Annotated in this window: 53 protein-coding genes and 1 pseudogene (2 of these 54 cut by a window edge); 32 read left to right on the forward strand and 22 right to left on the reverse strand. The window is 66.7% G+C overall.

Features of this window, described 5'->3' with window-relative positions; all coding sequences use genetic code 11:
• Positions 1-213, reverse strand: the 5' end (the start) of a protein-coding gene (locus GQE99_RS00365) for an acyl-CoA dehydrogenase family protein (protein ID WP_161349605.1). 711 nt of this gene lie to the left of the window's left edge; the window shows 213 of its 924 coding nt (coding positions 1-213); the start codon lies at positions 211-213; its stop codon lies off the left edge, out of view.
• Positions 210-1,352 carry an acyl-CoA dehydrogenase family protein gene (locus tag GQE99_RS00370; RefSeq protein ID WP_161349606.1) on the reverse strand — a complete coding sequence of 381 codons (1,143 nt, stop codon included), beginning with the start codon at positions 1,350-1,352 and terminating at the stop codon, positions 210-212. The genes GQE99_RS00365 and GQE99_RS00370 overlap by 4 nt, the downstream gene beginning before the upstream one ends.
• A 201-nt stretch (positions 1,353-1,553) precedes the next feature.
• On the opposite strand from GQE99_RS00370, the gene GQE99_RS00375 reads away from it, so the two are divergent.
• From GQE99_RS00375 to GQE99_RS00385, 3 genes are read left to right on the forward strand one after another with little or no spacing between them, the layout of a single operon-like run.
• Complete coding sequence (locus GQE99_RS00375) at positions 1,554-2,684, forward strand: acyl-CoA dehydrogenase family protein (RefSeq protein ID WP_161349607.1); 1,131 nt, start codon at positions 1,554-1,556, stop codon at positions 2,682-2,684.
• Positions 2,681-3,592, forward strand: coding sequence for an acyl-CoA dehydrogenase family protein (locus GQE99_RS00380; protein WP_161349608.1), 912 nt, complete (start codon positions 2,681-2,683; stop codon positions 3,590-3,592). Before GQE99_RS00375 ends, GQE99_RS00380 begins: the two co-directional genes overlap by 4 nt.
• A gap of 11 nt (positions 3,593-3,603) precedes the next feature.
• Positions 3,604-4,407 carry an SDR family NAD(P)-dependent oxidoreductase gene (locus tag GQE99_RS00385; RefSeq protein ID WP_161349609.1) on the forward strand — a complete coding sequence of 268 codons (804 nt, stop codon included), beginning with the start codon at positions 3,604-3,606 and terminating at the stop codon, positions 4,405-4,407.
• A gap of 66 nt (positions 4,408-4,473) precedes the next feature.
• Here GQE99_RS00385 and GQE99_RS00390 read toward each other — a convergent pair whose 3' ends face one another.
• The 3 genes from GQE99_RS00390 to GQE99_RS00400 form a co-directional block, all read right to left on the reverse strand.
• Positions 4,474-4,977 carry an isoprenylcysteine carboxyl methyltransferase family protein gene (locus GQE99_RS00390; protein WP_161349610.1) on the reverse strand — a complete coding sequence of 168 codons (504 nt, stop codon included), beginning with the start codon at positions 4,975-4,977 and terminating at the stop codon, positions 4,474-4,476.
• Positions 4,977-6,041 carry a type III polyketide synthase gene (locus GQE99_RS00395; RefSeq protein ID WP_161349611.1) on the reverse strand — a complete coding sequence of 355 codons (1,065 nt, stop codon included), beginning with the start codon at positions 6,039-6,041 and terminating at the stop codon, positions 4,977-4,979. Before GQE99_RS00395 ends, GQE99_RS00390 begins: the two co-directional genes overlap by 1 nt.
• Before the next feature lie 208 nt (positions 6,042-6,249).
• A complete protein-coding gene (locus GQE99_RS00400) occupies positions 6,250-6,537 on the reverse strand; it encodes a sll1863 family stress response protein (protein ID WP_161349612.1) in 288 nt (95 codons plus the stop codon).
• A 124-nt stretch (positions 6,538-6,661) separates the two neighbouring features.
• On the opposite strand from GQE99_RS00400, the pseudogene GQE99_RS00405 reads away from it, so the two are divergent.
• Positions 6,662-7,495: pseudogene (locus GQE99_RS00405) on the forward strand (tripartite tricarboxylate transporter permease); the annotation flags it as partial.
• 48 nt (positions 7,496-7,543) lie between these two features.
• On the opposite strand, the gene GQE99_RS00410 reads toward GQE99_RS00405, so the two are convergent.
• From GQE99_RS00410 to GQE99_RS00430, 5 genes are all read right to left on the reverse strand, one after another.
• Positions 7,544-9,178, reverse strand: a complete 1,635-nt coding sequence (locus GQE99_RS00410) for an acyl-CoA synthetase (RefSeq protein WP_161349771.1) — start codon at positions 9,176-9,178, stop codon at positions 7,544-7,546.
• Between the two features lie 2 nt (positions 9,179-9,180).
• Positions 9,181-9,984, reverse strand: coding sequence for an enoyl-CoA hydratase (locus GQE99_RS00415; protein ID WP_161349613.1), 804 nt, complete (start codon positions 9,982-9,984; stop codon positions 9,181-9,183).
• Between the two features lie 22 nt (positions 9,985-10,006).
• On the reverse strand, positions 10,007-10,456 hold the full coding sequence (locus GQE99_RS00420; RefSeq protein ID WP_161349614.1) for an OsmC family protein: 450 nt from the start codon (positions 10,454-10,456) through the stop codon (positions 10,007-10,009).
• Positions 10,449-11,639: a glycine cleavage T C-terminal barrel domain-containing protein gene (locus GQE99_RS00425; RefSeq protein WP_161349615.1), complete on the reverse strand. Its 1,191-nt coding sequence runs from the start codon at positions 11,637-11,639 to the stop codon at positions 10,449-10,451. Before GQE99_RS00425 ends, GQE99_RS00420 begins: the two co-directional genes overlap by 8 nt.
• Before the next feature lie 162 nt (positions 11,640-11,801).
• Complete coding sequence (locus GQE99_RS00430; protein ID WP_161349616.1) at positions 11,802-12,296, reverse strand: Lrp/AsnC family transcriptional regulator; 495 nt, start codon at positions 12,294-12,296, stop codon at positions 11,802-11,804.
• Positions 12,297-12,550: 254 nt separating this feature from the next.
• On the opposite strand from GQE99_RS00430, the gene GQE99_RS00435 reads away from it, so the two are divergent.
• Genes GQE99_RS00435 through GQE99_RS00445 form a run of 3 tightly spaced genes read left to right on the forward strand, consistent with a single transcriptional unit; the run spans position 12,551 to position 15,445 of the window.
• Positions 12,551-13,519 (forward strand): NAD(P)-dependent oxidoreductase, encoded by a 969-nt coding sequence (locus GQE99_RS00435; RefSeq protein ID WP_161349617.1) that lies wholly within the window; start codon positions 12,551-12,553, stop codon positions 13,517-13,519.
• Positions 13,520-13,524: 5 nt separating this feature from the next.
• On the forward strand, positions 13,525-14,277 hold the full coding sequence (locus tag GQE99_RS00440) for a class II aldolase and adducin N-terminal domain-containing protein (RefSeq protein ID WP_161349618.1): 753 nt from the start codon (positions 13,525-13,527) through the stop codon (positions 14,275-14,277).
• Positions 14,278-14,299: 22 nt separating this feature from the next.
• Complete coding sequence (locus GQE99_RS00445; protein ID WP_161349619.1) at positions 14,300-15,445, forward strand: TauD/TfdA family dioxygenase; 1,146 nt, start codon at positions 14,300-14,302, stop codon at positions 15,443-15,445.
• 76 nt (positions 15,446-15,521) lie between these two features.
• Here GQE99_RS00445 and GQE99_RS00450 read toward each other — a convergent pair whose 3' ends face one another.
• The 3 genes from GQE99_RS00450 to GQE99_RS00460 are packed head-to-tail and all read right to left on the reverse strand — an operon-like array spanning position 15,522 to position 19,826.
• Positions 15,522-16,952 (reverse strand): aldehyde dehydrogenase family protein, encoded by a 1,431-nt coding sequence (locus tag GQE99_RS00450; RefSeq protein ID WP_161349620.1) that lies wholly within the window; start codon positions 16,950-16,952, stop codon positions 15,522-15,524.
• Between the two features lie 17 nt (positions 16,953-16,969).
• A complete protein-coding gene (locus GQE99_RS00455) occupies positions 16,970-18,178 on the reverse strand; it encodes a mandelate racemase/muconate lactonizing enzyme family protein (RefSeq protein ID WP_161349621.1) in 1,209 nt (402 codons plus the stop codon).
• Positions 18,168-19,826: a GMC family oxidoreductase gene (locus GQE99_RS00460; RefSeq protein ID WP_161349622.1), complete on the reverse strand. Its 1,659-nt coding sequence runs from the start codon at positions 19,824-19,826 to the stop codon at positions 18,168-18,170. Before GQE99_RS00460 ends, GQE99_RS00455 begins: the two co-directional genes overlap by 11 nt.
• A 180-nt stretch (positions 19,827-20,006) precedes the next feature.
• Between GQE99_RS00460 and GQE99_RS00465 the strand changes: the two genes are divergently transcribed.
• Complete coding sequence (locus tag GQE99_RS00465) at positions 20,007-20,888, forward strand: LysR substrate-binding domain-containing protein (protein ID WP_161349623.1); 882 nt, start codon at positions 20,007-20,009, stop codon at positions 20,886-20,888.
• Positions 20,889-20,905: 17 nt separating this feature from the next.
• Here the strand turns inward: GQE99_RS00465 and GQE99_RS00470 are convergent, their stop codons facing one another.
• Positions 20,906-21,889: a LysR family transcriptional regulator gene (locus GQE99_RS00470; RefSeq protein ID WP_161349624.1), complete on the reverse strand. Its 984-nt coding sequence runs from the start codon at positions 21,887-21,889 to the stop codon at positions 20,906-20,908.
• 140 nt (positions 21,890-22,029) lie between these two features.
• Here GQE99_RS00470 and GQE99_RS00475 point away from each other — a divergent pair, with 140 nt between their 5' ends.
• The 11 genes from GQE99_RS00475 (at position 22,030) to GQE99_RS00525 (ending at position 32,058) form a co-directional block, all read left to right on the forward strand.
• Positions 22,030-22,806: a transporter substrate-binding domain-containing protein gene (locus GQE99_RS00475; RefSeq protein WP_161349625.1), complete on the forward strand. Its 777-nt coding sequence runs from the start codon at positions 22,030-22,032 to the stop codon at positions 22,804-22,806.
• A 67-nt stretch (positions 22,807-22,873) separates the two neighbouring features.
• Positions 22,874-23,665, forward strand: a complete 792-nt coding sequence (locus GQE99_RS00480; RefSeq protein WP_161349626.1) for a creatininase family protein — start codon at positions 22,874-22,876, stop codon at positions 23,663-23,665.
• A gap of 13 nt (positions 23,666-23,678) precedes the next feature.
• Positions 23,679-24,326: an amino acid ABC transporter permease gene (locus tag GQE99_RS00485; protein ID WP_161349627.1), complete on the forward strand. Its 648-nt coding sequence runs from the start codon at positions 23,679-23,681 to the stop codon at positions 24,324-24,326.
• 27 nt (positions 24,327-24,353) lie between these two features.
• On the forward strand, positions 24,354-25,010 hold the full coding sequence (locus GQE99_RS00490) for an amino acid ABC transporter permease (RefSeq protein WP_161349628.1): 657 nt from the start codon (positions 24,354-24,356) through the stop codon (positions 25,008-25,010).
• A gap of 16 nt (positions 25,011-25,026) precedes the next feature.
• Positions 25,027-25,797, forward strand: a complete 771-nt coding sequence (locus GQE99_RS00495; RefSeq protein WP_161349629.1) for an amino acid ABC transporter ATP-binding protein — start codon at positions 25,027-25,029, stop codon at positions 25,795-25,797.
• A complete protein-coding gene (locus GQE99_RS00500; protein WP_161349630.1) occupies positions 25,794-27,146 on the forward strand; it encodes an aminotransferase family protein in 1,353 nt (450 codons plus the stop codon). The genes GQE99_RS00495 and GQE99_RS00500 overlap by 4 nt, the downstream gene beginning before the upstream one ends.
• Positions 27,143-27,835: a CoA transferase subunit A gene (locus GQE99_RS00505; protein WP_161349631.1), complete on the forward strand. Its 693-nt coding sequence runs from the start codon at positions 27,143-27,145 to the stop codon at positions 27,833-27,835. Before GQE99_RS00500 ends, GQE99_RS00505 begins: the two co-directional genes overlap by 4 nt.
• The gene (locus GQE99_RS00510) at positions 27,822-28,475 is read left to right on the forward strand and encodes a 3-oxoacid CoA-transferase subunit B (RefSeq protein WP_407943779.1); all 654 of its coding nucleotides are present in this window, start codon (positions 27,822-27,824) and stop codon (positions 28,473-28,475) included. The genes GQE99_RS00505 and GQE99_RS00510 overlap by 14 nt, the downstream gene beginning before the upstream one ends.
• Before the next feature lie 11 nt (positions 28,476-28,486).
• Positions 28,487-29,776, forward strand: coding sequence for an ArgE/DapE family deacylase (locus tag GQE99_RS00515; RefSeq protein WP_161349633.1), 1,290 nt, complete (start codon positions 28,487-28,489; stop codon positions 29,774-29,776).
• Between the two features lie 9 nt (positions 29,777-29,785).
• Positions 29,786-30,943 (forward strand): amidohydrolase, encoded by a 1,158-nt coding sequence (locus GQE99_RS00520; RefSeq protein ID WP_161349634.1) that lies wholly within the window; start codon positions 29,786-29,788, stop codon positions 30,941-30,943.
• A complete protein-coding gene (locus GQE99_RS00525; protein ID WP_161349635.1) occupies positions 30,934-32,058 on the forward strand; it encodes an alanine racemase C-terminal domain-containing protein in 1,125 nt (374 codons plus the stop codon). The genes GQE99_RS00520 and GQE99_RS00525 overlap by 10 nt, the downstream gene beginning before the upstream one ends.
• Before the next feature lie 26 nt (positions 32,059-32,084).
• Here GQE99_RS00525 and GQE99_RS00530 read toward each other — a convergent pair whose 3' ends face one another.
• From GQE99_RS00530 to GQE99_RS00540, 3 genes are all read right to left on the reverse strand, one after another.
• On the reverse strand, positions 32,085-33,434 hold the full coding sequence (locus GQE99_RS00530; RefSeq protein ID WP_161349636.1) for a sensor histidine kinase: 1,350 nt from the start codon (positions 33,432-33,434) through the stop codon (positions 32,085-32,087).
• Positions 33,431-33,910: a hypothetical protein gene (locus tag GQE99_RS00535; RefSeq protein ID WP_161349637.1), complete on the reverse strand. Its 480-nt coding sequence runs from the start codon at positions 33,908-33,910 to the stop codon at positions 33,431-33,433. The genes GQE99_RS00530 and GQE99_RS00535 overlap by 4 nt, the downstream gene beginning before the upstream one ends.
• A gap of 73 nt (positions 33,911-33,983) precedes the next feature.
• Complete coding sequence (locus GQE99_RS00540; RefSeq protein WP_161349638.1) at positions 33,984-34,961, reverse strand: response regulator; 978 nt, start codon at positions 34,959-34,961, stop codon at positions 33,984-33,986.
• Between the two features lie 439 nt (positions 34,962-35,400).
• Here GQE99_RS00540 and GQE99_RS00545 point away from each other — a divergent pair, with 439 nt between their 5' ends.
• On the forward strand, positions 35,401-36,003 hold the full coding sequence (locus GQE99_RS00545; protein ID WP_161349639.1) for a thioredoxin family protein: 603 nt from the start codon (positions 35,401-35,403) through the stop codon (positions 36,001-36,003).
• Between the two features lie 133 nt (positions 36,004-36,136).
• Here GQE99_RS00545 and GQE99_RS00550 read toward each other — a convergent pair whose 3' ends face one another.
• Both GQE99_RS00550 and GQE99_RS00555 read right to left on the reverse strand, forming a co-directional pair.
• On the reverse strand, positions 36,137-36,868 hold the full coding sequence (locus tag GQE99_RS00550) for an FkbM family methyltransferase (protein WP_161349640.1): 732 nt from the start codon (positions 36,866-36,868) through the stop codon (positions 36,137-36,139).
• Positions 36,869-36,980: 112 nt separating this feature from the next.
• Complete coding sequence (locus GQE99_RS00555) at positions 36,981-38,876, reverse strand: sigma 54-interacting transcriptional regulator (protein ID WP_161349641.1); 1,896 nt, start codon at positions 38,874-38,876, stop codon at positions 36,981-36,983.
• Positions 38,877-39,083: 207 nt separating this feature from the next.
• On the opposite strand from GQE99_RS00555, the gene GQE99_RS00560 reads away from it, so the two are divergent.
• Genes GQE99_RS00560 through cynS form a run of 4 tightly spaced genes read left to right on the forward strand, consistent with a single transcriptional unit; the run spans position 39,084 to position 42,745 of the window.
• Positions 39,084-40,472, forward strand: coding sequence for a CmpA/NrtA family ABC transporter substrate-binding protein (locus tag GQE99_RS00560; protein ID WP_161349642.1), 1,389 nt, complete (start codon positions 39,084-39,086; stop codon positions 40,470-40,472).
• A 3-nt stretch (positions 40,473-40,475) separates the two neighbouring features.
• Positions 40,476-41,312, forward strand: a complete 837-nt coding sequence (gene ntrB / locus GQE99_RS00565; RefSeq protein WP_235917049.1) for a nitrate ABC transporter permease — start codon at positions 40,476-40,478, stop codon at positions 41,310-41,312.
• 11 nt (positions 41,313-41,323) lie between these two features.
• The gene (locus tag GQE99_RS00570) at positions 41,324-42,232 is read left to right on the forward strand and encodes an ABC transporter ATP-binding protein (RefSeq protein ID WP_161349643.1); all 909 of its coding nucleotides are present in this window, start codon (positions 41,324-41,326) and stop codon (positions 42,230-42,232) included.
• Between the two features lie 42 nt (positions 42,233-42,274).
• Positions 42,275-42,745, forward strand: a complete 471-nt coding sequence (gene cynS, locus GQE99_RS00575) for a cyanase (protein WP_235917050.1) — start codon at positions 42,275-42,277, stop codon at positions 42,743-42,745.
• Positions 42,746-42,818: 73 nt separating this feature from the next.
• Here cynS and GQE99_RS00580 read toward each other — a convergent pair whose 3' ends face one another.
• Genes GQE99_RS00580 through GQE99_RS00590 form a run of 3 tightly spaced genes read right to left on the reverse strand, consistent with a single transcriptional unit; the run spans position 42,819 to position 45,122 of the window.
• Positions 42,819-43,349 carry a GAF domain-containing protein gene (locus GQE99_RS00580; protein WP_161349644.1) on the reverse strand — a complete coding sequence of 177 codons (531 nt, stop codon included), beginning with the start codon at positions 43,347-43,349 and terminating at the stop codon, positions 42,819-42,821.
• Positions 43,342-44,445: a M24 family metallopeptidase gene (locus tag GQE99_RS00585; protein ID WP_161349645.1), complete on the reverse strand. Its 1,104-nt coding sequence runs from the start codon at positions 44,443-44,445 to the stop codon at positions 43,342-43,344. The genes GQE99_RS00580 and GQE99_RS00585 overlap by 8 nt, the downstream gene beginning before the upstream one ends.
• On the reverse strand, positions 44,445-45,122 hold the full coding sequence (locus tag GQE99_RS00590) for a GntR family transcriptional regulator (protein WP_161349646.1): 678 nt from the start codon (positions 45,120-45,122) through the stop codon (positions 44,445-44,447). The genes GQE99_RS00585 and GQE99_RS00590 overlap by 1 nt, the downstream gene beginning before the upstream one ends.
• A gap of 161 nt (positions 45,123-45,283) precedes the next feature.
• Between GQE99_RS00590 and GQE99_RS00595 the strand changes: the two genes are divergently transcribed.
• The 8 genes from GQE99_RS00595 to GQE99_RS00630 all read left to right on the forward strand — a co-directional run.
• Positions 45,284-46,270, forward strand: a complete 987-nt coding sequence (locus GQE99_RS00595) for a sugar ABC transporter substrate-binding protein (protein ID WP_161349647.1) — start codon at positions 45,284-45,286, stop codon at positions 46,268-46,270.
• A 64-nt stretch (positions 46,271-46,334) separates the two neighbouring features.
• Positions 46,335-48,353, forward strand: coding sequence for a hydantoinase/oxoprolinase family protein (locus GQE99_RS00600; protein WP_161349648.1), 2,019 nt, complete (start codon positions 46,335-46,337; stop codon positions 48,351-48,353).
• A 5-nt stretch (positions 48,354-48,358) separates the two neighbouring features.
• Positions 48,359-50,059, forward strand: coding sequence for a hydantoinase B/oxoprolinase family protein (locus tag GQE99_RS00605; RefSeq protein ID WP_161349649.1), 1,701 nt, complete (start codon positions 48,359-48,361; stop codon positions 50,057-50,059).
• Entirely contained in the window at positions 50,056-51,564 is a 1,509-nt protein-coding gene (locus tag GQE99_RS00610; RefSeq protein WP_161349650.1) for a sugar ABC transporter ATP-binding protein, read from the forward strand. The genes GQE99_RS00605 and GQE99_RS00610 overlap by 4 nt, the downstream gene beginning before the upstream one ends.
• Positions 51,561-52,496 carry an ABC transporter permease gene (locus GQE99_RS00615; RefSeq protein ID WP_161349651.1) on the forward strand — a complete coding sequence of 312 codons (936 nt, stop codon included), beginning with the start codon at positions 51,561-51,563 and terminating at the stop codon, positions 52,494-52,496. The genes GQE99_RS00610 and GQE99_RS00615 overlap by 4 nt, the downstream gene beginning before the upstream one ends.
• Before the next feature lie 238 nt (positions 52,497-52,734).
• Positions 52,735-53,319 (forward strand): ANTAR domain-containing response regulator, encoded by a 585-nt coding sequence (locus GQE99_RS00620; RefSeq protein ID WP_161349652.1) that lies wholly within the window; start codon positions 52,735-52,737, stop codon positions 53,317-53,319.
• Positions 53,316-54,518 carry an ABC transporter substrate-binding protein gene (locus GQE99_RS00625; protein WP_161349653.1) on the forward strand — a complete coding sequence of 401 codons (1,203 nt, stop codon included), beginning with the start codon at positions 53,316-53,318 and terminating at the stop codon, positions 54,516-54,518. Before GQE99_RS00620 ends, GQE99_RS00625 begins: the two co-directional genes overlap by 4 nt.
• Before the next feature lie 243 nt (positions 54,519-54,761).
• Positions 54,762-55,955, forward strand: the 5' portion of a protein-coding gene (locus GQE99_RS00630; protein ID WP_161349654.1) for a CmpA/NrtA family ABC transporter substrate-binding protein. Its footprint extends 177 nt past the window's final position; only the first 1,194 of its 1,371 coding nucleotides appear in the window; its start codon is at positions 54,762-54,764; its stop codon lies beyond the right edge, outside the window.

Here is a 55,955-nt window from a genome sequence, read left to right on the forward strand (position 1 = left end):
CATCGCGGCGGCCGCGACAGCGCCCAGGTCATCTTCGCGCGCCGCGTCGAAAAACCCCGCCTCCTCAAGCCGCGCGTCGAGCGCGTGGCCATAGTCGAAGCGCCCCCAGCCGTCGACCGTGCGGAAGCCGGCTTCCGTGTCGTCCGACAGCATCTGGGCCAGCACGGTGGCGAAGGTCGCCTGGTCTTCGTTGAAGGCAAGCCGCATGGTCATGCCCCCTTGGGCAGGTTGAGGTGGCGGCGCGCCACCAGGTTCAGTTGAATCTCGGCCGCGCCCGCCGCGATGCCCGTCACGATCGCGCGCTCGTGGTGGGCCTGGAAGGCGGGGTGCCCGTCGCCCGAGAAGCAGTCGGGCAGGAAGTCCATCCCGAAATCCGTGACCTTGTGGTCGGCCTCGACCACGGCCACGCGTGCAAGGTTCGCGGCGGTGCCCGGCGGCTCGCCCCGGGCGCGTTCGTCCACTACGCGGTAGACCAGCATGCGCGCCGATTCGCAGGCCATCGCGGCCTCGGCCGCTTTGCTGCGCACGATGGCGTTGCCGAACGACTCGCGCGCCTTGAGCTCGGCCACCATCGCGTCGAGCTCGCGCGACGACATTTCGTAGCGCGGGATGCCGACCCGTTCGTTCGACAGCGCGTAGGAGATGATGTTCCAGCCCTCGCCCTCCTGGCCCAGCCGGCAGGAGGTCGGCACGCGTACGTCGGTGAAGAAGACCTCGTGGATGTCGCCGTGTCCGATCAGGCTGGGGATGGCGCGCACCTCGATGCCGGGGGTATCCATCGGGACGAGGAAGACCGCGATTCCCTCGCGGCCCTCGCCGGTGCGCGCGAGCAGGAAGCACGTTTCGGCCATGCCGGCGTAAGAGGTCCAGATCTTCTGCCCGTTGATCACGTAGTCGTCGCCGTCGCGCAGGGCGCGCGTGCGCAGCGCGGCGAGGTCGGAGCCGGCGCCCGGTTCGGAAAACCCCTGGCACCAGATCGCGCGTCCCGAGGCCATCGGAGGCAGGTAGCGCGCCTGTTGCTCTTCGGAGCCGTAGCGCATCAGAACCGGGCCGATCCAGTTCACGTTCATGTACTGTCCGCCGCGCGGCTCCCCGGCCGCCCACATTTCTTCGCCGAGGATGAAATGCTCCCACGTCGGCCGGTCGGCGCCGCCCCATTTCTCGGGCCAGTGCGGCACGAGAAGGCCGGCGTCGGCCAGCTTGGGGCAGAACGTGAGGCTGAATTCCGTCTGTTCGCGTGACCCGGGGCCATGACGCGCGATAGACTGCCAGTCGGCAGGCAGCTCACTGTCGAGGAAATCGCACACCTTCGTGCGAAACGCGTCGTTTTCGGCCGACCACGCGAAATCCATCCAGCACAACTCCCATATAGTGAGACATATTTGCTCGCATTATCTTTCTGCGAAAATGCCCAGAGCTGTTGCCGGTGTCAACCTTTGCCGCCTTGACCTGATCCTTTCTCGACGTATAGCCTCGGAGCAGCGCCGCCCCGGGGCAGGCGTCGTTTGTGAGCATTGTCCCGCTATATGGAATTTATGAGGGCCAGAAGGCACATGGAACTCACGCCGACATCCGAGGACGAGGCATTTCGCCGGGCGGCCCGCGACTGGCTCCTGGCCAACCGGCCCGCGGGTCCCGCGCCGCGCGAAGGACGGGCATCGCGCGATTACGCCACCGACTGGCTCGCGCGCTGTCATGCGGGCGGTTGGTCCGGTTTGGCGTGGCCGTCCGACTACGGCGGGCAGGGGCTGTCACCCGAGCGCCTCATCCTGTGGTACGAGGAATACGTGCGCGCCCGCGCGCCCTCCGCGCTCGATTGCACCTTCGTGGCGTTGAACCATGCGGGGCCCACGGTGATCGCACGCGGAACCGAGGCGCAGAAGGCGTTCCACCTGCCGCGCATTCTGGAGGGCCGTTCGATCTGGTGCCAGGGCTTCTCGGAACCGGGGGCCGGGTCGGACCTTGCCAGCCTGCGCACCACGGGACGGGTCGAGGGCGACGTGCTTGTGGTCAACGGTCAGAAGATCTGGTCGAGCTACGCCGACATCGCCGACTACCAGGAACTGCTTATCCGGACCGAACCGGGCTCGTCGCGCCACAAGGGGCTGTCCTGGGTGATCTGCGACATGACCTTGCCGGGCATCACCGTGCGCCCGATCGAGAACATGGCCGGTGTCACCCATTTCGCCGAGGTCTTCTACGACGACGTGCGTATCCCGCTCGACAACGTGGTGGGCGACCTGCATGACGGCTGGTCGGTCGCGATGACCACGCTGGCGTTCGAACGGCGCACGGCCGCGCTCGCCCTCCAGCTCGAGCTGTCGGTGAAGGTCGAGGACCTGATCGCGCTGGCCGACGCCCCCGCCGGGTCTGCCACCGCCGCGCGGCTTGCCGACCTGCGCGCCGAGGCCGCCGCGATCCGCGCGATGACCTGGCGCACCGCGCTGCGCGAACCCGCGACACCCTTCGACGGCTCGCTCGTGCGGCTGAGCTTCGCGGAGCTGGCGCAGAAGGTGCACCGCGCCGCGATGGACATCCTGGGTCCCGCCGGGCTGACCGACGGCCATTGGTCCCACGACTACCTCGAAAGCTATTCGGAGACGATCGCCGGCGGCACCGCCGAGATCCAGCGCAACATCATCGCCGAGCGCGTGCTCGGCCTGCCACGGGAGCCGCGGGCATGAGTTTCGATCTGACCCCGGGCGAGGACCTGCGCCAGATCCTCGACGCCGCCGAGACCATGCTGGGCACCCACTACCCGGTCGCGCGCTTGGGTGAGGGGCAGGTCGACGACCTCGCCCCGCTCGAGGACTTCGGCGCCTTCGCCCTCGCGGTGGCCGAGGACGACGGCGGGGCGGGCTTCACGCTGGTGGAGGAGGCGCAGCTTCACGTTGCGCTGGGGCGCCACCTCGTGACGCCACGCGCGCTCGCCACGGCCGTGGCCCGCAGGCTCGATGCGGGGGCGACGGTCTGCGCCGGTGTCGCGGAAGGGGAGGGCTGGCTCGCCCTCGACCCCGATGGGGCGGAGGCGATCCTCGTGCGCGACGGTGGCGGGCTGGTCCTTGCCGCGCTTGGCGACACCACGCCGGTCGAGGCGCTGGGCCATGCGATGCCGATGGCGCGGGTCGCGCCCGGTGCGGACAACCGGCGCGCGGATGCGGCGACAGAGGCCGTCGCGCGCCTGCTCACCTCGGCGCAGCTTCTGGGCGTCGCGACGGGGGCCTGCGACCTGGCCGTCGAGTACGCCCGGACGCGTGAACAATTCGGCCGCCCCATAGGCAGCTTCCAGGCGATCAAACACCAGGCCGCGGACATGGCGATCGGGATCGAACAGGTCTCGGCACTGGTCGACATGGCGGCGATCGCCCTGCGCGACGGTCACGAAGACGCGGGCTTCCAACTGTCTGCCCTGGCCCGCCTTGCCCCGCGCGTGGCGCTCGCCAACGCGCGGACCGGCATCCAGATCCACGGCGGCATCGGCTTTTCCGCCGAGGCCGACGCCCATCTCTATCTCAAGCAGGCGCATGTGTTGCGCCAGTTCCTCGGCGCGGACGACATCATGTCCCACTCCGCGCCGCTCACGCCGTACTGAAAGGACAGTCCATGCGAACCGCCCTGATCACCGGCGCATCCAGCGGCATCGGCCTTACCACGGCGCGCAAGTTCCTGAGCGAAGGGGTCGCCGTCGTCGGTGTCGCCCGCGATCCGGCGAAACTGGATGCGGCCGTGAAATCCTGCGCCGACCTGCCAGCCCCGATGGTGCCCTGCGCCGTCGACATCACCGGGGACGACGCGCCCGCCCGCGCGGTGCAGACCGCGCTCGACGAATTCGGGCGCCTCGATCACCTGGTGAACAACGCCGGCATCGGCAGCCCCGAGCCGGTTCATACCACGGACGACGAAACGCTCGACCGTTTCCTCGGCATCATGCTGCGCGCGCCCTTCCGGTTGGCCCGGGAGGCACTGAAGGGCTTCGGCGACACGGCCACGATCGTCAACGTGTCCTCGACCTACGCGCTGGTCGGGGGGCTGCGTGGCGGCGCGTATTCCGCGGCCAAGGCGGGGCTGAACGGACTGACGCTCCACATGGCCGCGCAATATGGCGCCGCGGGTATCCGGTCGAACGCGGTCGCCCCGGGCGTGATCCCGACCCCGATGACCGAGCATCGGCTGGAGGTCGAAGCGTTCCGCCGGATGAACCACGATATGACGCCCGCCGCCCGGTGGGGCACCGTCGAGGACGTGGCCGAGGCGATCTGGTTCCTGTCCTCACCGAGTTCCGGCTGGATCAACGGCCAGGTGCTGGCCGTCGACGGCGGCTGGTCGTCCACCAAGTACCTTTCGGAAGCCGCCCTGACGGCAGAGCGGGCGGAGACGGATCCGGGATGGAGCCATTCGGGCCGGTGAAGTTGGTCGAGGGTCTTTGAACGGATCGCGACGGGTCCCGGGTGCCCCCGTTCGACTTGCCTCCGCCTAGGCCGACCCGTCCCTGAGCGGGGCGAGGGCCTCTTCTTCCGCGCGAATGCGAACCCAAAGCATCGCCGCGTTGAGCAGGGTGAAGAGGATGGCGAGCCAGATGAGGCCAAGCACCATCGGGGCCACGAATATCTCGGCCACCACGAGGGTGTAGTTGGGATGCTTGAGGTACCTGAACGGCCCGCGCGCGACCAGGGGCTCCGGCAGGACGATGATCCGCGTGGTCCAGCGGGGGCCGAGCGTCGCCAGGATCCAGACGCGCGCGACTTGCAGGATCACGAAGGCGGCGAGCCAGCCGTAGTGCACCGTTTCGTCGTGGCCGAACACGACAAGGCCCGCGATCCACGCGCTGTGCATGGCGACCATCACCGGGTAGTGCGACGCCCCGACCTCGTAGGCCCCCTTGGCCAGGAGGCGTGCCGTGTTGACCCGTGCGAGCGCGAGTTCGCCCAGGCGCTGCAGGACGATGAACCCGAGGAAGAGGAGCGTCGCGATCTCCATCAGGCGGCGCGCGGCTCGGCCCGCAGCGGCAGGTAGGACGCGGTGAACCCGGGGCCGAGGGCGCAGGCCATCATCTGCCCGCTCGCGCCGTTCTCCAGCGCCGCCTTCATGACGAAAAGCACCGTCGGGGCCGACATGTTGCCAGCCGCGCGCAGGACGTCACGTTCGGCGTCGAGGCTTTCAGAGCCGAGGTCGAGCGCGGACTCGATCGCCTCGAGGACCTTCGCGCCGCCGGGGTGGCAGACGTAACGGTCGATCTGCCCGTGATTCAGCCCCGCGGCGGACAGGGCCCGGCCCGTCGCCTCGGCGAATTCCGCGTGCACGAAGGACGGGATCGACCGGTCGAACACGACGCCGAAGCCGATGTCGTCCACGTCCCATCCCATGATGCCCAGCGTGTCGGGCCACATCCTCTGGTGACCCCGGCCCAGCTCGACCCGCTGCCCGTGGGCCGGCGGTTCGGATGACAGGCAGGCGCCCGCGGCCCCGTCGCCGAACAGGACGGCCGCGATGATGTCGGCCTTCTGGAGGCGATCGGCGCGAAACGCGACCGTGCAGGTCTCCACCACGACGAGGAGGACCTTGGTCCCCGGCGTGCCGTCGGCCAGTGTGCGCGCGATCGACAGGCCGGAGACGCCGCCGGCGCATCCCAGCCCGAACACGGGCACGCGCATGATGTGGTCGCGAAACCCCATCTCATTGAATACCTGCGCTTCGAGGGTGGGCGTCGCGATGCCGGTCGAGGACACCGTGACCACGCAATCGACCTCTGCGGCCGTCCAGCCGGCATCGCGCAGCGCCGACGTGGCCGCCTCGACGAAGAGCGCCCTGCCACCTTCCAGGTAGGCTTCGTTGCGCTCTTTCCACCCGTGCTCGTGCGAGAACCAGTCGAGCGGCACGACGGAATGGCGCCGGTCGACGCCCGCGGTCTCGAAAGCGCCGGCGAGCCGGTCGAACTGGGGATATCTGTCCGCGAAGAGCGCCGTGGCCCTCTCCTTCACGTCCGATTGCGCAAGGCAATTGGGCGGCAGGGCCGTGGACAGGCCGTGGAGATATGCCGGCATTCTTCTTCCCTTCCGCGAACGGTCGTCGGAGCCTCTGGTCCTGAGACTACGCCCGCCGCGTCGGGCCGGATCATGCACGGCCCGGTCGGATGAGCTCTCTTCAGGGTGATCCGGATCGCACATGGCGGCCCGGATGCCGACCGCTCGTGCACGGCCGGTCCGGGGCAGGTGTCCGGAAAACGTGGGTCCGGCGCGGTGGAGCGTCAGCCTATTGGAAGCGGTTCCAGGCCTTCTGGAACGAACTCGCGATGTTCTCCCAGGCGGTTTCCATCCCCTTGCGCATATCGTCCCACGCGGCGTCGCTTGCGGCCTGCGCCTCTTTCATCTTGTGCTGGAACTCGTCGCGCTGCTGGCGCATTTCGGCGAGCTGCTTTTCGTAGTTCGCCTTCTGCTCGGCCTCGGCGGCCTTGGCCTGGGCCTGCAATTTCTCGATTTCGGCGTTCCACTCGTCCAGCTTCGCCTTCATTTTTTCAACATATACGTCGCGGTCGCTCATGTTTCGCACCTCCTATTGCCCCCCGAGTGTGTCACAGGCGGGCCTGAATCCAAATAGCGATGGATAACCTGGGCGTTCGCGGGTGCCGGGCGCGCTCGGGTTCCCGGATCAGGGATCGGCGACGGCGGAGGGCAAGAAGCTGACCATCGGCCGGCTCTATCCGCCCATGTCGATGATCAAGCAGACCACGCCGACGATGCTGCGCACCTCGGTGCTGGGTTTCATCGCGGGCGTGTTGCCCGGGGCGGGGGCCTCGCTCGGCTCCTTCATCAGCTACTCTTTCGAGAAGCGGCTGGTCGACAAGGACAAGACCTTCGGCACCGGCGATCCGCGCGGTGTGGCCGCGCCGGAGGCGGGCAACAATGCTGCCGCCGGTGGCGCGCTCGTGCCCATGCTGGCGCTGGGCGTGCCGGGGTCGGGGACGACCGCGGTGCTTCTCGCCGTGCTCCTCAGCCTCAACATCACGCCGGGGCCACTTCTGTTCACGCAGAACCCCGACGTGGTCTGGGGCCTGATCGCCGCGCTCTTCATCGCGAACTTCATGCTGCTCGCGCTGAACATCCCGATGGTGGGCCTGTTCACCCGGGTCCTCCTGGTGCCGCCGCGCATCCTGATGCCGATCGTCGCGATGGTGAGCTTCGTGGGGATCTACGGCATTTCCGGGTCGACCTTCGACCTGCTGGTCATGATCGCCTTCGGCGTCGCGGGCTGGGTTCTGCGCAAGCTCGACGTGCCGCTGGTTCCGATCATCCTGGGTACGCTCCTGGGCAACGCGATGGAGAACAACCTGCGCCGCGCGATCACCATCGACAACGGCAACTGGTGGACCCTGATCGACAGCCCGCTGACGATCATCCTGTGGTCCATCGCCATCATCGGTTTCATCCTTCCGCTCGTGATCGGGCGTCGGGTGAAAGCCAAGATGCGCCGGGACGAGGAAGGCGCGCTGCAAGACTGACAAGAGGCCGGGGCGGCGTTCGACGCCGCCCCGGCCGTTCCGTTCGCGTCAGACGACCTCGGCCGAGGCCCGTTCGCGCAGGACGAATTTCTGGATCTTCCCCGTCGAGGTCCGGGGGATCGTGTCGAAGACGATCCGGCCCGGCACCTTGTAGGGCGCCAGGTGCTCGCGGCACCAGCTGCGCAAGGCCGCATCGTCCACCTCCTGCCCAGCATTCAGCTCGACGAAGGCGCAGGGCGTTTCGCCCCACTTGTCATGGGGCATGGCGACCACGGCCGCTACGGCGACCGCCGGGTGGCGATAGAGCGCTTCTTCCACCTCGATGGACGAGATGTTCTCGCCGCCCGAGATGATGATGTCCTTCGACCGGTCCTTGAGCTGGATGTAGCCGTCCGGATGCACCACGCCGAGGTCGCCCGAGTGGAACCAGCCGCCGGCAAGCGCTTTCCGCGTGGCCTCGGGGTTCCGGAAATACCCCTTCATCACCACGTTGCCGCGGAACATGACCTCGCCCATCGTTTCGCCGTCGCGCGGGACGGGCTGCATCGTTTCGGGGTCCAGCACGTCGAGCTGTTCGAGCGGCAGGTAGCGCACGCCCTGGCGCGCTTTGAGCCGGGCCTGCTCGGAGGCGGGCAGGGCGGACCAGTCGGCGTGCCATTCGTTGACCACGGCCGGGCCATAGGTCTCGGTCAGACCGTAGAGATGCGTCACGTCGAAACCTGCGGCGTCCATCTTGGCAAGCAGGCTTTCGGGCGGCGGCGCGGCGGCGGTGAAGAACTGCACGCGCCGGTCGAGCGCGCGCTTTTCGTCCTCCGCCGCGCTTTCGATCAGCGACATGACGATGGGCGCGCCGCACAGATGCGTCACCCCCTCGTCGGCCAGGGCCTGCCAGATCGGCGCGGCACGCACCTGGCGCAGGCAGACATGCGTGCCGATGACGGCCGAAAGCGTCCAGGGAAAGCACCAGCCGTTGCAATGGAACATCGGCAGGGTCCAGAGATACACGCTGTGCTTGGCCATCGACGTGGTCAACGCGTTGCCCTGTGCCAGCAGGTAGGCCCCGCGGTGGTGCGACACGACACCCTTCGGGTCGCCCGTGGTGCCTGACGTGTAGTTGATCGAGATCGCGTCCCATTCATCCTCGGGCATGAGCCACGCGAAACCGGGATCGCCCGCGGCGACGAACGCCTCGTAATCCTCCGCCCCGTCCATCGCGCCGGGGCCGGTGTATTCCGGATCGTCGTAGAGGATCACCTGCGGCGCGACCCTGGCCAGCGACAGCGCCTCGTCCATCAGGGGCGCGAATTCGCGGTCGACGATGACGACCTTCGACATGGCGTGATCCAGTTGGAAGGCGATGATCGCCGCGTCCAGCCGGGTGTTGATCGAATGCAGGACGGCGCCGCACATCGGCACGCCGTAGTGGCATTCCAGCATGGCCGGCGTGTTGGCCAGCATAGCCGAGACCGTGTCTCCGCGCCCCATGCCGCGCCCGGCCAGCGACGAGGCCAGCTGCCGGGCCCGGTCGTAGAACGTGGCGTAGCTGCGCCGCAGGTCCCCGTGCACGATGGCGGTGTGATCGGGAAAGACGCTGGCGGCGCGCTCCAGGAACGTCAACGGGGTCAGCGGCTGGTGGTTCGCCGGCGTCCGGTCGAGGCCGATGTCATAGGGGTTTTCGCTCATGCTCATCGGTCCTGCCACTGCGCCGCGCGCTTTTCGATGAAGGCGCCGATGCCCTCTTCGGCATCGTGGGCCAGCATGTTGTCGACCATCACCTGGCTGGCGTAGTCATAAGCTTCGGCCAGGGGTTTCTCGCGTTGCGCGTAGAAGGCGCGCTTGCCGGTGGCGAGCGTCATGGTCGACTTGGCGGCGACCTTGCCGGCCATCTCCGCCACGGCGTCGCGCAACGCGTCTTCCGGCACAGCGTCATTCACGAGACCGATCTCGGCCGCGCGCGTCGCGGAGATCATGTCGCCCGTCAGAAGCATCTCCATCGCGTGCTTGCTGGCGACATTGCGTGACAGGGCCACCATCGGGGTCGAGCAGAAGAGGCCGATGTGCACGCCGGGCGTGCTGAACCGTGCGGTATCCGACGCGAGGGCCAGGTCGCAACTGGCCACCAGCTGGCAGCCGGCGGCGGTGGCCACGCCGGTGACCTCGGCGATCACCGGCTTGGGACAATTCACGATCGCCTGCATGACGCCGGAGCACTGCGCCATGACGTATTCGAAATAGGCCCGGCCCCGGTCCGGCGCCTGCCGCCCGGCGGTCATCTCCTTCAGATCATGACCCGCACAGAACGCGGGGCCGTTCGCGGCGAGCACGATCACCCGGACCGCGGGATCGGCGCCCGCGTCGGCGAAGGCCGCGCCCAGTTCGGACAGCATCGCCTCGGACAGGGCGTTGCGTCGTCGCTCGTCGTTCATCGTGAGGCGCAGGATGCCGTCCGGCGCCAGGTCGCGCAGAAGGATGTCGCTGTGATTGGTCATGGCGCGGCTCCCCTCCGGGGGATCAGTTGACGTTGATTTCCACGCTGTCGGCCAGCGTGTTGGCGATGAAGCAGTAGCGGTGTGCGCGGTGCTGCATCTCGTCCAGCTTCTCGGGCTCGACGCTGAACCCTGTGTCGAAACGCACGACCGGGTTGAGGTCGATCCGCGTGACCGACATCTGCCCCTTGGCGTTCTTGCCCAGGTGCGCCTCGGCGTAGTCATGGTAGCTGGCGACCGGCCAGCCGGCCTTGGCGCAGAGCGCGAGGAAGGTCATCATGTGGCAGCTGGACAGCGATGCGGCCAGCGCCTGCTCGGGGTTGGTGTGGTCGGGATCGCCGCCCCAGTCGGGGGCGGCGTCCACCTGCACTTCGTGTGCGCGGTTGTAGTGCACTGCGTGGGCGTTGGAGTACTGGCCCGTTTCCAGGGCCGGCGCGGTGCGTTGCCAGTGCAGCTCGATCGCGAGATCAGACATTGAAAGGGCCTCGCGCCTGGACCTGAACGGGCTGGGCCACGGCGTCCGAGGCCAGTTTCTTGCGCGGATCGAAGAACGGCCGCTCCACCACGGTCGCCGTCGTCTCGCCCGAATGCTTCCAGACGTGCAGTTCGGTGCCCAGCTCGGCCGCCTCGAGCGAAACCATCGCGAGCGCGATGTTCTTCTTCAGGCGCGGCGAATAGACGGCCGAGGTCACCTTGCCGACGGTCTCGCCGTCCCGGGTGATCGTCCAGAACGTGGTGTTCGGGCGAGCCATCGGGTCGCCGTCGACGATCAGGCCCACCTGCTTGCGCGTGATCCCGTTGTCGCGGATGCGCTGCAGGGCGAACTTGCCGATGAAGTCGGCGTCCATGTCCAGGTCGACCAGCCGGTCGAGGCCCAGCTCGTAGGGGTTCGTGTCGCCATCGGCGTCGGCGTGGTAGGACAGCATCCCGCCCTCGATCCGGCGGATGGTCGAGGTGTGGCCGGGCTTGAGCCCCATCGGCAGGCCCACGGCCATGATCCGCTCCCACAGCGCGTCGCCGAAGTTGGAGTCGCGCAGGTAGATTTCATAGCCCAGCTCGCTCGACCAACCGGTGCGGGAGACGACCAGCGGGATACCGTCGAGCTCGGTCTCGATGAGCCAGAAGTAGCGCAGGTCGAGGATCTCGTCGCCGAAGAGCGCCTGCATGATCTCACCCGATTTCGGGCCCTGGAGCTGCAACGGCGAGACGTCGGGCTCGGTGATCGACACGTTCAGCCCCGAATGCACCGCCACGCCCTGCGCCCAGAGCAGGATGTCGCTGTCGGCCAGCGACAGCCAGAAGTGGTCCTCGGCCAGCTTGAGCAGGATGGGATCGTTCAGGATGCCGCCCTGGGCATTGGTGATCAGGACGTACTTGCACTGGCCGACCGCCATCTTGGACAGGTTGCGCGGCGTCAGCATCTGGACGAACTGCGCCGCGTCGGGGCCGGTGATCTCGACCTGGCGTTCAACGCCCACGTCGCACAGGATCGCGTCGTTCACCAGGTTCCAGAAGTTCTGTTCCGGGTCGCCGAAATCGCGCGGGATGTACATGTGGTTGTATACCGAGAAGCCTTGCGCGCCCCAGCGCACGGTGGCGTCGAAATACGGCGATTTGCGGATTTGCGTGCCAAAGCCGAAGTCTTGAATCTGCATCATGGTCTCCACCCTGATCTGCGCTCCGGGCGCGGCCCGTCGACGCGTTGTGTCCTGCGCCGGGTGTAACGCTCATCAATTGAACACGTGGCCTAAAGGTTGGCCGTTCCGGAGACTGCTTGGGCTCGATTTCGGACGTTTCACGGTCCGATTGGACCTGTTTGGTCAGCGCCCGGTCTGAGAGACCAGTTTCGCGAGATTCGGCTGCTCCGCCTTGATCAGGCGCGTGGCGAAGTAGGTCATGTAGCGGTCGATCGACAGGTCCGCCGACAACACGTCGTCCATCAGGGCCTGGAAGGACGACAGGCTGGGGGTGACGACCGTCATCACGTAGTCGATTCCGCCGCCGGTCGCGACGCAGTTGATGATCTCGTCGATCGACTTGATGTGGGCCTCGAACCTGTCGAAGTCGATCTTGCGGTGGTGGGTGAGCGACACCGTCACCACGACCCGCGTCGCGTCGATCACGCGCTCGAGCGCGATGTCGGCGTGATAGCCGCGGATGTAGCCCGCTTCGCGCAACCGGGTGAGCCGTTGCCAGCAGGGTGTTGCGGACAGGCAGACGATCTCGGCCAGCTTGGTCTTGCTGAGCTGGCCATGTTTCTGGACGGCACTGAGAATGCGAATGTCGGTCGGATCCAGCCCTTTACGGTCCCGCATGTCTTTATGCCTTCGATACGCGTCGATACGCAGCCCGACCCCCTGCAAGCCGCGGTCTGCCCACATCTTATGCGACCAGCCCGGCCAGAAAAAAGGTGGATTTGCGACATGTGGCAGCGGGAGAGCGTCACGCCGCTCATGCCCGGCCCTCGGTTCAACGAGATCGGCCCCTGAGCGTTCAAATCCATCGTTACGCGGATCGCGGGAATCTTGGCACCCTGTCGGCAATAGTCATCGACGCATCGGAGATCATCATGGAAGTCGGGTTCATCGGCCTGGGAAACGTGGGCGGCAAGCTGGCGGGAAGCCTTCTGCGCAACGGGATTTCGCTGACGGTCTCGGACCTCAAGCCGGACCTGGTCGTGGATTTCACCGCGCGCGGGGCGCAGGTGGCCGAAAGCACCGCGGCCCTGATGCGCGACTGCGATGTGGTGATCACCTGCCTGCCGTCGCCCGCGGCCTCCGCCGCCGTGATGAACGAAATGCTGCCCGAGGTGCGCCCGGGCAAGATCTGGCTCGAGATGTCGACCACGGACGAAGCCGAGATCCGGCGCCTTGCCGCGCTGGTCGAGGAGAAGGGCGGCACCGCCGTCGACTGCCCCGTCTCCGGCGGCTGCCACCGGGCCGACACGGGCAACATCTCGATCTTCGCGGGCTGTGACCGCGCGACCTTCGAGCAGGTCCTGCCGCTCCTGACCCGCCTGGGACGCCGCGTGCTGCATACCGGGCCCGTCGGCACCGCGTCGACGCTGAAGGTGATGACCAACTACCTCGCCACGGCGAACCTTCTGACCTGCTGCGAGGCGCTGGTGACGATGAAGGCCGCGGGCATGGACCTGGCCACCACCTACGAGGCGATGAAGATCTCCTCGGGCACGAGCTTCGTGCACGAGACGGAGAGCCAGCTCATCCTCAACGGCTCGCGCGACGTGAGCTTCACGATGGACCTGATCCTGAAGGACATCGGCCTGTTCCAGGAGATCGCCGAGCGCAACGACGTGCCGCTGGAACTGTCACCGATGGTCATCGACATCATGAAGGACGGCCAGAAGCGGTACGGCGAGCGCGCCAACACGGACGACATCATCCGCCGGCTCGAGGAGGCCACGGGGCTGTCGATCCTGGCCGATGGCTTCCCGGCCGAGCTGGTCGACGACGAGCCGGAAGAACCGGGCTACGAAGTCTTTCCACCGGGGGCCGAGCGTCCCGTCGCCGCGGAGTGAGTGCCATGAGTTTCGACGACCGGCAGAACATGACCCACTGGGAGGCGCGCACGGACCTGGCGGCCGCCTTCCGCTGGACCGCGCGCCTGAACATGCACGAAGCGGTGGCAAACCACTTCAGCCTCGCGGTCAACGAGGACGGCACGCAGTTTCTCATCAACCCGAACCAGGCGCATTTCTCGCGCATCCGCGCATCGGAGCTCTTGTTGCTCGATGCCAACGACCCCGAGGCGCTCGACCGGCCCGACGCGCCGGACCCGACGGCCTGGGGGCTTCACGGCTCGATCCACCGGCGCTGCCCGCACGCGCGCTGCGTGATGCATGCCCATTCGATCTTCGCGACCGTGCTTGCCTCGCTCGCCGACAGCACGCTGCCGCCGATCGACCAGAACACGGCGACCTTCTTCAACCGCGTGGTGATCGACGAGAGTTTCGGGGGGCTGGCCTTCGAGGAAGAGGGAGAGCGCTGCGCCGCGATGCTCTGCGACCCGGCCAAGAAGGTCATGGTCATGGGCAATCACGGCGTGCTCGTGCTGGGCGACAGCGTCGCCGATGCGTTCAACCGGCTCTACTACTTCGAGCGCGCGGCCGAGACCTATGTCCGCGCGCTCCAGACCGGCCAGCCCTTGCGGGTGATCCCGGACGACATCGCCGAGAAGACCGCGCGCGAGCTCGAGGATTACCCGGGGCAGGCCGAGGCCCACCTGGCCGCGATCCGCCGCATCCTCGACCACGAAGCTTCCGATTACGCCACCTGATCTTCCGCCACGGAGCGAGACCATGACCCAGATCACCCTGACCGATACCGGCATGACCGTGCCGCTCGCGGCCGGCGAGACCTATTTCAACTATTGCTGGCTGCGCGACGCGTGCCCCAGCTGCATCGATCCGCAGACCCGCGAACGCATCTTCGACGTGGCCTCGCTCCCCGCGCTGCCGCGCGCCGGATCCGCGCGGATCGAGGGCGACGAGCTGGTCGTCGACTGGCAGACGGAACCGCAGGTCAGCCGCATTCCCCTGGCGCTGCTCGAGACCTTCGCCGCGCGCGGCCGCGCCGAGGACCCCGCCGACGTGCCACGCACCCTTTGGCATGGCGGCCATGCCCCTGACTTCCTGCGCGTTTCGCAGGAGGCCGTTCAGAACGACCCCGGGGCCCGGGCGCAGCTGACGCGCGCCCTGATCGCGGACGGGATCGCCATCGTCACCGGCATGGACCCGGACGAGGGCAGCCTGCCACGCCTGGTCGAAGCCATCGGGCCGATCACGCCCTCGGCCGAGGGGCTCTTCTTTGACGTGCGGGTCGAGATCGCGCCGACCAACCTGGCGTTCACCGCCGGGCCGCTGGAAATGCACACGGACCTGCCGGGCGAAGAGGCCGCGCCTGGTGTCCAGTTCCTCCATTGCCTCGAGAACACGGTCGAGGGCGGCCAATCGCTGTTCCTGGACGGCGCTGCCGTGGCCGAGGCGTTGCGCGAGGAGGACCCCGAGGCGTTCCGGCTGCTCGCCGACAACAAGATCCCGTTCTTCTATCGCCACGATGACTGGGATTACCGCGCCCATCAGCGGGTGATCGAGACCGATCCGGAAGGCCGGGTGACGGGCGTGACCATCTCCCAGCACCTGCAGGACGCGATGGACCTGCCGCAGCATCTGCTCGACAGCTACTACCCGGCCTTCGTCAAGTTCCTGAAGATGATGCAGGAGGACCGCTTCGTCGTGCGCTTCCGGTCGGAGGCGGGCAATTGCGTGGTCTTCGACAACCACCGCATCGTGCACGGGCGCGAGGGCTATGTCGCCGACAGCGGCAAACGCCACCTGCGGGGCTGCTACACGGACCGGGGCGCCCTGCGCAGCACCTACCGCGTGCTGGCAAAGCAGGGTCATACCGGGCTGGCGCGCGCGGCGGAGAGCCTGCAAAGCGCCTGATCCCACGTAACATGAAGAAAGCCCTGCATCGCTTTGGGAATGCAGGGATTTTCATGTTCTTTGCGGGGCGCGTGCGTCAGGCCACGAAGGGCGCGCGCACCTTGATCTCCTGGTAGTCTTCCAGCCCGAAGACGCCGCCCTCGCGCCCGTTGCCGGACTTCTTGTAGCCGCCGAACGGCGAGCCATAGTCGGTGACGCGCCCGTTGATGGCGATGACGCCGGCGCGCAGGCGGTCGGCCACGCGGCGTGCGCGTGTTTCATCCCCCGTCTGCACGTAGGCGGCGAGGCCGTATTGCGTGTCGTTGGCGATCGCGATCGCCTCGTCCTCCGTGTCGAAGGGGATCATGACCAGCACCGGGCCGAAGATCTCCTCGCGCGCGATCTTCATGTCGTTGTGGACATCCGCGAAGATCGTGGGGCGCACGTACCAGCCCTGGTCGAACCCCTCGGGCTTGCCCGGGCCGCCGGCCAGGAGCGTCGCGCCCTCGTCGATGCCGGCACGGATCATCGCCTGCACGCGGTCATACTGGATCTCGTCGAAGAGCGGGCCGATGTGATCGCCTTCCTCGGTCGGGTCGCCCACCTTCTGGGCCTCGGCCGCCTGGCGGGCGAGCTCGAGCGCGCGGTCGTAGCAGGACCGTTCGACGAGCATGCGCGTGGGCGCATCGCAGGACTGGCCCGTGTTGTCGAAACACAGGGCGACGCTCTCGGCGATCCGGGTTTCGAGGTCGCAGTCGGCGAAGACGAGATTGGGCGACTTGCCCCCCAGTTCCAGCGTCACGCGCTTGATGCCCGGGGCGGCGGCGCGCGACACTTCGGTGCCCGCGCGCGTCGATCCGGTGAACGAGACCATGTCCACGCCGGGGTGTGCGGAGATCGCGGCGCCCACGGTGGGCCCGTCGCCGTGGACGAGGTTGAAGACGCCGGCCGGGTAGCCCGCCTCGTGCACGATCTCGGCATAGATGTTGGCCGACAGCGGCGTGTGCTCGGACGGCTTCAGCACGCAGGTCGCGCCGGTGGCCAGCGCCGGGATCACCTTGAGCGCGATCTGGTTGATCGGCCAGTTCCAGGGCGTGATCATCCCGACGACCCCGACCGGTTCGCGGGTCACGATGTCACCGTTCGACAGGATTTCCTCTTCGGCCTGCTCTTCCAGCGCCTCGATGAAGGCGACGAGGTGCCCGATGCCGCTTTCGGCCTGCACATCGTGGGCCATCGTGGCGGGCGCGCCCATCTCGGCAGTGATCGCGCGGGCAAGGTCGCCCTGGCGGCGGCGCGTGACCTCGAGCAGCTTGCGCAGAAGGGCGAGGCGCTCGTCCTTGCCGGTGCGCGAGAAGCTTTCGAAGGCCTCCCGGGCGGCAGTGACCGCGCGATCCACGTCCGTGGCGTTGCCCAGTGCCAGCGTGCCGATCCGGCTGTCGTCGGCCGGGTTCTTGATGGGCATGGTCTTCGTGCTGTCCGGCGTCACCCATGCGCCACCGATATAGAATGTGTCGAGCGTATGCATCGCGGTCCTCTCGATCGTCAGGGGGTCACCGGCTGCGTCGCCATCGTCAGGTGCAGCTCGGTATCGGTATAGGGCGATGCGGCGATGGCCGCGTCGTCGAGTTCCACGCCAAGACCGGGCGCGTCGGAGGGCACGACATGCCCGTCCTCCCACGTGATGCCGGTCTTCAGGCAGGACATGTAGGGGCCGTCGAACGTGCCGATGCTTTCGAGGATCAGGAAGTTCGGGCTGCAAGCGGCGACCTGGATGTTGGCCGCGGCGACCACGGGGCCGCAGTAGAGATGCGGCGCGATCTGGGCCGAGCGCGTTTCGGCCATCCCCGCGATCTTCTTGGCTTCCAGAAGACCGCCCACGCGGCCCAGGTTCATCTGCAGGATCGACGCGCCGCCCGCCTCCAGCAGGCGGGCGAATTCATGCTTGGTGCACAGCCGTTCGCCCGCGGCCACCGGGATCGAGGTGAAGCGCGCGACCTCGGCCATGTCGGCGGGGTTTTCCGGCGGGATCGGCTCTTCGAACCACAGCGGATCATAGGGCTCGATCCGGCGTGCCATGCGTTTCGCCCCCGAGACCGTGAACTGCCCGTGCGTGCCGAACAGAAGGTCCGCACGGTCGCCCACCGCTTCGCGGATGCGTTTGCAGAAGAGTTCCGAGCGGCTCAGGTCCGCCATGCGCGGCTGGTGGCCGTCATGGACGGAGAACGGCCCGGCCGGGTCGAATTTCACCGCCGTGAAGCCCTTGTCGACCATCTGCGCCGCGACCTCGGCGGCGAGGTCGGGATCGTCGTAGACGCTGGGCGCGCCCGGTTCGGGGTAGACGTCGCCCTCGGGCGGGTAGAGATAGGTGTAGCTGCGCAGGCGGTCATGCACCTTGCCGCCCAGCAACTGGTGGACCGGCTGGTCGGCGGCCTTGCCGATGATGTCCCAGCAGGCCATTTCGAGGCCGCTCAGCACGCCCATGACCGTGACGTCGGGCCGCTGCGTGAAACCCGCGCCGTAGCTCTGGCGCCACAGACGCTCGACGTGGTGCGGGTCGGCGCCCTCGAACTGGCGCGTGAACATGTCCACCGCCATCGCGGCGACCAGATCGGGGCCGAAGGTGGCATTGTAGATCTCGCCCACCCCGGTGATCCCGCAGGCCGTGGTGAGCCGGACGAAGATGAAGTAGCGCCCGCCGTGGCGGGGGGGCGGGTTGCCGAAGACGAAGGTTTCGATCCGGTCAAGGCGCATGGGCGATCCTCCTGTCGTGGGTGCCGGTGGCGGCATCCTCAAGGATCATCTCGGCGGCGCGCGTTGCAAGCATCATGGTGGGCGCGTTCGTGTTGCCCGAGGTCACGGCCGGAAAGGCGGAGGCATCGACCACCCGCAGCCCCGCGACCCCGTGCACCTTCAGCCGCGCGTCCAGCACCGAGTCGTCCGGCCCGTGTCCCATGCGGCAGGTCGACGTTGGGTGGAAGACCGTGGAGGCGCGCTCGCGGAAGTCCTGCATCAGCGTGTCCGGGTCCGCGATGTCCGGGGCAGGGACCAGCCGGCCTTCCGTGACCTCCGCCAGGGCCGGGGCGGCGGCCAGGCGGTCGATGATCGCCATTGCGCGGCGCGCACCCGCGCGGTCGTGCGCGGTCGTGAGCGAATTGGCCCGGATCAGAGGTGCCTCGGACGGGTCGGCGGAGCGGATCGCGATCTCGCCCCGGCTCGTGGGGCGGCAGAGCTGCGCGCTGATGAGGTAGCCCGGCTCGCGGTCCAGCACCGGGCGACCGTCCGGACCGCTGCCGTAGGACATCGGGTTGCAGTAGATCTGCATGTCGGGGCGCGAGACACCCTCTTTGCTGCGCACGTATCCACCGACCTGGTTGACCGGCACGCCCAGCGGCCCACGGCGCGCCAGCAGGTAGTGCGCGCCCGCAAGCAGCCGCGCCGGTCTGCGCCCGAGAATGTTGTTCAGTGTCGGGGTCGTGGCCCGGAAAACGTGGGAAATGGCGAGGTGATCCTGAAGCCCGCGCCCGACCTCCGGAAGGTGGTGGCGGACATCCAGTCCGAGCCCGCGCAGAAGGCCCCCGTCGCCGATCCCGGATAGTTGTAGCAGTTTGGGCGAATTGACGGCCCCGGCGCTGAGGATCACCTCGCGCCCGGCCGTGACCTCGAAGCCCTCGCCCCCTTGGCGGCAGCGCAGACCCGTCGCCCGCTTGCCGTCGAACGTCACCCGCTCGACCAGGACGCCCGTCATCACGCGCAGGTTGGGACGGCGGCGCGCGGGGGCGAGGAAGGCATCCGCCGCCGACCAGCGCATCCCTCGGCTGACCGTGCTGCGGTAGTAGCCCACTGCTTCGCCCGTGGTGGTGCTGAGATCCTCGCAGCAGGCCCAGCCGCACGCCCGGGCGGCGGCGAGGAAGCGGGCGGAGAACGGGTTCATCTGGTCTTCGAGGTCGCTCACACACACCGGCCCCGCGCCGCGTACGCGCGGCGTGCCGTCGCTCCCCCGCTCCAGGTGGCGTTCCATCGCCTCGAAGGCCGAGCGCACGTCACGCCACGCCCAGCCGGTCGCACCCGCGTCGCGCCAGCCGTCGAAATCCTCCGGCAGTCCGCGCATGTAGGTCATGGCGTTGATCGAGCTCGACCCGCCGATCACCCGACCGCGCGGCCAGTAGACCCGGCGCCCGTTCAGGCCCGCATCCGGCTCCGCGTGGTAGCTCCAGTTCAGGCGCGGGTTGGCGAAATTGACGCCGTAGCCGATCGGGACCTTGATCCAGAACCGCCTGTCGGACCCGCCGGCCTCGATCAGCAGGACGCGCGTGCGGCCGTCACGGGTCAGGCGTTCGGCCAGCGCGCAACCGGCCGATCCGGCCCCGACGACGATGTAGTCATAACTGGCGTCGCTCATCCCGCGCGTGGTCCTTCCGATACCCACCGTTTGTGGGCGCAAACGTCCCCGGGGCACAAACAACCGATGTTGCGCCACAGGGGTCGTTCATTTTGACGGTGGTGCCCTCCACATCGGCGCGACTGTCTGTATTCTGGGCGCAGTCCCGTTCACCCATCCGCGCAAGACCGAAGGTGCCCCATGCGACTGCCTCACGTGACATGGCTCAGAGCGTTCGAAGCGGCGGCGCGCCACAGCAGCTTCTCGGATGCCGCGATGGAACTGGGGCTCACGCCGGCGGCGGTCAGCCAGCAGATCCGCCTTCTCGAGCAGCACCTGGGCACGCCCCTGTTTCGCAGGCTGCCGCGCGGCGTCGTTCTGACGGACATGGGGCAGGCCTACGCGCTGCCGGTGCGCAAGTCGTTCTCTGAGATGCAGGAGGCGACCGACGGGCTCTTCACCGTCGACCGCAAGCGCAAGATCCGCGTGCGCGCCTCGATCAGCTACGCAACGCTCGTGCTGGCGCCACGCCTGAAGGCCTTCCACGACCTTCACCCCGATATCGAGATCGCGCTCTCGACCGCCGTCTGGTCCGACAGGATGGATCACGAGACGATCGACGTCGACATCCGCTATGGCACCGGCCACTGGAACGAGGCCGACATCTGGAAGATCGGCGACGAGGTGGCGACGCTCGTGTGCCATCCCGATCACCTGCGGTCCTTCGGGCCCGAGCCGCGCATCCGCGACGTGCTTTCCGCGGGGGTCGTTCCCGTGCTCGGCTCCGAGATCGAGTGGCGGCGGCTGTCCGACCGGTTCGACCTGGACTGCCCGGAGCCGCCCGTCTGGCTGACCGCGGATTCCTCGTTGATCGCGCTTCAGTCGGTGTCGGCCGGGTTCGGCACGGCGCTGATCCACGAAAGCTTCTCGAAGGCGTTCCTGGACCGCGGGGACCTGGTATCGCCTTTCGCGTGCAGCTTGCCGATCCGGGAGGCCTATTACTTCGTGATGCGCGAGGGCTTGGGCCTGCGCGACGAGATCGAGGCGTTCCGCGCCTGGCTCCTGGACGACACGCCGCAATAGGCCCGTCCGCATCCGGCTCAGGCCGGCGGGTAGGGTGCCCCGGATTTGCCGTAGGTGCGCTCGTCGATGCCGATCCGGGTCAGCGCGGCCTCGCAGGCGTTCAGGAAGGCGGTTTCCGCGTTGGACTGGCGGCGCGACGGGTTCGTGACGAGGTAGATCGTGACCATCGGCAGTTCGTCGTAGGGCGGCAGCTGCCGGATGTGCCCGGCCTGCTCATCGCGCTCGGCGACATGAAGGGGCAGGGCGCCGATCCCGATGTTGGACATGATCATCCGCCGGATCTCGTTCAGGCTGGAGGAGACGCCGCGCCAGCTGTTGGCGAGCCCCGCCCGCGCCCTGAGCCGCGAAATGGCTTCGAGCGGCCCACCCTCGGCCTCGGTCTGGAAGGCCACGAAGGGCTCGCCCGCGATGTCCTTCAGGGTGATTTCCTCGGCGTCGAACAGGGGGTGGCGGGCGCCGCAGTAGAGCCCGAAGAACTCCCGGTAGAGCACCATCGTCTCGAGGTTCGGGGGCTTCTCCGACAACAGGCAGATTCCGAAGCTCGCGCGGTTCTGCGAGATCATGGTCACCACGTCGTCGCTTTCGGTCACGGCGAAGGAATAGGTGACGTGGGGATGGGTCTTCGAGAAGTCGCTCAGGATGTCGTCGAAGTGCCTGGACATCACCGCGCTTGTCGTCACGATCGACAGGTGCCCGCGCAGCGCCCCTTGGTCGGCGTCGATCAACGAGGGCAGCTGCGAGATCGTTCCGAAGATCCGCGCGCATTCTGCGTAAAGCGCCTGTCCGGACCGGGTGACGATGAACTCGTTGGGCTTGCGGATGATGAGTTGCTTTCCGGTCGAAGCCTCGAGCCGTTTCAGCGCGGCCGAGACCGTCGGCTGCTTCAGTCCGAGCGAGGCGGCGGCCTTGGATATGCCGCGCTGATCGACGATCACCATGAAGGTGCGCAGCAGGTTCCAGTCGAGATTCCAGGGGAAGCGTTGCTGTCGAGGCAGGTTCATAGATGAGGTCTATATCCAGAGTAGGTTATATTTATTTGCGCAATACATTGCGTCTGTGCAAGCCTTTTCGCGAGCGGGACCAATCCGCCGAATTTCCCGGGCAACGCTCCCGATCCATGACCAACAGGAGAGAGATCAATATGACTGTTCGCCGAACCATCCTGAAATCCATGCTTGCCGCAGCCGGCTTTGCGGCGCTTGGCCTGACGGCCGCGAACGCCGATGAACTGGCCGACCTCAAGGAAGAGGGCGTCATCCGCATCGCGATGTCGGGGGCCTATCCTCCGTTCAACTTCGTGAACGACCAGAACGAGGTCGTCGGCTTCGACCCGGCCATCGGCAAGGAGATCGCCAAGCGCATGGGGCTGGAGGCGGAGATCGTCACCACCGCGTGGGACGGCATCATCGGCGGGCTGCTGGCCAACAAGTACGACGCCATCGTGGGTTCGATGTCGATCACGGAAGAGCGTGACGAGGTCGTGGATTTCGTCGGCCCCTACTACACCACCAAGCGCGCCATCTTCACCAAACCGGACAGCGGCATCACCTCGATCGACCAGGTCGAAGGCGTGCAGGTCGGCGTGACGCTGGGCGAGACGCACGAGGATTGGGCGCGTGACCGCGGCTACAAGGTGCGCACCTACAAGGGCCTGCCGGAGTTGCTGCTCGAGCTCGAGAACGGCCGTGTCGACGTGATCGTCAACGACTCCATCGCCGCGATCCTGGCGATGAAGGAAAACGGCTACGAATACACGATGATCGACGATTTCGAGACCGAGGTGATCGGCGCCGGCATCGCGATCCGCGAGGGCAACCCCGAGCTGGGCGCGGCCATGCAGGAGGCGCTCGACTCGATGATGGAAGACGGCACCTACCTCGAGATCGCCAACGAATGGGTCGGCGGCGACATCCGCTGATCTCTCGCAAAAACAACAACGAAGAGCCCGCCGGTCCGACCGGCGGGCCGCACAAGCTGGCGAATTCATGAAAACGAACTACGGAAAACTCACCTGGGAAGAGGTGCGTGACGCGGACAAGGACCGGGTGGTCATCCTCAACGTCTCGGCGACCGAGGACCACGGGCCGCACATGCCGCTCGACACCGACACGGTGCTGGGCATGGCGGTGGCCAACGGCGTGGCCGAGGCCGCGCCCGACGAGGTCCTGGTGATGCCGCCGATCTCCTATGGCTTCAACGAGCACCACAAGGACTTTCCCGGGGTCATCTGGATCCAGCCCGAGACGCTGATCGCCTTCGTGACGGACGTGACCCATTCGCTCGCCCATCACGGCTTCCGCCGGATCCTGCTCCTGAATTCGCACGGCTCGAATCACCCCGTGCTCGACCTCGCCGCGCGCAAGACCGTCATCCGCGACGAGATCATCTGCGTGTCGGCCTCCTACTGGAACCTCTGCGCCGACCGGATCAACGAGCACCGGAAATCCGAGATCGGGGGCATCGCGCACGCGGGCGAATTCGAAGCCGCGATGTACAAGCATCTCGAGCCCGAGAACGTGAACCTCGAAAAGTCGGCCAACCAGAACCTGCACGATCCCGACAGCCGGTTCTTCAACCTCGACCTCGCGCGCGGGGGCGGGAAGGCCATGCTCATGCGCTGGTGGTCCGAGGTCTCGCCCGACGGGACGATGGGCGACCCGACCGTCGCGGACGCGGAAACCGGCGAGAAATTCCTTGCGGCCGCCGTCGAAGAGACGACGGCGCTCGTGCGCGAAATCCGCGCGCTTCCCATTCTCGAACGCACCGACCACCACTAGGGAGACCGCGCCAATGGACGTCGATCTGATGATGCGGGTCTACCCGTTCTTCCTGAAGGCGGCATGGGTCACAATCCAGCTGTCGATCCTGACGACGATCCTGGGGCTGGCCTGCGGGGCCCTCGGCGCCGCGGCCCGCCTGTCGCGGTTCGCGTTCCTGCGGTTCCTCGGCGCGGCCTATGTCAGCGTGATCCGCGGCACGCCCGCGCTGATCCAGTTGTTCATCCTCTACTTCGGCGGACCGCAGATCGGCATCCAGCTCGACGCGTTCGAGGCCGGGGTCATCGGGCTCGGCGTGAACATCGGCGCCTACATGACCGAAACCATCCGCGGCTCGATCATCGCGATCGACAAGGGGCAGCGCGAAGCGGCCCGCACGCTTGGCCTGTCGAAGGTCCAGGCGTTCCGGAAGGTCACGCTGCCGCAGGCGTTCCGCCTGATGATCCGCCCGCTCGGGGTGAACATCAACGCGCTGATCAAGGGCACGGCCCTGGTCGCCGCGATCTCGGTCGTGGAACTGACCTATACCGCGCAGCGCTACATCGGATCGACCTACAAGCCGTTCGAGATGTTCCTGCTGTCGGGCGTTCTCTACATGATCATCATCTACGGCACCGGGCGGGTGATCACCTGGCTCGACAGAAAGGCACGGATCGTATGACGCGCGCCGAGACGAAAGGAGGCCGTCATGGGGCTTGATTTCACCGTTGTCCCCGGCTTCATGGACATCATCCTTCTGGGCGCCCTCTGGACCGTCGCGATCACGGTCGCCTCGGCGGTGCTGAGTTTCTTCGGCGGCATCTTCTTCGCCGTGATCGCGCTCTACACACACTGGACCGTCCGGCTTCCGTTCAAGGCTTTCGAATGGCTCTTCATGGGCACGCCGCTGCTGCTCCAGCTGTTCCTGATCTATTTCGGGCTGGTGCAGATCGGTATCGACCTGCCCGCCTTCGTGGCCGGGGTCGTCGGGCTGGGCCTGCACTTCGCGGTCTACAATTCCGAGCTGATCCAGACCGCCATCATCGCGGTGGACAAGGGCCAGATGGAGGCCGCGCGCACCCTGGGCCTCAGCCGGGGCGAGGCGCTGCGCAAGGTCGTCATTCCGCAGGCCGTGCGCGACGTGATCCCGCCCATCGGCAACAACATGATCGCGCTTCTCAAGGACAGCGCGCTGGTGTCGGTGATCGGGGTGAGCGAGCTGACGCTGTCGGCGCAGCGCGTGATCGGCAAGACCTATCGCCCGTTCGAGTTCTACCTCGTCGCTGCCGCGGTCTACTACGTCATAAACCTTTGCATGGAGTGGGTGCAGCGCCGGATCGAACGCCGCATCGCCCTTTCGCGCTGATCTCACGAGGCTCAAGATGACCGAAGAAAAACATTTCGTCGAAATCCGCCACGCGAAGAAATCCTTCGGCACGCTCGAAGTGCTCAAGGACATCAACCTGACCGTGGAGCGCGGCCAGATCGTTGGCATCATCGGCTCGTCCGGTTCCGGCAAGTCGACGCTCCTGCGCGCGATCAACGACCTCGATCCGCTGAGCGGCGGCGAGGTCTGGCTGGACGGGGTGCAGGTGAACAAGTCGCTGCCGCACCGGCAGTACGAAAAGCACATCAACGCGATGCGCCAGCAGGTCGGGATGGTGTTCCAGCACTTCAACCTGTTTCCCCACCTCACGGTGCGCGACAACGTGACGATGGCCCCGAAGCTCCTCAAGGGGATCTCGAACGACGAGGCCGAGACGCTCGCGCGCGAACAGCTCGAGCACGTCGGGATGCTGGAGAAGATCGACGCCTTCCCCTCGCAGCTGTCGGGCGGCCAGAAGCAGCGCGTTGCGATCGCGCGCGCGCTTGCCATGAAGCCCAAGCTGATGCTCTTCGACGAGGCGACCTCGGCGCTCGACCCGGAACTCGTGGAAGAGGTGAACCAGGTCATGAAGAAGCTCGCCGAAGAGCACATGACCATGATCATCGTGACCCACGAAATGGATTTCGCGGCCTCGGTCTGCGACCGCGTCCTGTTCATGGAGAAGGGGGTCGTGGTCGAAGAGGGCCCGCCCGAGGTGATCTTCAAGAACCCCGAAAAGCAACGTACGCGCGAATTCCTGCGCAAGCACATCGAAGGTGCCGCGTGACCGACGAAGCCTCCCACCTGTTCTACCAGACCCGCAACCCGCGCCCCTTCCTGGAGCGCGGCGAGGGCATCTACCTGTTCGACGAGAGCGGCAAGCGCTACATCGACGGCTCGTCGGGCGCGATGGTGTCGAACATCGGGCATTCGAACCCGCGTGTTCTCGCGAAGATGAAGGCGCAGATGGACAAGGCGACCTTCGGCTACCGCCTGCATTTCCGCACCCACCCGTCCGAGGACCTGGCCGCCAAGACCGCCGCGATGACGCCCGAGGGGCTCGATCGCGTGTTCTTCGTCTCAGGCGGTTCGGAGGCGGTGGAGAGCGCCGTGAAGCTCGCGCGCCAATACGCGCTGACACAGGGGCAGGGATCGCGCTACAAGGTCATCTCGCGTTTTCCGTCCTACCATGGCTGTACCTTCGGCGCGCTCGATCTGACGGGTTACGACCCGCTGCGCGAACCCTTCGCGCCGATGATGGAGGGCATGCCGAAGGTGGCCGCCCCGGCGACCTACCTCGATCGCGACAACCTGAGCGAGGACGAGCGCGGGCTCAAGTATGCCGAGCTTCTGCGCGACCGGATCATCGAGGCCGGGCCCGACACGGTGCTGGCCTTCGTGATGGAACCGGTGGGCGGCGCGTCGACCGGGGCGCTGGTTGCGCCCGACAGCTACTACGGCCGCGTGCGCGAGATCTGCGACGAGTTCGGCGTGCTCCTGATCTACGACGAGGTGATGACCGGGGCCGGGCGCACCGGCAAGTTCCTGGCCGCCGAACACTGGGGCATCACGCCCGACATCGTGGCCATGTCCAAGGGCTTCGGCGCCGGCTACGCGCCTCTCGGCGCCATCGTCGCGCCCGCGCGCATCGTCGAACCCGTGCTCGACGCGGGCGGCTTCCTCCACGGCTTCACATACGCGGGCAACCCGCTGGCCTGTTCGGCCGGGCTCGCCGTGCTGGAGGAGCTGGAAGAGCAGGGGCTGATCGAGAACGCGGCCCGCATGGGCGACGTCCTGATGGACGAGCTGCGCGGCCTCATGGAGCGCTACCCGTTCATCGGGGACGTGCGCGGCAAGGGGCTCCTGACGGCCTTCGAATTCGTCGCCGACCGCAGCACGATGGAGCCGCTCGCCCCGAAGCTCAACGCCTACGACCGGTTGGTCGAACTGGCCTACGAGCGCGGCCTCATCATCTATTCGCGCCGCACGCGCGGGGGGACGGCCGGAGATCATTTCCTGATCGCGCCACCGCTCATCATCACCCGCGAGCAGATCGGCGAGATGATGGCGATCCTGCACGATGCGCTTGACGCTTTCGCCGAAGAGGTGGGGCTGCCCGTCGAGGTGGCCGCATGAGACTGCCCGACAAGCAATGCACGATGGAAAGTGCCGTCGCGCGGGTCAAGGACGGCGACACCGTGATGGTGGGCGGCTTCGGTGTGCCGGGCACGCCCATGACCCTGATCCACGCGCTGGTGGCGCACGGGGCACGGGATCTCACGCTCATCAAGAACGATGCCAACGAGCCGGGGATGGGCATCGACCATCTCCTGCGAAACGGGCAGGTGTCGCGGCTGATCACCACCCATCTCGGGCTCAACAGCGACGCGATCGCGCTGATGAACGCGGGCGAGATCGAGGTCGAATTCAACGCCCAGGGCATGCTGGCCGAGCGCATCCGCGCCGGCGGCTCCGGCATCGGGGCGGTGCTGAGCGACGTGGGGCTCGGCACGGAGCTCGCCCGGGGCAAGCAGGTCGTGGAGATGGCAGGCACGTCCTATCTTGTCGAGACCGCGCTTCGGGCGGACGTGGCGCTGATCCATGCCGACCGCGCCGATCCCTTCGGCAACCTCGCCTACGTGGCCACGGCCCGCAACTTCAACCCGGTCATGGCGATGGCCGCCGATTGCGTGATCGCCGAGGTCGAAACGGTCCTGCCACTGGGCGGACTCCCGGCCGACACCGTCCACACGCCCGGCGTGTTCGTCGATCACGTCGTCGAGCTCGAAGCGCTGTCCGAGGAGTATGCCGTTGTCCAACGCTAGGGATCGCATGCTGGCCCGCGCCGCGCGCGAAATCGCGCCGGGGATGGTGGTCAATCTCGGGATCGGGCTGCCGACCAAGGTGATCAATCACTTGTCGGCCGACTTCGAGGTGTGCCTGCATACCGAGAACGGCATGTCCGGGATCGGCCCGTCGCTGTCGCCCGAACGCGCGGATCGCAACCTGATCGACGCGGGCGGGGCCTATGTCTCCACCGTGCCCGGCTCGGCCTTCTTCGACAGCGTCACGAGCTTCGCGATGGTGCGCTCCGGGCGGCTCGACCTCACCATGCTCGGCGCGTTCGAGGTGGCCGCGAACGGGGATCTCGCCAACTGGAAGATCCCCGGCAAGTTCAGCCCCGGCGTCGGGGGCGGGATCGAGCTCGCGCAGAAGGCGCGGCGCGTGGTCGTCCTCACGACGCACACCGACCGGGCCGGGAATCCGAAGCTGAAATCCGAATGCGTGCTGCCGCTGACCGCGCGGGCCTGCGTGGCGCGGATCTTCACCGACATGGCCGTCATCGACGTGGGCCCCAACGGGTTCGAACTGGTCGAAACGGCAGAGGGTGTCACGCCCACGGATGTGGCGGCCGCCACGGACGCGCCGCTGGTCCTGCCCGAGATGACGCCGCCAACCTTCTGAAAGACCGCCGCATGCAAGATCTGAACGCCCGCCTGTGCGATGCCGTCGACGCCGCCTTCGACCGGCAGGTCGATTTCCTGTCGGAGCTGACCGCGCATCCCTCGACACGGGGCAACGAACAATCGGCGCAGGAATTCATGGCCCGTCAGCTGACGGCGCGCGGGTACGCGCTCGACCGCTGGCAGATCGACGTGGCCGAGATCGAGCACCTGCCGGGCTTCTCCCCGGTGCTGGGGCCCTACGAAGATGCCGTCAACGTCGTGGGTACGCATCACGCGCACACCGGAAAGGGTCGGTCGCTGATCCTGAACGGGCATATCGACGTGGTGCCCGAAGGGCCCCTCGACATGTGGGATACGCCGCCTTTCGAGCCGCGGGTCGAGGACGGCTGGCTCTACGGGCGCGGCGGCGGCGACATGAAGGCGGGGCTCGCCTCCAACCTCTTCGCGCTCGACGCGCTGACGGCCTGCGGGCTCGCCCCGGCGGGCAACGTGTTCTTTCAATCCGTGGTGGAAGAGGAATGCACCGGCAACGGGGCGCTCGCCTGCCTCGCGCGCGGCTACAAGGCCGACGCGGCGCTGATCCCGGAGCCCTTCTCGGAAAAGCTCGTGACCGCGCAGCTCGGCGTGCTCTGGTTCCAGGTGCACCTGAAGGGGTTGCCCACCCACGTGGCCTATGCCGGCACCGGGTCGAACGCCATCGAGGCGGCGATCCCGCTAATCGGCGCGCTGCGCGAGATGGAGCACCGCTGGAACGCGGCCGAACGGCGCACGGACGACTTCGCCCACATGGATCACGCGCTGAACCTCAACGTGGGCAAGATCCAGGGCGGCGACTGGGCCAGTTCGGTCCCTGCATGGTGCGTCTTCGACGTGCGCATGGGGCTCTTTCCCGGCCAGTCGATCGACGATGCGAAGGCCGAGATCGAAACCGTCATCCTGGATGCGGCGCGCCAGAACGCCTTCCTGCGCAATTCGCTGCCCGAGATCGTCTATCACGGCTTCCACGCCGAGGGGTACGCGCTGTCGCAGGACAGTTCGGCCCGGGCGGTCTCAGCCATCGACGCGCTGGACCGGGCGCATTGCGCGGTCGGCGGCGACGCGCTGGAACGGACCGCGATCACCGCCACCACCGACGCGCGCTTCTTCGGGCTTTATGCCGACACGCCGGCGTTGGTATATGGCCCGCGCGCCGAGGCCATCCACGGCTTCAATGAACGCGTCGAGCTTGAAAGCATGCGCCGGGTGACCAAGGCGACGGCCATGTTCATCGCCGACTGGTGCGGCGTCGAGACCCGTTGAGGAGCCGGAATGCCCGTTCTGTCCCCATCCCGCATCGCCCGTCTGACCTATCTGCGCCACGCGCTGCACCGGCGGCCGGAGGTGTCGGGCGAAGAGCGTGAAACGGCCGCGACCATCGCCGGCGAACTGGAGGCGCTGGGCGCCGACCGCATCTGGCGCGCGCTGGGCGGGCATGGCGTGGCGGCCGAGTTCCGCGGCGCGGCGCCGGGGCCGACGGTGCTTCTGCGCTGCGAGCTCGACGGTCTGCCGATCCGCGAGATTTCGGACGTCGCCCATCGCTCCGAGGTGGCGGGCAAGGGGCACCTGTGCGGCCACGACGGGCACATGGTGTCCATGCTCGGGGTCGGCATGTGCCTTGAGACCCGGCCCGCGTCCGGGCGGGTGATCCTGCTCTTCCAGCCGGCCGAAGAGACCGGCGCCGGGGCGCAGGCCGTCATCGACGATCCACGCTGGCCCGAACTGCGCCCGGACTATGCCTTCGCCTATCACAACCTGCCGGGTCGCCCGCTGGGCGAGATCGGCCTGCGCCCGGGGCCGGGCAATTGCGCGTCGCGCGGCATGCAGGTGATGCTGGAGGGCAAGAGCTCTCACGCCGCCGCGCCAGAGGACGGTCTCTCTCCCGCCGCCGCGATGGCCGCGCTGATGACCGATCTGCCCGCGCTGGGCGGGGGGCGGATCGGCGACGACGACTTCGCGCTGGCGACCCTGACCCATGCCAAGTTGGGGGAGCCGACCTTCGGGATCGCCCCCGGCGAGGGCGAGCTGCGCGTCACGCTGCGCTCCATGACCAATGCGCGGATGGACACGCTGATGGAAGAGGCTGAAGCATGCATCGCGCGCCACGCGCGCAGGCTGGGTGTCACGGTGACCTGGCACGACGTGTTCCGCTCCGTCGTCAACGACCCGGACGCCACGGACATCGCCCGCACGGCCGCCGCCGCGCGCGGGCTGACCACGCACGACATGGCGCTGCCCCTGAGCTGGTCCGAGGATTTCGGCCGTTTCGGCGATGACGGCGCCCGCGCCGCGCTGCTCTATGTCGGGGCCGGCGAGGACCAGCCGCAACTGCACAATCCGGACTACGACTTTCCCGACGCGCTCATCCCCGTCGTCACGGACCTGTTCGCGGGCATCGTCGACGCGCTTCTCGGCGAAAAATGCGCGTAGAGGCGGTCGGCCTTCCCGCGTCCTGGTGCCGGATCCACCTCGACCGCGTGTCGCACAACCTCGAACGCGCGCTGGCGCTCGTGCCCGACGGGCGCAGCTTTTGTGCCGTTCTTAAGGCGGACGCCTACGGGCACGGCATCGACCGGATCGTGCCGATCGTGCGCGAACAGGGGGTGGGCACCGTCGGGATCACCTCGAACCAGGAGGCTTTCGCGGTGCGCGCGGCCGGGTTCGACGGACGCCTGATCCGCCTGCGCGCCGCCGTGCCCGAAGAGATCGAAGGCGCGCTCGAGGCCCGCGTCGAAGAGCAGGTGGGGTCCCGCCAGGCCGCCCTGCATCTGCGTGCGCTCGCGAACGCGGGCCGGCTGCGCACGCCCCTTCACCTCGCCCTGAACGCGGGCGGCATGGCGCGCGACGCCCTGGACATCTCGACCGAGCCGGGCCGGGTGCTCTGCCGCGAGATCCTCGACGCCGTCGGGGGGCATGTCGGCGGCATCTGTTCGCATTTCGCCTCGAACACGCCCGATGCCCTGCCGCGTGCCTCCGCGCTTTTCCAAGGCGAGGTGGCCTGGGTGCTTGCCAACAGCGACCTGCGGCGCGAGGCGCTGTTGGTCCATGTCGGAAGCTCGCTCACGCTGGTGGCCGAGACGCCGGTGGAGACCGACATGTATCGCTGCGCGGCGGTCCTCTACGGTATCCTGCGGCCCGAGTGGGGGTTCGTCCCCACGATGGACGTCGAGGCCCGGGTCGTGAGCCTTCAGGATTATCCCGCGGGCACGCCCGTGGGCTACGACCACGCGACGCGGCTGTCGCGTGCAAGCCGGCTGGCCTGCGTGTCGATCGGCTACCAGAACGGGTTCGACCGGGGGGCCGGCGGGCGCAGCGATGTCGTGGTCCGCGACCGGTTCGCGCCGGTCGTCGGCAAGGTCTCGATGAACGCGATCGTCGTCGATGTGACGGATGTTCCCCGCGTGGCGGTGGGGGACACGGTCGCGATATTCGGGGGCGGCCAGGCGCAGGCCATCGCCCCTGCGCAGGCCGAGCGCCAGTTCGCCACCATCATGGCCGATCTCTATTCCGACTGGGGCCTGCGCAACCCGCGCCACTATGGCTGACCGGTCCGGCCAGGGCCGTCATCGGCTCATTCGGCCAACGGGAAGCTCACGATGAAGGTGCTGCCCTTGCCAAGCTCGCTTTCCACGGTCAGCCCCGCGTCATGCGCCTTCGCGATCGCCTTCACGATCGCGAGGCCAAGGCCGGTGCCACCGCGTTCGCGTTCGTTCGAGGAATCGACCTGCTGGAACCGCTCGAAGATACGAGACCTGTCCTTCTGGGGAATGCCCCGACCGTGGTCGCGCACGGAGACGATGGCGCGTCCCGTGTCGGTTCTGAGGTTCACCTCCACCTTGCCGTCCCGCTCCGAGAACTTGACCGCGTTGGACAGAAGGTTCGACATCAGTTGATCGATCCGGGGCGCATCGGCCTTGATCCGCACGTCCGGCTCGATGCCGTCCGAGACGATCTCGACCCCGTAGGAGGCCGCGTAGGCCTTGTTGCTTTCGATCGTGCGCTCCAGCATCCGTGACAGGTCGACCACCTGGAAATCGAACTCCATCTTGCCGGATTCGAACTTTTCCGCGTCCAGCAGGTCGTTGACGAGCCGCCTCAGCGCCGTGCAATTGTGCTCGGCGATTTCGACCAGGCGGCCTGCGGTGGCAGGCGATTGCGTCCGGATGCCCCGTTTCAGCAGCTCGAGCGACGCCGTGATCGAGGTCAAGGGCGTGCGCAGCTCGTGGCTGATCACCGCGATGAATTGCGATTTTGCGATATCGGCGGCATGGGCTTCCTGCAACAGCGCCTTCTGTTCGCGCAGCGAGCGCCGTGACTGCACGCTGTCGAGGGCGAAGACGACGAAGAGCAGGAAGGTGGCCCCGGACAGGATCAGGCCCATGACGAGGATCGTGCGCGCGATGGCGACCAGGTCGACACGGATGTCGTTCGACTCGGTCAGCGACGCCTGGAGCACGTCGAGCCCGGCCGCCCGCAGATCTCCCAACTCCTGTTCGAACGCTCCGACAAGTGCGCGTGCCTGCTCCGCATCGTTCGGGCCAAGCGCGGCGACGCGATCCTCGGTGGTTTCGAGAAGAGAGGCGAGGCGGTTGTAGACCGTGAGATCCACCCCGTACTCGTTCAGGGTCTCGAGCGTCACGCCGCGCCGCATCTGGTCGAGCCGGCTCCAGAGGATGTCGAACGCGGTCTGCACGTCCGATGAATCCGCCTGGTCGTCGGCGTACTTGAGCAGCGTGTTGTTCAGCCGGAGCGTGTCGAATTCGACGCTGGTCACGAACCAAACCGGGCCACGCGACAGCCGCTGGACCTCGAGCACGCTCATCCTCTGGTTCATGTCGAACAGCCTCAGGCAGGCATAGCCGAGCACGATGATGGCCAGGATCAGGATGACCCAGCGGTAGCGCGTGACCTTGGTGGTCATTTGATGGCGATGGCCGTGAGCTGCCAGACCAGACGGCTGTTGTAGATCGGCGCCTGGAGTTCCGGGTGATCGGACATCGGGTAGATGATCCAGAGCGGCCCGTTCTCGCGCACCGACATGCGTTCGCCGTCGCGTTCCAGCGCGACCATGACGTCGTAGTTCGCCGCGTCGGCGTAGGGCATGTCGAAACGGTAGTCGTTCAGCGCGATCAACTCCAGCGTGGCGTCCTCCGGCACGGACAGGGGCGCCAGAACGTCCCGCAGGAGCGGTCCGGAAAACTCGGTCGGCACGTCGACGAAATCGTTGATCGTGTCGTACCGCGCCTGGGCGAGCGCCTCGAGATCCTCGAGGTCGTAGCGCACGACCAGCGGCGCGTCCGCTTTCACGTCGCTCGTGATGGTCAGCACCGGGTTGGCCGTGGCCAGAGTCGGCGCAAGGCACAGGAGGGCCATGCCGAGGAGACCGAGGATCTTCATGTGGTGCGTCCTTCCAGTTGTTTGGGGTATGAGGACACTCGTGAACGGGTCGGCGGCCGGGCCCCGCCCGGCACTAGAACATCTTGCGGCCCAGGAATTCGACGCCGCGGGCCGCGTGCTTTTCCTTCACGCGCGCGAGTGCGGCTTCGAGCGCCAGGTCTTCGAGGTCCTCGAGGCGCAGGCCCCGTCGCGCGCTGGGCGCCACCGGCGCGCCCACGGCGACTTCGATCTCCAGCGGTGCGCCGTCGTCGAAGGTGAGGTCCATGTCATCGAGCGCGTGCTGGATTTCCGCCTCCAAACGCTCCGCCGCGTCGAGGTTCGCCGCGCTCGAACAGCAGACGAAGGTGCCGGCGCCGACGTAGCTCATGATGACCGATTCCAGCCGGGGCGATGCCATCGCCGCGTCCGCGATCTGGCGCAGCGCGTTGTCGAAGACGGCGGGCGAGCCCTTGTCGAATACGTTGCGGCCGTTCTCGATGTGAAGGGCGAAGAACACGCAGCCCTTCACGCCCATCCGGGAGACTTCCGAGACGTAGTTGGACAGCGCCTGCCGGGGAATGAGCCCCTTGATGCCATGAATGGTCCTGGGGTCGGCGAACCCCGTTTCGGGCGCCTTTTCGTCGGACTGGTCCGGCTTCGCGAACACGCGCGTCAGCTTGCGCACCCGGCGCTGTTCGTCGCTGAGGAACTTGGCCACGCGCACGCGGGCGCAGAGCTCGGACACGTCGAAGGGCTTGGTGGCGTAATCCGTGGCGCCGGCCGCGAATGCCTCGTCGATGAACGACTTGGCATGCATGGCCGTCAGCATGATGATCGGCGCTCTCTGGTAGTCGGGGAGTTTTCGGATCGCGCTGCAAAGCTGGATGCCGTTTTCCCCCGGCATCTGGATGTCCAGCAGGAAGCAGTCGAAGGGCTCGTCCTGCTCGAAGATGACGCTCAGCGCTTCCTGGGAAGATCCTGCAACGGTCACGTCCGTTATGCCGGCGTCGGCCAGGATCAGAGGCAGCAATTCGCGAATGGACTGGTCATCGTCGACTGCCAGTATCCGCATGTCCTTGCACTCCCGATACGAGTGTTTCCGAAACGAATTAGTCAATCACACAGAACGGCAAACAGCTTGCCGTGAACCCATCCCCACCGGTTTCGAAAGTCCCACCAGATTCTGGCAAAATTAAGATGAATTGGACGATTTGGTACTCTTCTTATGGATGTGTTGGGGTATTTAAATGATTGAATGATAACAATTTTCGGGTTGCGTGGTGTCCCCTCCGGCGACAGTGGGCAGGAGGCCCTGTTCGCCCGCTTTATCGCGCAATTACATGGCCTTCGTGGGTATCGCGCCGCGTCCGAAAACCGGCGGCCGACCCTGCATGACGACGCGGTCCGGCCCGCATCCGTGCCGAATTCGGGCCCTGCGGCGAGATATGTTACACTCGCCTTCCCCGCGTCTTTTCACGGGCGCGCGGCGGACGCGGAAACGGGAGGAGAACATGAACATTCTGAAGACGGCAGCACTCGCAGGCCTGGTCACGCTGCGCGCCGGTACGGCCGCCACCGCCGAAGTCGGGCCCGACGGGCTGCACATGCAGCCCTTTTTCGCCAACACCTTTCTCGACATGTCCGAGGACCTGTCGGAGGCCACCGCCAACGGCAGGGACCTTATGGTGATCGTCGAACAGAACGGCTGCCCCTATTGCGCCGAGATGCACAACGTGAATTTCGCGCGCGACGAGATCGTTTCCTACGTGGAGGACAACTTCCTCGTCATCCAACTCGACATGTGGGGTTCGCGCGAGGTGACGGGGTTCGACGGCGAGACGTTGGAGGAAAAGGATCTCGTGCGGAAATGGTCGGTGAACTTCACGCCCACGACGCTGCTGTTCACGGCCCCGGAGGCCGGATCGCCGCCCGATGACATGCAGGAGGCCCTGGCCTTCGCCATGCCGGGGTATTTCAAGCCCTTCCACCACCTCTCCGCGCTCCAGTACGTGGCCTCGGACGGGTACAAGGAGCAGCCGAATTTCCAGCGCTGGCTTCAGGCGAAAGCGGACGCGATGCGCGAAGACGGTGAGGAAGTCACGATCTGGGAGTGAGGCGCTTTCGCGCCACTCTCACGGGACGCATGCATTCAAGCGGCGCGACGGCAGGCTTGTCCTGCAATCCACCGGCAGCGGGCTGATCGGCGTGGAGGGGCCGCATCAGATCCCCTCGGGGGTGGAAACAAGCCTACGGCCGGACGAAGAAAGCGTCGAACTGCAGGAGCCGCCCGGTTTCGGGTTCACGGAAGCCCGGCTCCAGATCCCAAAGGCCAAATCCGAGACTTTCAAGGAATTCGATATAGAATTCGTAGGTCTTGTCGTTCTCATAAAGGGATACCAAACTGCATTCGAGCTTGACCGCCATGATCTGTTTCAAGGCCCGAAGCGCGCCTTTCAGAACCTGCTCTTCGTATCCCTGAACATCTATCTTGAGCAGTGTCTTTGAAGTCGATTTCACATATTCGTCGAAGATCGCATCGATGGTCGTGACATCAACCTCTTCGATGTCGATGTAGCGTGATCTCGGCGCACTCTGAGCGTGCAACTCTCCCATATCGAGAAATGAAGAACTCTGCCCGTTGTTTCCAGCGACATTGATCTGCAATTTGCTGTGTTCGTCACCAATTGCTGTCCGCGGGTGCACCGTCCAATTGTCGAAGGGGCGGGCGGCCTCGACCAATTGCGCATGGGCTTTGAGGGTAGGTTCGAAACTTACTATTCTTCCGGCGAAATCGTTTTCGATAAGCTTTTTCGCGAATTGCCCTCGGTTTGCTCCGATGTCGAAAACAAGATTAATTCCTAGATACTCGGCTATTTTCATGAACGACGGAGGCTTTTCTAAGGGTGGTGCAGTCTGCACCGGTCCCAAACCCAAGCGTTCAAAGATCCGTTCGGTCAAAGCCACATGGAAATCCTTCATGTAATCAATCAGGGGGCGACGCCCCGGCGAGGATCATCTGAGAGCAAACCTGTTGGAGGGACAACCCTTTATGTCGAACGCCCATTATGGCCCTCTCCGACCGCCGCGCCCTTCAGCGCACGGGTGCTGCGGGGGCGGGCGCGGGGTCCGACCAGTCGCGCTCTTCGATGCCATAGCGTCGGATCCGTGAGTAGAGCGTCGTGGGCCTGACGCCGAGGATGGCCGCGGCGCCACCGGGGCCAGAGACCTTGCCACCGGTTTCGCGCAGGCAGGCGACGAGGTTGTCGCGGATCATGGCGTCGATCTCGGCCTCGGTGCGGATCGGCATCGCCTTGTCGCGCCCACCGGGTTGCGGGGTGCCCAGTTCGAGGATGATCTTGCCCCCGCCCGAAACGATCGCGGCCCGTTCCACGACGTTGCGCAGTTCGCGGACGTTGCCGGGCCAGGGGTAGTCCATCATCTGCTGCACGGCGCGCTCGGTCAGGGTGGGGCGCTTGAGGTTCAGGCGCCGGCAGGTGATGTCGAGCAGGTGCGAGGCCAGGAGCGGTATGTCCTCGCGCCGCTCGCGCAGCGGCGCGCAGGCGATCGGGAAGACGTTGAGGTAGAACAGCAGGTCCTCGCGCAGCGTGCCGGATTTCACCGCGGCCTCGGGCGTCTCGGTCATCGCGGCGATCACCTGCAGGTCGAGCGACTTGGCGCGCGTGTCGCCCAGCCGGGTGACGGTCCCGGTCTGAAGCGTCTGTAGCAGCCGACCCTGCGTCTCCAGCGGTAGTTCCGATATGTCGTCGAGAAACAGCGTGCCCCCATGCGCCAGTTCCAGCTTGCCCGGCTTGTCGCGGAGCGAGCCGGGGAAGGCGCCGCGCACCTGTCCGAACAACTCCGCCTCCACGTCGTCGGCCGAGACGCTGCCGCATTTGAAATGAATCATCGCACGCCGGGCGCGGGCGCTGGCGGCATGGATGGCGGTGGCGACGAGCGCCTTGCCGGTGCCCGTCTCTCCGGTGATCATCACCGTTGCGTCGGTCTGCGCCACCAGGTCGATGCGCGCGCGGATCTGACGGATCGCGGCCGAGGTGCCGATGATGTCGTGATGCGCGCGCTCCGAGGTGATGGCTTCCTGCAGGTAGGCGTTTTCCTGTTCCAGCTTGTCACGCAGCGAGGCGACCTCGTCCAAGGCCTCCTTCAGTTTGCGTTCGTTCTCCTTGCGCTGCGTGATGTCGCGGAAGATGACCACCGCCCCGGCGAGCACGCCCTGGTCGTAGATCGGGGTCGAGACGTATTCGACGCGGATCGGTTTGCCGTCCTTTCGCCAGAACACCTCGTCGTCGATCCGGTTGATCTTCTCGAAGCGGAACGACTGGTAGATCCGGCATTCGTGCGCGGGGTAGACGTCGCCGTTCAGGTGGTGGTGGTGAATGAGCGCGTGGATGTTGCGTCCCAGCAGGTCTTCCGAGGTCCAGCCCAGCATCTCGCGCGCCGCGCGGTTCACGAAGGTCGTCTTGCCCTCCGCGTTCACGCCGTAGATCCCTTCGCCCGCCGCGTTCAGGATCAGCTGGTTCTCGCGCTCGAGCTCGGAGAAGAAGCGTTCCGCGCGTTTCCATTCGTTCAGGCCTGCGCGGTGCATGGCGGCGGTTTCCACCTTGGCGGTGCGTTGCTCGAAGGCATGAAGATCGGTCAGGACCAGAAGCAGCCGGCCGGGGTCGTCGGGCAGGGGACGCGCGCGGATTTCGCAGGGGACATGCCGGCCGTCCGCGGCGGTCAGTCCCACGTCGCGCGTCCAGCTCTGGCCCCGGTGGTCCACCTCTTCGATGAAAACGACGAACTGCGGCAGCGATGGCCCGAGCAGGGCCGAGAAGCTCTCGGGTGGCGGGGCCGAGGTCGCGCCGGCCAGCAGCTGCGCCGCGGCACCGTTCCAGGCCTCGATGGCATCCGAGCGGGTATCGATGACGAGTGCGGCGTCCGGGAGGGCGGCCACGAGGGAATCGACGAGGGCGTGCGATGCGGTCATGGCCCCAACATAGCGTGCGCACGATCACCGTGGTCATGAATTTTCGTAATTTACGAAATATCGTGTTTCTGCACCGCCGCAGCGGACAGTTAAGATTTTGCGATCATTGCGTTTTTCATCGCTGCTCAAATGTTATGCGCCGGCTTCCGCGCCGTCAGGTTCCTTGGAAAACTCGGTCTCGCCACGACATTCACGGAAGGAAACCCGATGACGATCAAGAGCCTTGGAAATCCATTCTCCGAAAAGACCGACCTGCGCCATGGTGCGGATTGCGGCTGCGACAGCTGCCTGTCCGGCCACGGTCACGACAAGGATCACGCCGAACCGGCCGCGATGTCCTCGGAGGACATGCTGGAGCGTGCCGTCGAAAGCGCGGTGGTCCGCTCGGTCTTCGGTCAGAACGATCTCAGCCGCCGGTCCTTCATGGGCATGATGGGCGGCGGGACCTTCGCCGCCGCGTTGGCGTCGGTCTTCCCGATGGACAAGGCCAAGGCCGCCATCCTCGACGAATTGGGGCCGCCCGAGAAGACCGACCTGAACATCGGCTTCGTCCCGATCACATGCGCCACGCCGATCATCATGGCCCAGCCGATGGGCTTCTACGAGCGCTACGGGCTCAACGCGCAGGTGATCAAGACCGCGGGCTGGGCCGTGGCGCGCGACAAGTCGTTGTCGGGTGAATACGACGCGAGCCACATGCTGACGCCCATGCCGCTCGCCATGACGCTGGGCGCGGGGTCGGTGGCCGAACCCTACATCATGCCCGCCGTGGAAAACATCAACGGCCAGGCGATCGTTCTGTCCAACGAGCACCTCGACAAGCGCGATCCCAAGCAATGGAAAGGCTTCACCTTCGGCGTGCCGTTCGAATACTCCATGCACAACTTCCTGCTGCGCTACTACGTGGCCGAGTTCGGCCTCGACCCGGACGTCGACATCCAGATCCGCGTGGTCCCGCCGCCGGAGATGGTCGCGAACCTGCGGGCCGGCAACCTCGACGGCTACCTGTCGCCCGATCCGTTCAACCAGCGCGCGGTCTGGGAAGGCATCGGGTTCATCCACACGCTCACGAAGGACATCTGGGAGGGCCACCCCTGCTGCGCCTTCGCCGCGCCCCTGTCCTTTGCCGAAGAGCTGCCCAACACCTACGGCGCGCTCCTCAAGTCCATCATCGACGCGACGCAGTACGCCTCGAACGCGGAAAACCGCAAGGAAATCTCCGAGGCGATCTCGCCCACCAACTACCTCAACCAGCCGGTGCCGGTGATCGAGCAGGTGCTGACCGGGACGTTCGCCGATGGCCTGGGCGAGGTGCAGAAGGTGCCGGACCGCATCGATTTCGACCCGTTCCCGTGGCACTCGATGGGGGTGTGGATCCTCACGCAGATGAAGCGCTGGGGCTACATCGAGGGCGACATCGACTACAAGGCGGTGGCCGAGCAGGTCTACCTCGCCGGCGACTGCAAGAAGGTGATGGCGGATCTCGGCTACGAGGCGCCGGACGTCACCTACAAGTCGCACATGATCATGGGCAAGACCTTCGACCCGGCCGAACCCAAGGCCTATGTCGAAAGCTTCCCGATCGGCCGGGCGTAAGTCATGTTGGACAATCTCTCCATCAACCAGCGCGCCGCGATCCTGTCGCTCGTGATGCTGGTGGTCGGCCTCCTGATCTGGGAGGCCGCCATACCCGCCCAGAAGGCCGCCGAGGACCTGACGGAATACGAGCGTCTCATGGGGCTCGGCCAGGAACGCGCGGGCGTGCCACCGCCGTCCGACGTGCTGGTCAAGGCCTGGGAACAGCTCAGCGACCCGTTCTACGACGCCGGCCCGAACGACAAGGGGATCGGCATCCAGATCGGTTACTCGATCTACCGGGTGCTGTCGGGCTATCTCATGGCCGCGCTTGTCGCCATTCCGCTGGGCTTCCTGATCGGGATGAGCCGGGTCGCCTACAAGGCATTCAACCCGTTCATCCAGGTGCTGCGCCCGATCTCGCCCCTGGCGTGGATGCCGCTTGCGCTGTTCATCATCCAGGACAGCGAGGCGAGCGCGATCTTCGTGATCTTCATCTGCTCGATATGGCCGATGCTGATCAACACGGCCTTCGGCGTGGCCGGGGTCAGGCAGGACTGGGTCAACGTGGCCCGGACCCATGAGCTGGGCAGCCTGAAGACCGCGTTCACCGTGATCCTGCCGGCCGCTGCGCCGACCATCATCACGGGGATGCGCATCTCGATCGGGATCGCCTGGCTGGTGATCGTGGCCGCCGAGATGCTCGTGGGCGGTACGGGCATCGGCTACTACGTCTGGAACGAGTGGAACAACCTCGACCTCACCTCCGTCATCTTCTCGATCCTCATGATCGGCGTCGTCGGCATGCTGCTGGACTCGGCTTTCGCGGTCCTCCAGCGCGCCGTGGCCTACGCAGAGTAAGGAGAATTCCAATGTCCAAACCTTTTCTCAGCATCGAACGGCTGACGCAGCGGTTTCCGGACGGGCAGGGCGGCACGCTCACCGTGTTCGAAAACGCGAGCTTCGGCATCGAGAAAGGCGAATTCGTCTGCATCCTGGGCCACTCCGGCTGCGGCAAGTCCACCATCATGAACATCCTCGCGGGTTTGGCCGAGCCGACTTCGGGCGTGGTCAAGATGGACGGGCTCGAGGTGGCGGGGCCGTCCCTCGACCGGGGCGTGGTGTTCCAGAACTACTCGCTCCTGCCGTGGCTCTCGACGCTCAAGAACGTCATCTTCGGCGTGAAGGCGCGCTACCCGGACTGGCCGCGTGACAAGGTGGAAGCGCATGCCCGCGACTACCTGGCCAAGGTGGGGCTCGAGGGGGACGTGGTCCACCGAAAGCCCAGCCAGCTGTCCGGCGGCATGCGCCAACGCGTCTCGATCGCGCGGGCGTTCGCCAATCACCCCAAGCTGCTTCTCCTCGACGAACCCTTCGGCGCGCTGGACGCGCTGACGCGGGGCACGATCCAGGACGAGCTTCTGAAGATCTGGGGCGGGACCGAACAGACGGTGTTCATGATCACCCATGACATCGACGAGGCGATCCTGCTGGCCGACCGCATCCTGTTGATGACGAACGGCCCCTACGCGCGGGTGGCGGAGTCCGTGGAGATCTCGATCCCCCGGCCACGCAACCGCACGGAGATCGTGGAGCATCCGAACTACTACACGATCCGCAATCACCTCGTTCAGTTCCTGGGCCAGCGCTCGAAGGAGATGGCCGGCGAACGGATCGAGGGCGAGGACCTGCGCCCCGAGACCGTCCGCATCGACCAGGCCGCCGCCCCGGCGACCGAGGACAATCCCGACAAGCCCCCGCTGCGCGCCGTCAACGAATGAGGGCGCGCGGCCCGAACCTGCAACCGTTCAACGGAGGACCCGATGAAAGACAATTTTGAAGTGCCGTCCATGATGACGAAGGAAGACGTCACGATGATGATCCTGTCGGCCAAGAAACAGGCCGGCCTCACCTGGGAAGAGATCGCGGAAAAGATCGACATGTCGCCGGTCTGGACCCATTCGGCCTGCATGGGCATGAACGGGTTTTCCAAGGACAAGGCCGAGGCGCTGGTCTCGGTCATGGGCCTGCCGCAGGAGGCGGTGAGCGTCCTGGAAGAGCCGCCCACCAAGGTGTGGGAGCAAAGCGTGCCGACCGATCCCTGCATCTATCGTCTCTACGAGATCGTCGGGGTCTACGGCCCGACCATCAAGGCGCTGATCGAGGAGAAGTTCGGCACCGGCATCATGTCGGCCATCGATTTCGACATGCAGGTCGTGCGCGTGCCGCACGAGAAGGGCGACCGTGTTAAGATCGAGATGTCCGGCAAATACCTGGCCTACAACGCCTGGTGACCGCCCGCCGGTGCGGGATGCGTGACGCGACAGGCTCTCGCCCTCGGGCGGGAGCCTTTTCGTTCGGGGTGTCCTAGGTCAGCGCGGCGGGATCCGCCGGGCGCCAGGCGGCCTCGGAAGACAGCCCGAACGTCACGATGGCAGGCAGGATGATCGTCGTGATCTGGGCCAGCTTCTCTGCCCCGTAGTAATCGGCTTCGTGCAGGAGATTGACGGTTCCGATGAAATCGCCGCGCAGGATGACCGGGATGTTGACCACGGACCCGAGGCCCAGCGACGCGATCCGTTCGTGATCGGCGAAGACGTCGGCGAACGCTTCGACCGAGTTCGCGACGAAGATCTGGCGTCCCGCGATCACCTGTTCGGTCCAGCGGTTCGGCACGATCTCCTTCTCGCCGGAGCGCGGGTAGTTCACCTCGTCGCTGGTATAGATGCGCGCGGCCACGCCTTTCTGCGGGCCTTCCATCCGGAAGGTCGAGCAGGAGAACAGGCGGTGGCCTATGATGGTCTGGCACAGCTCGTCGAGCGCGGGGAACAGGCTGGACCAGCCCACCTGCTGAACGGCGGTTTCGAATTGGTGGAGAGGGCGGCATGCATCAGTCAAGGATCACGAGCTCCCGTGTGAAGGATGTCAGGCAATCGCAACCGGTGTCGGTCACGACGACGTCGTCTTCGATCCGCACCCCGATGTCGCCGGCGCGGTAGAGCCCGGGTTCGATGGTGAAGACCATGCCGGCCCGTTGCGGGTCGCCATTCTTGCGCATCACCGGCGGCACCTCGTGGACCTCACGGCCCAGCCCGTGCCCCGTCTTGTGCAGGATCAGGTCGGAAAAGGGGGAGGCTTCGAGGACGCCCGTTGCCGCGTCGTCCACGGCACCCACCGGGGCACCGGAGCGCACCGCGTCGCGACCGCGCGCGTTGGCCTCGCGCACGGTGTCGTAGACCGCTGCGTGGGCGTCGCTCGCATGGCCGCAGAAGGCGGTGCGCGTGATGTCGGCGTGCATGTCGCCCCAGCTCGCCCCGAAGTCGATGAGAAGCGGGTCGCCGGGGCTCACGACCCGGTCGCTCACGTCCCCGTGCGGGTTCGCCGCTTCGCCGCCACTGAGCACGATGGGCTCGAAAGCGAAGCCGATGGCACCGTGGGCCAGCATCGCGGCCTTGAGCCGCCCGGCGATATCGTGGCCGGTGCGCCCGCCGACGCCCGCGTCGAACACTTCGCCAAGGGCCTGTTCGCTGATCTCGACGGCGCGGCGCAGCTGGGCGATCTCCTCGGCGTCTTTCACGAGGCGCAGCTCGGCCAGTGCCGGGTCGGCGTCCACGAGCGCATCCGCCCCGAGATGCCCGGCCAGCGCGCGGTATTCCGAGGCACGCATGCGGAGCCCCTCGACACCCAGCGGCAGGGACGGGCCGAGCGTGTCGGCCAAGGCGGTGAAGGCGGCCTCGGGCCCGTCCTCGTCGGTCCAGTAGATGGTTTCGGCCTCCGGCAGCGCATCGCCCCACTTCTGCCGCTCGAGCGCGGGCATCATCGCGAAAATGTCCCCCTCGGCGGTGAGCACGAAGAGGGTGGGGCGCTCCATCAGGTGCAGGTGCACGCCGGTGAGGTAGGCGAAGTTCGGCCCCGGCACGAAGGCCGCGGCGCCAAGGCCGGCCTTCTTGAGAAGCTTGGCCGCACGGGTCCGGCGCGTGGCGAAGATGCTCATCAGTCGTCTCCCGCTTCGGGACCACCCGGGTCCAGTGACATCCTGTGACCGAAGCGCGGGCCCAGGCCGCGCTGGATCACCTCGAGCTCGAACAGGATCGCGCGCGACACCGCCGCGTCCGCCCCTTCCGCGTCGCCGGTCACGATCGCGTCGGCCACTTTCGCGAGGTGGTCGATCGCTTTCGCCCGGCCAGCGGCATCGAGATGGGGGAAGAAATACAGGAGCTTGATGCGCACCGAGGCGTCCTGCGCTTCCACGAAGTACTTCTCGAGGAAGCGGTTGTCGGCAAGCGTCGCGACCCGCCGGTAGAGGTCGAGCTGTGCGCGGAAGGCCGCTTCCAGGTCCCCCTCCTCGAGCTTCGCGCCATAGGCTTTTACGAAGGCATCGAATTCCTTGCGGTCCGCCCCGCCGTTCAGCGCCGCCGCACGGACGAGTCCGCGCGAGAGCAGGATGAACGTGTCGAGGAAGGCGGCCTGGTTGTGGAGCGACAGCGGCGCCACGATCGTCGTGCGGTTCTGAAGGAACTGGACGAACCCCTCGTTCGCGAGAAGCAGCAGCGCCTCGCGAATCGGGGTCCTGGATACCTCGTATTCCTTGGCCAGGGCGACCTCGTCGAGCGCGGTTCCCGGCTCGATCCGCAGCCACTGGATCGCGTCGCGCAGTCTTTCATGCACCATCAATGCGCCGCGCTTCTTACGTGCGGGCGCTGCTTTTGCGGGTTTTTTGTCGCGGTGTGTCGTCATAAAAATAATTCTTGCATTAAGTTTGCATTATGAGCAAGCTAAAACGCAACGAAGACAAAAAACGACACCACCACTCACAACGGGGAGACCGCTCCATGACCACCTTGAAGACACTGCTTTCGGCCAGCACGGCCCTTGCGCTCGTCGCAGGCGTCGCGAACGCGGAGGGCACCATCGCCTACTTCGCATCCACGTCGCAGAACGGGTTCAACCAGGCGACCTACGAGGGGGTTCAGGAAGTGGCGGCCGAGCGCGGCTACGACACCGAGATCCTCGACGGCCAGTTCGACGCGGCCGTGCAATACAGCCAGATCGAGGATGCGCTGGCCTCGGGCCGCTACGCCGGCATGATCGTGGCGCCCAACGATTCCGTCGGGATCGCGGGCGCCTTCGAACAGGTCGTGGCCGAGGGCATCCCGGTCGGGACCGTGCTGTTCCCGGTGGGCCCGGACCTCAACTCGCTCGATCCTCAGGTCGACGGCATCACCGTGACCGCGGCCTCGCCGCCGGTGCCGGGCGCGACCACCCAGGCCGAGGGGGTCGTCGAATATTGCGCCGACCTCGATCCCTGCAACGTCGTGGTCATCATCGGGGCCCAGATCTTCCCCTTCGACAACCTGCGCCTCGAGACCTACGAGAAGGTGCTGGGCGAGCACGACAACATCGAGATCGTGGCGATCGGCGAAGGATACTACGCGCCGGACCCCAGCCTTCAGGCGATGTCCGACATCCTGCAAGCCAATCCGGACGTGGACGTCGTCCTCTCCAACGCCGACCAGCACCTGATCGGGGTCGAGATCGCGCTCGAATCCGCGGGCATCGACCCGTCCGAGCTCTACCTCTCAGGGGGCGGGGCCGCGGCCATCGCGATCGACGCGATCCGCGAAGGGCGCTGGGACGCGACGCTGGCCTACTTCCCCAAGACGATGGGCGCGCTCGCGATGGAACAGATCGCCAACGCGATCGAGGGCAAGCCGGTCACCCAGTCGATCAACATGGATGAGGCCGGTCCCGTCCAGGCCCTCATCGACGCCGAGGTCCTGGAGGCCAACCCGGACTTCACCGGCGAGTGGGAACAGTAATGCAAACAACGGCCCGGGATGCGCCTGCGCGCGTCCCGGCCGACTGACACCGAAGGGCGTTACCATGAGCAAGAGCTACCGCGTGTCCGCTGATATCGGCGGCACATTCACAGATATTGTCTACCAGGACGTCGAAACCGGGCGCTGTGGCGCGACCAAGGTTCTCTCGACGCCGGACAACCCGGCCCTCGCTGTTCTGGAAGGCATCGACTCCGTCCTGGGCGGCGATGGCGACATGGCCTTCTTCGTCCACGGCACCACCGTCGGCCTGAACGCGCTGCTCACCCGGCGCGGCTCCAAGATCGCGCTGGTGACGAACGAGAATTTCCGCGACATCTACACGATCCAGGGCAACGACCGGGGCGAGATCTTCTCGATCCGCTGGAACAAGCCGGAGCCGCTCACCCCGATCGAGCACACCTACACGGTGGGCGGGCGCATCGCCGCCGACGGGACCGAGCTTGAGCCGCTGCGCCTGTCCGACCTCGACGCCCTGGTCGAAGCCTGCGGGCGCGAGAACTACGAGGCGATCGCCATTTCGCTCCTGTTCTCCTTCAACAACCCGGCCCACGAGATCGCCGTGCGCGACTACCTGCAGGAGCGGCTGCCGGACGTGCAGATTGTCCTGTCGCACAAGGTGTCGCCCGAGTGGCGCGAATTCGAACGCACCTCGACAACCGTGACGGACGCCTATCTCGCGCCCGTGGTGCGCAAGTACATCTCGACCCTCCAGGACGAGATGGGCGACCGGCTGCCCGACGGCGGCGCGCTTCACGTCATGGAGTCGAACGGCGGCGTGATGACGGCGGCGGCCGCGGCGGAAACGCCGCTCCAGACGCTGCTCTCCGGCCCCGTCGGCGGTGCGATCGGGGGCAAGGCGCTATCGGCCTCGACGGGGCGTCCGAACCTGATCTGCGTGGACATGGGCGGCACGTCGTTCGACGCGTCGCTGGTGATCGACGGCCTGCCGTCCGCGTCGAACGAAGCCCATCTCGAGGGGCTACCGATCCAGATGTCGGTCGTCGATATCCACGTGATCGGCGCAGGCGGCGGCTCCATCGCCTGGAAAGAGGCCGGCGCGCTGCGCGTCGGTCCCCAATCGGCGGGCTCGACCCCCGGGCCGGTCTGCTACGGGCGCGGCGGCACCGAGCCGGTCGTCTCGGACGCGAACCTGGTCCTCGGACGCCTCGACGGCGCGAACTTCTCGGGCGGCGACATGACGCTCGACCGCGATGCGGCGGCCGCGGCGCTTGCCAAGCTTGGCGAAGACTTCGGCATGAACGCCGAGGAGATGGCGCGCGGCGTGATCGATATCGTGAACGCCAAGATGGCCGACGCGATCCGCACCATCACCGTCCAGCGCGGCATCGACCCACGGGAATTCTCTCTCGTCGCCTTCGGGGGGGCAGGGCCCGCCCAGGCCGCGGCTCTGGCCGAGGAGTTGGAGATTTCCGAGGTCATCATCCCGGTCCACCCCGGCGCCTTCTCGGCCTGGGGGATGCTACAGACCGACGTGCGCCACGACTTCAAGGAAACGCTCTACAGCTTCTTGGACCTGATCGAACCCGAGACGATCGACACGGCTTTCGACCGGCTCGAGCAGAAGGGGCGCGACTACCTGTCCGAAGAAGGTATCGAGGGCGAGCGCGTCTCGTTCGAGCGCGCGATCGACTTCCGCTACTACGGCCAAGAGTACGTGCTGACCATCGCGCTCGACGACGGGCCCATCGACATGGACAAGGTGCGCGCCGACTTCGACGCGGCCTACGAACGGCAGTACGGGCACAACAGCCCGGAGAACCGCGTCGAGATGGCCAACATCCGCCTCGCCGCGCTGGGCCGGCTCGAACGCCCGGACAATGCCCCGCCCGAACGGGAGGAGCCGAAACCGGCGCGCGAGCGGCAGGTCTGGTTCTCGGGCGAGCCCAGGACCACCGCCATCCTCGACCGCAACAGCCTTTCGGACGGTGAGAAGGTGCAAGGGCCTGCCATCATCGAAGAGGTGACCTCGACCACCCTGCTGCCCCCCGGCTGGACCGCCCAGCTGATCGACGGCGGCCACATGAGCCTTGTGAAGGAGTAAGCGACATGACCACGGCCGATCCAATCACCACCGAAGTCGTCCGCAACTTCGTCATCTCCTGTGCACAGGACATGAACGCCTCGCTGTGGCGCTCCGCCCACTCGGCGATCATCTACGAAGGCAAGGACAGCGCCGTCGCGCTCATGGACGAGCACGGCAACATGCTGGGCCAGTCGACCGGCGTACCGCTCTTCATCGGGGCCATCGACGTCTGCGTGCGCCACGTGAAGGACTACTACGGCGACGATATCCACGAAGGCGATATCTTCATCATGAACGACAGCTACATGCAGGGCACGCACCTGCATGACGTGACCGCCATCGGGCCGATCTTCCACGAGGGCGACCTGGTGGGCTTCGGGGCCGCGCGGGCGCACTGGAACGACATCGGCGCGATGGACCCGGGCTCGACCATGTCTTCGACCGACATCTACCAGGAGGGTTTGCGCCTCGGGCCGACACGGATCGTGAGCCGGGGCCAGCGCGTGCGCGAGTGGTACGACCACCTCAAGCTCAACACCCGCCTCGAAGGCGCCACCATCGGTGACCTGGGCGCGCAGATCGCCGCGATCCGCACCGGCGAGCGGCGGCTGGGCCAGCTTCTGAACAAGATCGGCGCCGACACGTACCGTGCGGCCTGCCAGAACATCTTCGAGCAGGCGCGCCACATGGACCGCGAAGCCATCGCGGCGATCAAGGACGGCACCTGGAGCCGCGAGGGGTTCCTCGACAACGACGGCGTCGGCACCGATCCGGTGAAGGTGAAACTCACCCTGACGGTGAAGGGCGAGGAGCTGATCGTGGATCTCACCGGCACTTCCGGGCCGGTCGCGGGGTCGGTGAACTGCGGGGCGAGCCAGACGGAGTCGCTCCTGCGGCTGGCCTACAAGACCATGATCTCGCCCGACCGCGCGATCACCGGCGGCTCGTTCGAGACGATGAACGTGATCCTGCCCGACGAGTGCATGTTCAACGCCCGTGAACCCGCGGCCTGCGAATGGTACTTCACCGGGCTCGGGCTCCTGGCAGACCTGTTCATCTCCTGCCTGTCCGAGGCGATGCCGGAACGCTCGACAGCCGCGCATTACGGCGACTCGATGGTGGTCGGCTTTTTCTCCGTCGATCCCAAGCGCGGGCAGTGGATCTCGATCGAGCCGACCGCGGGCGGCTGGGGCGGCCGGGCCGACAGCGACGGCGAAAGCGCGCTGATCAACCTGGTCAACGGCGGCTTCCGCAACATCCCCGCCGAGGTCATGGAGACGAAGTTCCCGGTCCGGCTCGAGGAGTTCTCGATCCGCCCCGACAGCGCGGGGCCGGGACAGCATCGCGGCGGCTTCGGCGTCATCCGGCGCTACCGGATGCTCGAGGATTGCTACGGGGCGATCTGGTTCGAACGCTCGAAGACCCCGGCCTGGGGCCTGAACGGCGGCGGCGACGGGCAAGGGCCTGAAATCACGCTGAGCTTCCCCGACAGCGACACGGAGCATCCGCTCAAGATGCGCGCCCGCGCGCTGCCCGCCCGCACGGTCGTCGAAACCCGTACCGGCGGGGGCGGCGGCAACGGTGACCCGATGAAACGCGCCTTCGACGACGTCGCGCGTGACGTCCGGCGCGGGCTGGTCAGCCGCGAGGCGGCCAAGCGCGACTACGGCGTGGTGATCGCGGCGGACGGTTCCGTCGACCGCGACGCCTCGGTGGCCCGGTGAATGCCGACGCCATCCTGTCGGTGCGCGGCATCGGCGTGCGCTTCGGTGATGTCGAGGTCCTCTCCGGCGTGGACCTCGACATCCGCCCGGGCGAAATCCACGGCCTGATCGGCGAGAACGGCGCGGGCAAGTCGACGCTGGGCAAGGTGCTCGGCGGCTACTACCGCGCCACCCGCGGCGAGATTGCCGTCAACGGCCGCACGCAGGATCGCTGGGACACGCCCACGGCGCTCGCCAACGGCGTGGCGATCATGCACCAGGAATTGCAGCTCGTTCCGGCACTCACCACGGCGCAGAACGTGTTTCTCGGGCTGGAGGACCACCGCCGCGGCGTGCTCCGGCGCACCGAGGCGGACCGGCTTGCCGCCCTGATGGAGGAAAGCGGCCTACACGTGGAGCCGAACGCGCTGGCCGCGCATCTGACGATCGCTGAACAGCAGAAGATCGAGATCCTGCGCGCGCTGGCACGCGAGGCGCGGGTGATCGTCATGGACGAACCGACGGCCTCGCTTTCGAAGGCCGAGATCGACCAGCTCCACCGCATCATGCGCCAGCTGCGCGACGAGGGGCGGTCGGTCATCTACGTGACCCATTTCCTCGACGACGTGCTCGATGTCACCGACCGGGTGACGGTGTTGCGCAACGGCGAACTCGTGCAGACCCGCGATACGGCGGGAGAGACCAAGGCGAGCCTCGTGTCTGCCATGCTGGGCGGGGTGAAATCCGAAACGCTCTACCCGCCCAAACCCCGCGACGTGGGCGAGGTCGTGCTGTCCGTGCGCGACCTGTTCTCGCCCAACGGCACGCGGGTCGACCAGCTCGAGATCCGGGCCGGAGAGATCGTCGGGCTGGCCGGGCTCGTGGGCGCCGGGCGAACCGAGATCGCGCGCGCCATCATCGGGGCAGACCGCGCCCAGGGCACGGTCGAGATCGGCGGTCAGCCATTGCAGAACCGCAGCATCAGCGGCGCGACCGAGGCGGGCGTCGTCATGGTGCCCGAGGACCGGCGGGGCCAGGGCCTTGTCATGTCGCTGCCGGTGCGCGCGAACATCTCGCTGCCGCACCTTGGCCGCGTCGCCCGCGGCGGCGTGGTCGCGCAGAAGACAGAACGCGGCATCGCGAAAAGGCTGATCGAGCAACTCGACGTGCGCCCCGCGATCCTCGACGGCGACGTGTCGAATTATTCCGGGGGCAACCAGCAGAAGGTGCTGATCGGCAAATGGCTGGCCGGTGACCCGCGCGTCCTGATCCTCGACGAACCCTCGCGCGGTGTCGATGTCGGCGCGCGCGAGACGATCCACAACGAGATCGTCCGGCTCGCGAAGTCGGGCGTCGCGATCCTGCTCATTTCCAGCGAGATCGAGGAAGTGCTGGGGCTCGCAACGCGGGCCTTCCTGGTCGATCGCGGCACGCTCGTGGACGAGATCGACCCCGACCGGGTGAACGTCGGCGACGTGCTGACGGCCCTGTTCAACCACCAAGGCATGAAGGACGGCGTGACATGACACGGGACCGCATTTTCACTTTCCTGCAGACCTACGCGGTTCTGGTTCTCATCGTTCTGCTGATGGCGGTGCTTTCGGTGTCCTCCGACAGCTTCCTGACCGCGCGCAACCTGCTCAACATCCTCAACCAGAACGCGCCGCTCGCCATCATGGCCTCGGCGATGACGCTGGTCATCATCGTGGGCGGCTTCGACCTGTCCGTCGGCGCGATCTTCGCGATGGGGTCGGTCACCTCTGCGTGGCTCGCGGTCAATGTCGATCCCTACCTGGGTCTCGCGCTCGCCCCGCTGGTCGGGTTCCTGCTGGGCTGCGCGAACGGGATCGTCATCACCGCGCTCAAGGTGCATTCCTTCCTCGCCACGATCGCCACCGCGCTGATCTTCAAAGGCATCGCCATCGCGGTGTCGGACGGCCGCCTGATCTCGGCCCGGATCGACGCCTTCACCTGGCTCGGCCGCGAACGGTTCCTGGGTGTCTTCAACGCGATCTGGCTTATGGTCATATTCGCGGTGCTGCTGACCTTCCTGCTCAACCGCACCACGTTGGGGCGGCGCATCTTCGCAGTCGGCGGGAACGAAGAGGCAGCGATCCTGTCGGGCATCCGGACCAACCGGGTCAAGATCGCGGCCTTTTCGCTTGCCGGTCTCGCCGCGGGGCTTGCCGCGATCATCGCCACCTCGCGCGTCGCGCTGGGGCAGGCGTCGGCAGGCGAGGGGATGGAGCTCCAGGCCATCGCCGCCGTCATCCTGGGCGGGACGAGCATCTATGGCGGGCAGGGGGCCGTGTGGCGCTCGGTGGCCGGGGTGTTCCTGCTGGCGCTGGTCAACAACGGGTTCAACATCCTCAGCATCGACCCCTTCTTCCGCGACCTGACGATGGGCCTGATCATCCTCGCAGCCCTCGGCATCTCCGCTATCGGCCAACGGCGCTGACGGAGCTTCAAAAAGGCCACCGGATCGCGGGCGCCTGGCGAAAAGGGGGCCGGAGGGGTGCGACAGCATCCTCCGCCCCCGGCGCACCATGCGGCTCATGTCGCCAGCGCTCAAATCTTGGGCTTGGCGCCCGCACATTCAGCAGGGTGCGCCGCAAACCGGACGCGCAGCCGCCCATCCCGGCACGCGGCACCGGGTTCCTTTTTACATTCCCCGAGGGCTGCGTTTGCTGTGGCGCATGAACGGCCCTCTTTCCATCGCAGTGATCGAGAACGACCCGGACCGGGCGGCGCTCATCTCCGAGAGCCTGCACGCCACGGGCAACGTCGAGGTGCACGTACTGACCGGGGCCGCGGACCTGGCCGAGCACATCACCGGGCTCAATCCCGACGTCGTGCTGATCGACATCGCGAACCCGTCGCGCGACATGCTCGAAGCGATGGCGATGGCCACGGGACCGCTCGAACGGCCGGTGGCCATGTTCGTTGACCGGTCGGACGAAAGCCTCACGCGCGCGGCGATCGAGGCGGGGGTGTCCGCCTACGTCGTGGACGGGCTGCATTCGGACCGGCTCAAGCCGATACTCGATGCGGCCGTGTCGCGTTTCAACATGTTCAGCCGGATGCGTACCGAGCTCGAGACCACCAAGCGCGCGCTCGAGGAGCGCAAGGTGATCGACCGTGCCAAGGGCCTCCTGATGAAGGCGCGGGGCATCGACGAAGACGAAGCCTACGCGCTTCTGCGCAAGACGGCGATGGACCAGGGCAAGCGCCTGGCCGACGTGGCGCAGGCGCTCGTCACCACCTTCGGGCTCCTGTCATGAGGGGCCCCGCGCTTTCGGTCGGGTTCATCCCGCTGGTCGATGCCGCGCCGCTTGTGGTGGCCCAGGAGATGGGCTTTGCCGCGCAGGAGGGGCTGGCGCTGGACCTGGTGCGCGCGCCGTCCTGGTCCTCGCTGCGCGATCTGCTGGTCTTCGGCCGCGTGGATGCGGCCCACATGCTGTCGCCGGTGCCGGTCGCCGCGGCGCTCGGCGTCGGGGGCAACACGACAGCGCTCTCGGCCATCTCGGTCCTGTCGGTGAACGGCAACGTGGTCGGCGTGAACCTTGCGCTTGCGCAGCGGCTGCGCGACGCGGGGCACGGCTTCGATTTTCGTGACGCGGCCGCCGCGGGCCGGGCGCTGATCGCTGCCGCGCGGGGGCCGCTCCGGGTCGGTGTGCCGTTCCCGTTCTCCATGCACGCGGAACTGCTCTACTACTGGCTGTCCGCCCTCGGTCTTCCCGCACCGCAGGGCGTCGACATCCGGACCGTTCCGCCTCCACTGATGGCCGAGGCGCTGAAGGCGGGCGAGATCGACGCGTTCTGCGTGGGTGAGCCCTGGGGGTCGATCGCGGTGGAGCAGGGCGTCGGCGCGCTCCTTCTGCCGGGATCGGCGATCTGGTCGTTCGCCCCGGAAAAGGTGCTTGCCGTCCGCGAAGACTGGGCCGCGTCCGAGCCCGAGCTTTCCGCACGCCTGATCCGCGCGGTCTGGCACGCGGGGCGGTGGCTCGCGAACCCCGACAGCCGGGTGCTGGCCGCCGAACTGCTGGCCCGCCCCGAATTCCTCGATCTGCCGCCCGAGATCATCGACCGGGCGCTGTCGGGCACCTTCACCGTGGCACCGACCGGTGAGCAGCGGCAGGTCGACGGGTTTGTCGAGTTCCACCGGGGGGCGGCGACCTTCCCGTGGCGCAGCCAGGCGCAATGGATCGCCCATCAGCTGGCCGCGCGCATGGGGCTCGACCGGACCGTCGCCGTGGAGAAGGCCAAGGGCGTGTTCCGCCCCGACCTCTATCGCGCCGCGCTGGAGGGAATCGCCCCGGACCTGCCGGGCGCCTCGTCCAAGATCGAGGGGGCCGTGGAGGTCGAAACCCCGGTCGCGAGCGGCTCCGGCCGCCTCTTCCTTCCGCCGGATACCTTCTTCGACCGGCGCAGTTTTGACCCCGATGCCATCATCGCCCCGAAAAATCTGCACAGGAACTGAGCATTTTCTGCATCGCGGCAATTTTCCCGCGCCGTGGGCCACGGCCCGATTGCACGCCGGGGTGTCGCGGGGGCAACGTGGAAACCAGACGGACAACGATGTCCGCCCACGGAATTCTCCCAGTGACTGGGACACACCTGAGCAAAGCCGCTCGAACCGCGTCGCGACCTCCCTCCGCGACGAAGTTCGGACGGCTTTTTTCGTTTCGGGCCCCGGCCCGCGAGACACAAGGAAACCTGACGCATGAAAAAGACGCTCATCGCATTCGCCGCCTCCACCGCGCTGACCAGCCCGGCGCTGGCCGAGATGCTGGACCTGGAGAAGGACGTTCTCACCTTCGGCTTCATCAAGCTCACCGACATGGCGCCGCTCGCGGTGGCCTACGAGCAGGGCTTCTTCGACGACGAGGGGCTCTTCGTCACGCTGGAAGCCCAGGCCAACTGGAAGGTGCTGCTGGACGGCGTCATCTCCGGCACGCTCGACGGCGCGCACATGCTGGCGGGTCAGCCGCTGGCCGCGACGATCGGCTACGGGACCGAGGCGCACATCGTCACGCCCTTCTCGATGGACCTGAACGGCAACGGCATCACCGTGTCGAACGAGGTCTGGGAGATGATGAAGCCGGGCCTGCCGATGAACGAGGACGGGCTGCCGGAGCACCCCATTTCCGCCTCCCACCTCAAGCCGGTGATCGAGGAATTCAACAGCCAGGGCAAACCCTTCAACATGGGCATGGTCTTCCCGGTCTCGACCCATAATTACGAACTGCGCTACTGGCTCGCCGCCGGCGGGATCGAACCGGGCTACTACTCGCCCGAGGACGTGACCGGGCAGATCGGCGCGGAAGCGTTCCTCTCTGTCACCCCGCCGCCCCAGATGCCCGCCACGCTCGAGGCCGGGACGATCTCGGGCTACTGCGTGGGCGAGCCGTGGAACCAGCAGGCGGTGTTCAAGGGGATCGGCGTGCCGGTCATCACCGATTACGAGCTTTGGAAGAACAACCCGGAGAAGGTCTTCGGCATCACCGCCGAGTTCGCCGAGGAATACCCCAACACGACGCTCGCCGTGACCAAGGCGCTGATCCGCGCGGCCATGTGGCTGGACGAGAACGACAACGCCAACCGTGAAGAGGCGGTCGAGATCCTGTCGCGCCCGGAATACGTGGGCGCCGACTACGAGGTCATCGCCAATTCGATGACCGGCACCTTCGAATACGAGAAGGGCGACACCCGCCCGGTGCCCGACTTCAACGTCTTCTTCCGCTACAACGCGACCTATCCCTACTACTCCGACGCCGTCTGGTACCTGACGCAGATGCGCCGTTGGGGCCAGATCGCCGAAGCCAAGCCCGACAGCTGGTACGACGAGGTCGCGCGCTCGGTCTACAAGCCGGGGATCTTCATGGAGGCCGCCGCGCTGCTGATCGAGGAAGGCCAT

Source organism: Maritimibacter harenae, assembly GCF_009882975.1.
GTDB lineage: Bacteria > Pseudomonadota > Alphaproteobacteria > Rhodobacterales > Rhodobacteraceae > Maritimibacter > Maritimibacter harenae.

Coding starts and splice junctions, on each gene's coding strand:
- GQE99_RS00370 (WP_161349606.1), bottom strand. CDS start 1,352: ATGGATTTCGCGTGGTCGGCCGAAAACGACGCGTTTCGCACGAAGGTG.
- GQE99_RS00375 (WP_161349607.1), top strand. CDS start 1,554: ATGGAACTCACGCCGACATCCGAGGACGAGGCATTTCGCCGGGCGGCC.
- GQE99_RS00380 (WP_161349608.1), top strand. CDS start 2,681: ATGAGTTTCGATCTGACCCCGGGCGAGGACCTGCGCCAGATCCTCGAC.
- GQE99_RS00385 (WP_161349609.1), top strand. CDS start 3,604: ATGCGAACCGCCCTGATCACCGGCGCATCCAGCGGCATCGGCCTTACC.
- GQE99_RS00390 (WP_161349610.1), bottom strand. CDS start 4,977: ATGGAGATCGCGACGCTCCTCTTCCTCGGGTTCATCGTCCTGCAGCGC.
- GQE99_RS00395 (WP_161349611.1), bottom strand. CDS start 6,041: ATGCCGGCATATCTCCACGGCCTGTCCACGGCCCTGCCGCCCAATTGC.
- GQE99_RS00400 (WP_161349612.1), bottom strand. CDS start 6,537: ATGAGCGACCGCGACGTATATGTTGAAAAAATGAAGGCGAAGCTGGAC.
- GQE99_RS00410 (WP_161349771.1), bottom strand. CDS start 9,178: ATGAGCGAAAACCCCTATGACATCGGCCTCGACCGGACGCCGGCGAAC.
- GQE99_RS00415 (WP_161349613.1), bottom strand. CDS start 9,984: ATGACCAATCACAGCGACATCCTTCTGCGCGACCTGGCGCCGGACGGC.
- GQE99_RS00420 (WP_161349614.1), bottom strand. CDS start 10,456: ATGTCTGATCTCGCGATCGAGCTGCACTGGCAACGCACCGCGCCGGCC.
- GQE99_RS00425 (WP_161349615.1), bottom strand. CDS start 11,639: ATGATGCAGATTCAAGACTTCGGCTTTGGCACGCAAATCCGCAAATCG.
- GQE99_RS00430 (WP_161349616.1), bottom strand. CDS start 12,296: ATGCGGGACCGTAAAGGGCTGGATCCGACCGACATTCGCATTCTCAGT.
- GQE99_RS00435 (WP_161349617.1), top strand. CDS start 12,551: ATGGAAGTCGGGTTCATCGGCCTGGGAAACGTGGGCGGCAAGCTGGCG.
- GQE99_RS00440 (WP_161349618.1), top strand. CDS start 13,525: ATGAGTTTCGACGACCGGCAGAACATGACCCACTGGGAGGCGCGCACG.
- GQE99_RS00445 (WP_161349619.1), top strand. CDS start 14,300: ATGACCCAGATCACCCTGACCGATACCGGCATGACCGTGCCGCTCGCG.
- GQE99_RS00450 (WP_161349620.1), bottom strand. CDS start 16,952: ATGCATACGCTCGACACATTCTATATCGGTGGCGCATGGGTGACGCCG.
- GQE99_RS00455 (WP_161349621.1), bottom strand. CDS start 18,178: ATGCGCCTTGACCGGATCGAAACCTTCGTCTTCGGCAACCCGCCCCCC.
- GQE99_RS00460 (WP_161349622.1), bottom strand. CDS start 19,826: ATGAGCGACGCCAGTTATGACTACATCGTCGTCGGGGCCGGATCGGCC.
- GQE99_RS00465 (WP_161349623.1), top strand. CDS start 20,007: ATGCGACTGCCTCACGTGACATGGCTCAGAGCGTTCGAAGCGGCGGCG.
- GQE99_RS00470 (WP_161349624.1), bottom strand. CDS start 21,889: ATGAACCTGCCTCGACAGCAACGCTTCCCCTGGAATCTCGACTGGAAC.
- GQE99_RS00475 (WP_161349625.1), top strand. CDS start 22,030: ATGACTGTTCGCCGAACCATCCTGAAATCCATGCTTGCCGCAGCCGGC.
- GQE99_RS00480 (WP_161349626.1), top strand. CDS start 22,874: ATGAAAACGAACTACGGAAAACTCACCTGGGAAGAGGTGCGTGACGCG.
- GQE99_RS00485 (WP_161349627.1), top strand. CDS start 23,679: ATGGACGTCGATCTGATGATGCGGGTCTACCCGTTCTTCCTGAAGGCG.
- GQE99_RS00490 (WP_161349628.1), top strand. CDS start 24,354: ATGGGGCTTGATTTCACCGTTGTCCCCGGCTTCATGGACATCATCCTT.
- GQE99_RS00495 (WP_161349629.1), top strand. CDS start 25,027: ATGACCGAAGAAAAACATTTCGTCGAAATCCGCCACGCGAAGAAATCC.
- GQE99_RS00505 (WP_161349631.1), top strand. CDS start 27,143: ATGAGACTGCCCGACAAGCAATGCACGATGGAAAGTGCCGTCGCGCGG.
- GQE99_RS00515 (WP_161349633.1), top strand. CDS start 28,487: ATGCAAGATCTGAACGCCCGCCTGTGCGATGCCGTCGACGCCGCCTTC.
- GQE99_RS00520 (WP_161349634.1), top strand. CDS start 29,786: ATGCCCGTTCTGTCCCCATCCCGCATCGCCCGTCTGACCTATCTGCGC.
- GQE99_RS00525 (WP_161349635.1), top strand. CDS start 30,934: ATGCGCGTAGAGGCGGTCGGCCTTCCCGCGTCCTGGTGCCGGATCCAC.
- GQE99_RS00530 (WP_161349636.1), bottom strand. CDS start 33,434: ATGACCACCAAGGTCACGCGCTACCGCTGGGTCATCCTGATCCTGGCC.
- GQE99_RS00535 (WP_161349637.1), bottom strand. CDS start 33,910: ATGAAGATCCTCGGTCTCCTCGGCATGGCCCTCCTGTGCCTTGCGCCG.
- GQE99_RS00540 (WP_161349638.1), bottom strand. CDS start 34,961: ATGCGGATACTGGCAGTCGACGATGACCAGTCCATTCGCGAATTGCTG.
- GQE99_RS00545 (WP_161349639.1), top strand. CDS start 35,401: ATGAACATTCTGAAGACGGCAGCACTCGCAGGCCTGGTCACGCTGCGC.
- GQE99_RS00550 (WP_161349640.1), bottom strand. CDS start 36,868: ATGAAGGATTTCCATGTGGCTTTGACCGAACGGATCTTTGAACGCTTG.
- GQE99_RS00555 (WP_161349641.1), bottom strand. CDS start 38,876: ATGACCGCATCGCACGCCCTCGTCGATTCCCTCGTGGCCGCCCTCCCG.
- GQE99_RS00560 (WP_161349642.1), top strand. CDS start 39,084: ATGACGATCAAGAGCCTTGGAAATCCATTCTCCGAAAAGACCGACCTG.
- ntrB (WP_235917049.1), top strand. CDS start 40,476: ATGTTGGACAATCTCTCCATCAACCAGCGCGCCGCGATCCTGTCGCTC.
- GQE99_RS00570 (WP_161349643.1), top strand. CDS start 41,324: ATGTCCAAACCTTTTCTCAGCATCGAACGGCTGACGCAGCGGTTTCCG.
- cynS (WP_235917050.1), top strand. CDS start 42,275: ATGAAAGACAATTTTGAAGTGCCGTCCATGATGACGAAGGAAGACGTC.
- GQE99_RS00585 (WP_161349645.1), bottom strand. CDS start 44,445: ATGAGCATCTTCGCCACGCGCCGGACCCGTGCGGCCAAGCTTCTCAAG.
- GQE99_RS00590 (WP_161349646.1), bottom strand. CDS start 45,122: ATGGTGCATGAAAGACTGCGCGACGCGATCCAGTGGCTGCGGATCGAG.
- GQE99_RS00595 (WP_161349647.1), top strand. CDS start 45,284: ATGACCACCTTGAAGACACTGCTTTCGGCCAGCACGGCCCTTGCGCTC.
- GQE99_RS00600 (WP_161349648.1), top strand. CDS start 46,335: ATGAGCAAGAGCTACCGCGTGTCCGCTGATATCGGCGGCACATTCACA.
- GQE99_RS00605 (WP_161349649.1), top strand. CDS start 48,359: ATGACCACGGCCGATCCAATCACCACCGAAGTCGTCCGCAACTTCGTC.
- GQE99_RS00615 (WP_161349651.1), top strand. CDS start 51,561: ATGACACGGGACCGCATTTTCACTTTCCTGCAGACCTACGCGGTTCTG.
- GQE99_RS00620 (WP_161349652.1), top strand. CDS start 52,735: ATGAACGGCCCTCTTTCCATCGCAGTGATCGAGAACGACCCGGACCGG.
- GQE99_RS00625 (WP_161349653.1), top strand. CDS start 53,316: ATGAGGGGCCCCGCGCTTTCGGTCGGGTTCATCCCGCTGGTCGATGCC.